Below are 57,179 nucleotides of genomic sequence, written 5' to 3'. Positions count from 1 at the left end.
AGGCTTCAGGCTGACCTGATGACGGCGACGCATAATATAAAGACGCTGCGCGCGCAGCTCACTGAAGCGCAGGCCAACACCACCCAGGTTTCAGCGGAGCGCGACCGTCTGTTTAAAAATTATCAACGTTATCTGAAAGGCAGCCAGGCGGCGGTGAATCCGTTCTCGGAACGTGACATCGACGATGCGCGGCAAAATTTCCTCGCGCAGGATGCGCTGGTGAAAGGCTCGGTGGCGGAGCAGGCGCAGATCCAGAGCCAGCTCGACAGTATGGTTAACGGCGAGCAATCGCAGATTGTGAGCTTAAGAGCGCAACTTACTGAAGCAAAATATAACCTTGAGCAGACCGTCATTCGCGCACCGAGCAATGGCTACGTCACTCAGGTACTGATCCGCCCAGGTACATACGCCGCTGCCTTGCCGCTGCGTCCGGTGATGGTCTTCATCCCCGAGCAAAAACGGCAAATTGTCGCCCAATTTCGGCAAAACTCGCTGTTACGTCTGAAACCCGGCGATGATGCGGAAGTGGTGTTTAACGCGCTACCTGGGCAGGTGTTTCACGGCAAACTGACCAGTATTTTACCTGTCGTGCCAGGCGGTTCTTATCAGGCGCAGGGGGTATTGCAATCATTAACGGTCGTGCCCGGCACGGACGGTGTGCTGGGAACCATTGAACTGGACCCTAACGCTGATATCGATGCCTTACCCGACGGCATCTACGCCCAGGTGGCAGTTTACTCCGACCATTTCAGCCATGTTTCGGTGATGCGGAAAGTGCTGCTAAGAATGACCAGTTGGATGCATTATCTTTATTTGGATCATTGAGACTTGTATCACCTGTGTTTTGCGCGAGCCTGAGCCATACTGATATTTTTCCTCGCACAAAGGACTCGGCATGAAACTCGTCGGTAGCTACACCAGCCCGTTTGTACGCAAACTTTCTATTCTGTTGTTAGAAAAGGGCATAACGTTCGAATTTATTAATGAACTGCCCTATAACGCGGATAACGGCGTGGCGCAATTTAACCCGTTAGGAAAAGTGCCGGTGCTGGTGACCGAAGAGGGCGAATGCTGGTTTGATTCGCCGATCATCGCTGAATATATTGAATTAATGAATGTTGCTCCGGCGATGTTGCCGCGTGATCCGCTGGAGTCGTTGCGGGTGCGCAAAATTGAGGCGCTGGCGGATGGCATTATGGATGCCGGGCTGGTATCGGTGCGTGAACAGGCGCGTCCGGCGGCGCAGCAGTCTGAAGATGAATTGTTACGCCAGCGGGAGAAAATCAACCGCAGTCTGGATGTGCTGGAAGGATATCTGGTCGATGGCACGCTCAAAACCGATACGGTCAATCTGGCGACTATCGCCATTGCCTGTGCCGTCGGATATCTCAATTTCCGCCGCGTTGCGCCAGGCTGGTGTGTCGACCGCCCACACTTAGTCAAACTGGTCGAAAACCTGTTTAGCCGCGAAAGTTTTGCTCGCACCGAACCGCCAAAGGCTTGATGCGCGATATGTCCTCCTGACCCATCTCACGTTACAATCCGTGGTTATGTTAAACGCCCTTCTCCGTGTGAGAGGGCCTTGATCAGCCAGGTTTCCTATGACAACCGAAACGCGTTCCCTCTATAGTCAACTTCCGGCTATTGATCGCTTATTGCGCGATAGCTCCTTCCTTTCTTTGCGTGATACTTATGGTCACACCCGCGTGGTGGAATTGCTGCGTCAGATGCTTGACGAAGCGCGAGAAGTGATTCGAGACAGCCAGACGCTGCCCGCGTGGTGTGAAAACTGGGCGCAAGAAGTCGATGCCCGGTTGACGAAAGAGGCGCAAAGCGCGCTGCGTCCGGTAATCAACCTGACGGGAACCGTGCTGCATACCAACCTTGGGCGAGCTTTACAGGCGGAAGCCGCGGTGGAAGCCGTTACGAAGGCTATGCGTTCGCCAGTGACCCTCGAGTACGATCTGGACGACGCCGGACGCGGACATCGCGATCGGGCGCTGGCGCAGCTGCTGTGCCGTATTACGGGGGCGGAAGATGCCTGTATCGTTAATAACAATGCGGCGGCGGTGTTATTGATGTTGGCGGCCACTGCCAGCGGGAAAGAGGTGGTGGTTTCTCGCGGCGAACTGGTGGAGATTGGCGGCGCGTTTCGTATTCCCGATGTTATGCGTCAGGCAGGATGCACCCTACACGAAGTAGGGACCACCAACCGCACGCACGCTAATGATTATCGTCAGGCGGTGAATGAAAATACCGCGCTGTTGATGAAAGTACATACCAGTAACTACAGCATTCAGGGATTCACCAAAGCGATAGATGAAGCGGAACTGGTGGCGCTCGGCAAAGAGCTGGATGTTCCCGTAGTGACTGATTTAGGCAGTGGCTCGCTGGTTGATCTTAGCCAGTACGGTTTGCCGAAAGAGCCAATGCCGCAGGAGTTGATTGCGGCGGGCGTCAGTCTGGTGAGTTTCTCCGGTGACAAGTTGTTAGGCGGGCCGCAGGCAGGGATTATCGTTGGTAAAAAAGAGATGATCGCCCGCCTGCAAAGCCACCCGCTGAAGCGTGCATTACGCGCGGATAAAATGACCCTCGCGGCGCTGGAAGCCACGTTGCGTCTTTATTTACACCCTGAAGCTCTGAGTGAAAAATTACCGACCCTGCGCCTGCTTACCCGCAGCGCAGAGGTCATTCAAATCCAGGCACAACGTTTACAGGCTCCCCTTGCCGCACATTACGGCGCGGAGTTTGCAGTCCAGGTTATGCCATGTCTTTCGCAGATTGGCAGTGGTTCACTGCCGGTTGATCGCCTGCCGAGCGCGGCATTAACGTTTACACCCCATGATGGACGCGGTAGCCACCTTGAGTCATTAGCCGCCCGCTGGCGTGAATTGCCAGTGCCGGTGATTGGTCGTATTTATGACGGACGATTGTGGCTGGATTTACGCTGCCTTGAAGATGAGCAACGGTTTTTGGAGATGTTGTTGAAATGATTATTGCGACTGCCGGACACGTTGACCACGGCAAAACAACCTTGTTGCAGGCGATTACGGGCGTAAATGCCGACCGTCTGCCGGAAGAAAAAAAGCGCGGCATGACCATCGATCTCGGCTATGCCTACTGGCCGCAGCCTGATGGTCGCGTGCCTGGTTTTATCGACGTACCCGGTCATGAAAAGTTTCTTTCCAACATGCTGGCGGGCGTTGGTGGTATCGATCACGCGCTGTTGGTGGTGGCGTGCGATGACGGTGTGATGGCACAGACCCGTGAGCATCTGGCGATTTTGCAGCTGACCGGTAACCCGATGCTGACAGTGGCGCTGACCAAAGCCGATCGCGTGGACGAAGCGCGTGTTGATGAGGTTGAACGCCAGGTAAAGGAGATGCTGCGGGAATACGGTTTTGCTGAGGCAAAACTGTTTATCACCGCAGCAACCGAAGGTCGGGGAATTGATGCCCTGCGCGAGCATCTGCTTCAGTTACCAGAACGTGAACACGCCAGCCAACATAGTTTCCGCCTCGCGATCGACCGCGCATTTACTGTAAAAGGTGCCGGGCTGGTCGTCACCGGTACGGCGTTAAGCGGGGAAGTGAAAGTAGGCGATTCACTCTGGCTGACTGGTGTAAATAAACCGATGCGCGTGCGTGCGCTGCATGCGCAAAATCAGCCAACAGAAACTGCCCATGCCGGGCAGCGTATCGCGCTTAACATCGCGGGTGATGCGGAAAAAGAGCAGATTAACCGTGGCGACTGGCTGCTTGCCGATGTGCCGCCGGAGCCGTTCACACGGGTGATTGTCGAGCTTCAAACCCATACACCGCTGACCCAGTGGCAGCCGCTGCATATTCACCACGCCGCCAGCCACGTTACGGGACGTGTTTCGCTACTGGAAGATAACCTTGCCGAGCTGGTGTTCGACACGCCGCTGTGGCTGGCGGATAACGATCGCATAGTGCTGCGCGATATCTCGGCCCGCAACACGCTGGCGGGGGCGCGTGTGGTGATGCTTAACCCGCCGCGTCGCGGTAAGCGTAAGCCGGAATATCTGCAATGGCTGGCGTCTCTTGCACGGGCGCAGAGCGATGCCGATGCGTTATCTGTTCATCTGGAACGCGGCGCGGTTAACCTTGCGGATTTCGCCTGGGCACGGCAGCTCAACGGCGAAGGGATGCGCGAACTGCTGCAACAGCCTGGCTATATTCAGGCTGGTTACAGCTTGTTGAATGCGCCAGTTGCCGCCCGCTGGCAGCGGAAAATTCTCGATACATTAGCGACTTATCATGAGCAACATCGCGATGAACCTGGTCCTGGGCGCGAACGTCTGCGACGTATGGCGTTGCCAATGGAAGATGAAGCGCTGGTACTGTTGCTGATTGAAAAGATGCGCGAAAGCGGCGACATCCACAGCCATCACGGCTGGCTGCATCTGCCGGATCATAAAGCGGGCTTCAGTGCAGAGCAGCAGGCCATCTGGCAAAAAGCAGAGCCGCTGTTTGGTGACGAGCCATGGTGGGTGCGTGACCTGGCAAAAGAGACGGGAACCGACGAGCAGGCAATGCGCCTGACGCTACGCCAGGCGGCGCAACAGGGGATAATTACTGCGATCGTCAAAGATCGTTATTACCGTAACGATCGGATTGTCGAGTTTGCCAATATGATCCGCGATCTCGATCAGGAATGTGGTTCAACCTGCGCGGCGGATTTCCGCGATCGCTTAGGCGTAGGCCGAAAGCTGGCAATTCAGATTCTGGAATATTTTGACCGCATTGGCTTTACGCGTCGTCGTGGAAATGATCATTTATTGCGCGACGCATTATTATTTCCGGAAAAATAAGGAAATGATTAATTCATAATAAATATGAATTAATACAAAATTTCTTATTAATGTTAAGAAGGCACGTTATTTGATGAATGTAACGTGCTTTTTATTAAAAATATTTTAATAAACGGTAATGTTGATCATATTTTCAAATGAAAATCCTCAGTAAGCTGCCCGCCCTTTTTTACACTTTCAGGAGTGTGTTATGGCAGCTTCAACCTTTTTTATTCCTTCCGTGAATGTTATTGGTGCTGATTCATTGAATGATGCAATGAATATGATGGCAGATTATGGATTTACCCGTACCTTAATTGTCACCGACAACATGTTAACGAAATTGGGTATGGCGGGTGATGTGCAAAAAGCACTGGAAGAACGCAATATTTTTAGCGTTATTTATGATGGCACCCAACCTAACCCCACCACGGAAAACGTCGCCGCAGGTTTGAAATTACTTAAAGAAAATAATTGCGATAGCGTGATTTCCTTAGGCGGTGGTTCTCCACACGACTGCGCAAAAGGTATTGCGCTGGTTGCAGCCAACGGCGGTGACATCCGCGATTATGAAGGCGTTGACCGCTCTGCAAAACCGCAGCTGCCGATGATCGCCATCAACACCACGGCGGGTACGGCCTCTGAAATGACCCGTTTCTGCATCATCACTGACGAAGCGCGTCACATCAAAATGGCGATTGTGGATAAACATGTAACTCCGCTGCTTTCTGTCAATGACTCCTCTCTGATGATCGGTATGCCGAAGTCACTGACCGCTGCAACGGGTATGGATGCCTTAACGCACGCTATCGAAGCGTATGTTTCTATTGCCGCCACGCCGATCACTGACGCTTGTGCACTGAAAGCCGTGACCATGATTGCCGAAAACCTGCCGTTAGCCGTTGAAGATGGCAGTAATGCGAAAGCGCGTGAAGCAATGGCTTATGCCCAGTTCCTCGCCGGTATGGCGTTCAATAATGCTTCTCTGGGTTATGTTCATGCGATGGCGCACCAGCTGGGCGGTTTCTACAACCTGCCACACGGTGTATGTAACGCCGTTTTGCTGCCGCATGTTCAGGTATTCAACAGCAAAGTCGCCGCTGCACGTCTGCGTGATTGTGCCGCTGCAATGGGCGTGAACGTGACAGGCAAAAATGACGCGGAAGGCGCAGAAGCGTGCATCAATGCCATCCGTGAACTGGCGAAGAAAGTGAATATCCCGGCAGGCCTACGCGACCTGAACGTGAAAGAAGAAGATATTCCAGTGCTGGCAACCAATGCCCTGAAAGATGCGTGTGGGTTTACTAACCCGATTCAGGCAACTCACGAAGAAATTATGGCGATTTATCGCGCAGCGATGTAATCATCATTCCCACAATGGCTGTCTAATTGTCAGCCATTTTTTAAACTATCTCAAAATTTGCGATTTTTGAGAGAGTTTTAGTTATCTCTGTAATCCTTGCCCGTAAATTCGTGATAGCCGTCGTAAAGCTGTTACCGACTGGCGAAGATTTCGCCAGTCACGTCTACCCTTGTTATACCTCACACCGCAAGGAGACGATCATGACCAATAATCCCCCTTCAGCACAGATTAAGCCCGGCGAGTATGGTTTCCCCCTCAAATTAAAAGCCCGCTACGACAACTTTATCGGTGGCGAATGGGTAGCGCCTGCCGATGGCGAGTATTACCAGAACCTGACGCCGGTGACCGGGCAGCTACTGTGCGAAGTGGCGTCTTCGGGCAAACGAGACATCGATCTGGCGCTGGATGCTGCGCATAAAGTGAAAGATAAATGGGCGCACACCTCGGTGCAGGATCGCGCGGCGATTCTGTTTAAGATTGCCGATCGAATGGAACAAAACCTTGAACTTTTAGCGACGGCAGAAACCTGGGATAACGGCAAACCCATTCGCGAAACCAGTGCTGCCGACGTGCCGCTGGCGATTGATCATTTTCGCTATTTCGCCTCGTGTATTCGGGCGCAGGAAGGTGGGATCAGTGAAGTGGATAGCGAAACCGTGGCCTATCATTTCCATGAACCGTTAGGCGTGGTGGGGCAGATTATCCCGTGGAACTTCCCGCTGCTGATGGCGAGCTGGAAAATGGCTCCCGCGCTGGCGGCTGGCAACTGTGTGGTGCTGAAACCCGCACGTCTTACTCCGCTTTCTGTACTGCTGCTAATGGAAATCGTCGGTGATTTACTGCCGCCAGGGGTGGTGAACGTGGTCAACGGCGCAGGTGGGGAAATTGGCGAATATCTGGCGACCTCGAAACGCATCGCCAAAGTGGCGTTTACCGGCTCAACGGAAGTGGGCCAACAAATTATGCAATACGCCACGCAAAACATTATTCCGGTGACGCTGGAGCTGGGCGGCAAATCGCCAAATATCTTCTTTGCTGATGTGATGGATGAAGAAGATGCCTTTTTCGATAAAGCGCTGGAAGGCTTTGCACTGTTTGCCTTTAACCAGGGCGAAGTTTGCACCTGTCCAAGCCGTGCTTTAGTGCAGGAGTCTATCTACGAACGCTTTATGGAACGCGCCATCCGCCGTGTCGAAAGCATTCGCAGCGGTAACCCGCTCGACAGCGTGACGCAAATGGGCGCGCAGGTTTCTCACGGGCAACTGGAAACCATCCTCAACTACATTGATATCGGTAAAAAAGAGGGCGCTGATGTGCTCACCGGCGGGCGGCGCAAGCTGCTGGAAGGCGAACTGAAAGACGGCTACTACCTCGAACCGACGATTTTGTTTGGTCAGAACAATATGCGCGTGTTCCAGGAGGAGATTTTTGGCCCGGTGCTGGCGGTAACCACCTTCAAAACGATAGAAGAAGCGCTGGAGCTGGCGAACGATACGCAATATGGCCTGGGCGCGGGCGTCTGGAGCCGCAACGGTAATCTTGCCTATAAGATGGGGCGCGGCATACAGGCAGGGCGCGTGTGGACCAATTGTTATCACGCTTACCCGGCACATGCGGCGTTTGGTGGCTACAAACAGTCGGGCATCGGACGCGAAACCCACAAGATGATGCTTGAGCATTACCAGCAAACCAAGTGCCTGCTGGTGAGCTACTCGGATAAACCGTTGGGGCTGTTCTGATATAAGAAGCTGGTCGCATTGGGTATTCATTGCCTGATGCGACGCTTACGCGTCTTATCATGCCTACGGGGACCTGACCGTAGGCCGGATAAGGCGTACACGCCGCATCCGGCATAAACAAAGCGCACGTTGTTACAATTTACGTTTTAAACCTACGTGCGCAATAACCCAGACTACGTCAACAGAAGTGCGTTTCTGGGGCGTGTTTTGCCAGGAGTTTAATCTCGCGTTTCGATGGTGAGCGGGCGAACCAGGCCATAAATCACCATTGGCGTTCCGAGGCCAATCAGCAATAAACGGTAGATAATTGAAGGTTTAATACGCTTAATCTGTACTGTGGATGTTTTACTGGAGTTATTCATTAGTTTGGCCAATAGTTCCATTATTTCAATATGATAAGCCTCGCACTGTTGAAAAGCCAGGCTGCACACTTCAGAAAGTATATAAAAAACAATATGTCGTTATATAAATAAGGAAATTGCACCGCATTATGGTATTTCATAATATGCGTTAATTGTTCTTTTCTATATTCTCTGAGGGAAATATGTTCCTGGATTATTTTGCATTGGGAGTGCTTATTTTTGTATTTCTGGTGATATTCTATGGGATTATTATTTTACATGATGTTCCCTACCTGATTGCCAAAAAACGTAATCATCCTCATGCCGACGCCATTCATGTTGCTGGTTGGGTGAGTCTTTTTACGTTACATGTTATCTGGCCATTTTTGTGGATTTGGGCCACGCTTTACCGCCCGGAGCGTGGATGGGGAATGCAAAACCATGACTCCTCCGTTGTGCAACTACAACAGCGTATTGCCGGGCTGGAGAAACAGCTCGCTGACATCAAATCCTCTTCTGCCGAGTAATACTTATGGATTTACTGATTATTTTAACCTATGTGGCTTTCGCATGGGCAATGTTTAAGATCTTCAAAATTCCTGTAAATAAATGGACCATTCCCACAGCGGCCCTGGGAGGCATATTTATTGTCAGCGGTCTAATTCTGTTAATGAACTATAACCATCCGTATACCTTTAAAGCGCAAAAAGCGGTTATTTCTATTCCTGTTGTCCCACAGGTGACAGGCGTGGTGATCGAAGTGACGGACAAGAAAAATACGCTGATTAAAAAAGGTGAGGTGCTATTTCGACTGGACCCGACGCGTTATCAGGCTCGGGTGGATCGGCTGATGGCGGATATCGTTACCGCAGAACATAAACAGCGGGCGTTGGGCGCAGAGTTAGATGAGATGGCGGCGAATACTCAGCAGGCAAAGGCCACGCGGGATAAGTTCGCTAAAGAGTATCAGCGTTACGCACGTGGCAGCCAGGCGAAAGTAAACCCGTTTTCAGAACGCGATATCGATGTGGCGCGGCAAAATTATCTGGCGCAGGAAGCCTCCGTAAAATCAGCGGCGGCGGAACAAAAACAGATCCAGAGCCAGCTGGATAGCCTGGTGTTGGGTGAACATTCTCAAATCGCCAGCCTGAAAGCGCAGCTCGCGGAAGCAAAATATAACCTTGAGCAGACGATAGTGCGTGCGCCGAGCGATGGTTATGTGACCCAGGTGCTGATTCGTCCGGGTACCTATGCCGCGTCGCTGCCGCTACGTCCGGTGATGGTGTTTATACCCGATCAGAAACGACAAATCGTGGCGCAGTTCCGTCAGAACTCCTTGCTGCGCCTGGCTCCCGGCGATGATGCGGAAGTGGTATTTAACGCTCTGCCAGGCAAAGTGTTCAGCGGTAAGCTGGCAGCCATTAGTCCAGCTGTTCCCGGTGGAGCTTATCAGTCGACCGGCACCTTACAGACGTTAAACACAGCGCCGGGTTCAGATGGCGTTATCGCGACCATTGAACTGGATGAGCATACTGATTTGAGCGCATTACCAGACGGTATTTACGCCCAGGTGGCGGTCTATTCTGATCATTTCAGCCATGTCTCGGTGATGCGCAAAGTACTGTTACGCATGACCAGCTGGGTGCATTACCTTTATCTCGATCATTAATCTTCGCTTTCCGCCGCTTGTTCAGGCCGCAGTTGCTGCGACTGAGCAAGCTGGTGGCGAATTTCACGCAGCATTTCATCCAGCACATACTGGACCCGCCAGGGCTGGTATTCCCGTTTACGGAAGATAGCCACCAGATCCAGCCACCATTCATACGGGTGCTGAAAGCAGGGCACCAGCGTGCCGTCTTGCAGGTCGCTCTGCACACTTTTGTCTGGCGCAAACACAATCCCCAGGTGATTTCGTGCCAGCTCCAGCGCAGATTGCGTGTTGTCGCAAACGTAATTTCCCTTCACGCGATAATCCCGCACCTCTTTACTCCCGGCGACGTTGAAGCGCCAGATATTCGCGTCGTCGATCATCATCGAGTCGATCAAAATACAGGAGTGATGTTCGAGTTCGTCAGGACGGCTAATGGGATGTTTCTCAAGATAGCGCTGGCTGGCATAAGCGGTTACGGCATATTGGGTAATAAAACTGGCAACCAGCGATTCATCTTTTGGTTGGGCGTAGCTGATTAAAACATCACAATCATCGGGAAATTCGACGCCTTCATAAAAGGCATTACGCTCAAGATTGCAGGTTTTTAGCGATAAGGTGATATCACCGATATCTTTAATTTTATCGATTACATGTTTGGATAAATAGGTAATTATGCCGGTTGGTGCATAGATAGTGACCCGACCACGTTTCTCATGCTTATAATCTGCAATAAAATTATTAAGCTGCTCGTTTCTGTCCAGCATGTCGTTGATATACGGTAACAGCACGGTGCCAAAAGGTGTGAGCATCAGCTGTCGGGTGGTTCGGTCAAAGACTTTTAAACCCACTTTTGATTCAAAATCAGCAAGATATTTGCTGACGTTGGCCTGTGCGATGCCAAGTACAGTCGCGGCATGGCTGATATTTTCACTGGCAGCGATTACCGAGATAATTTTTAACTCCCGGTACTTAAGTTGTAATTTTGTCATCGCAACAGCCCAATTATATATAATTTTATATATTACTATATAAATATGAATCTTGCACCGGAGAAATTGTAAGCATTACTATGCCGACTCTTTTTTATCTTATTTTAAAATGGAATACCGGACATGTTAATTAACCGCAATATTGTGGCGTTATTTGCGTTGCCTTTTATGGCAAGCGCAACTGCTTCTGAATTATCCATTGGTGCTGGTGCGGCTTATAATGAATCGCCTTATCGCGGTTATAATGAAAATACAAAGGCAATTCCGCTGATTAGTTATGAAGGTGATACTTTTTATGTTCGTCAGACCACGTTAGGTTTTATTCTGTCGCAAAGTGAAAAAAATGAACTTAGCCTGACCGCATCCTGGATGCCGCTGGAATTTGACCCTGCCGATAATGACGATTATGCCATGCAACAGCTTGATAAGCGTGATAGTACGGCTATGGCGGGGGTTGCCTGGTATCACCACGAGCGTTGGGGAACCGTGAAAGCCTCTGCGGCTGCGGACGTTCTGGATAACAGCAACGGCTGGGTGGGGGAGCTATCGGTATTCCACAAAATGCAGATAGGTCGCCTGTCGCTGACACCTGCGCTGGGCGTTCTCTATTATGACGAGAATTTCAGTGACTATTACTATGGCATTTCAGAGAGTGAGTCCCGTCGTAGCGGTCTGGCAAGTTATTCCGCGCAGGATGCCTGGGTGCCTTATGTCAGCCTGACGGCAAAATACCCGATAGGAGAGCACGTCGTATTGATGGCGAGCGCCGGATACAGCGAGCTGCCGGAAGAGATTACCGACAGCCCGATGGTTGATCGTAATGAGAGTTTTACCTTTGTCACCGGCGTGAGCTGGCGTTTTTAATTCACCGGTGGATGTCGGTGCGGCTGGCCTACGCTCTCGCACCGACTTGTAGGCCTGATAAGACGTGTTAAGCGTCGCATCAGGCAATGTGCTCCCTACGTTGGATGCGGCGCGAGCGCCTTATCCAACCTACGGATGGCAATGCTTTTCCTCATTCACCCAGATCCGCATTTCGCCTTCACCCCGGTTGGCCCAGCTAAACCACGGGATAAAGGTCAGGGTTTGTGGCTGGCGTTTGGCTGGCGCGCTGTCGTAATGCCACAGCGGTTGCTGCTCTGGATTGCTCTGTTCATACCGATAACCCGGTGCCTGGATTAAGATCTTATGGCGGAACAATCCCTTACCTTCAAATGTCGTAAATGGCGCATCGGCGGGCAGCCACAGATTATGCAGTGACTCGCCGTTGTCGGCCTGTTCCAGGCAATACACCAGCGGGCCGCGCTGAATCGCCACTTTTCCGGCGACGTGACGCACCAGAGGGTTACCGTAAACGCGACGTACCGGCATTGGCAAAGTCAGATTCAGCGTGTCGCCCTCCTGCCATTCGCGGGTAATGTGCAAATACCCTTTACGAATATCCTGCTCGACCTCTTCCCCATTCAATATGATCTGCGGCTGTGTGCACCAGTCCGGCAGACGTAAAGCCAGCGTATGACGCACCGGCTGGGGCGATTCAACCGCAATTGTCACCTGTTCCTGCCACGGATAGTTTCCGCTAACCCGCAGACGCAGCGTGCCATTTTCTACCGGCACTTCCATGCTGTTTCCTGCGTAGATGTTGATATACAACGCATCTTCACGCGGCGTGTAGAGATAATGACCAATCGAGGTTAGCACGCGGGCGATATTTGGCGGACAACAAGCGCAACCAAACCAACGCTGGCGGATCGGCTTAACGTGATCGTAGATATGGTTGAATTTTAACGTTTTTGGATGCACTTCCAGCGGATTAACGTAGAAGAAATGTTTGCCATCCAGCGCCATGCCGCCGAGCACAGTGTTGTACAGTGCGCGCTCCATCACATCGGCATATTGACTGTCGCCTTCCATTTCCAGCATTCGCCGGGCGAACATCATCAGGCCGATGGAAGCACAACTTTCGGCGTAAACCGTGTCATTCGGCAGATCGTAATCGCTGCTGAACGCTTCGCCGCTGCTTTGTGAGCCAATGCCGCCGGTAATATATAACTGACGCTGGGCCATATTGTTCCACAGCCGCAGGCAATCCTGACGCTTGCTTTCATCGTGACTTAAACGCGCGAGATGTGCGACGCCAGTCATCAGATATACAAAGCGTACTGTATGTCCGATGGCGGTTTGTTGCTGTGCGATGGGCAAATGCGCCTGGCTGTAGGCTTTATCTTTCACCATCCACGCCGGGCCGTAGGTGTGCCAGTGCGAGGTCTGCCCGCGCTTTTCATATTCCTGGTCGTAATAGTGCGGTTGCGCACCACGCTGTTCGACAAAATAGTTCGTCAGCGCCAGGTAGCGCGGCTCTTCGGTCACTTCATACAGGCGCATTAGTGCCAGTTCAATTTCCGGGTGACCAGGATAACCGTGTAACTTACTTTCACCTGGACCAAATACGCTGTCGATATGATCGGCCAGACGGCAAACCACTTCCAGCAAGCGCCGTTTTCCCGTGGCCTGGAAGAAGGCGACTCCGGCTTCAATCAGATGACCGGCGCAGTAAAGTTCATGACACTCCGCCAGATTGCTCCAGCGTTCTTCGGGCGCTTTTACCGTAAAGTAAGCATTGAGATAGCCATCTTCGCACTGGGCGGAGGCGATCAGTTCAATCACCTCGTCAGCGGTTTTTTCCAGTTCGGCATCCGGCTTCTGGCACAGCGACCAGGCTACCGCTTCCAGCCATTTTGCGACGTCGCTGTCCTGAAACACCATCCCGTAAAATTCACCGTCTTGCAGTCCTGCGGCAATGCGAAAGTTTTCAATCGCATGGCTGGGTTCCGCTTCTGGGATACGATCGTTCAAGGCGTCCCACTGATAAGGAATCACCACATCGCGGACCAGTTGTTGGTACTGACCGAGGAACGGATCGCTGACCGTCAGTTTATGCAGATCGACTTCCGAAATGTTCATCTTGTGCTCCTTAAGGCTGTACATGACGCTGACGCAGGTCGCTAGCAATGCGTGACATCATAGGGTTATTGAGTTTGCAAAAGCGGATCGCCCCTGCCAGCAGCAGGTGGAATAGCGCAGGCAGTAATGTTTCCATCGCCGTGATCCCGCCAAGCGAACTGGTGGTCTGGTTTTCCACGCCTGGCTGGTAGGCGACAAAAATAAACAGCAGGCTGATGATCCCGGCGCTGGAGGCCCATGCCAGCTTGATGAAAAACAGATTGAAGGCGAAGTTCATGCCGGAAGAACGTACGCGGGTTTTCCACTCGCCGTAGTCATCGGCAAAGGCCATAAATGAGAAGTGCAGTGGCAATGTGAAGCCAAGAATTACGCCATTACCGAGGATCACCGCCAGCCACAGCGTCTGATAAGCCGGGCCAGAAGGCAGGAACCACATCAACACCGCCAGCGCAGCGAGGAGCAGGTTGGTGTAGTAGTAAATTTTGACGGTATCGAAACGCCGCGTTAACGGGCTGACAATCACCGAGCCGATAATGGAGGCGAAGGTGACCATGGTGAAGAACAGCGACGTGTAGCCCGTACTGCCTTGTAAGACGTAGGTAATGAAGTACATATACCCACCGCCGCGAATATTAAAGACGTTAATCAGCAGGAAAGACATGACCAGCATCAGCAGCAGTTGGTCGTTGTTCCGCAGCCCGGCAAGATGTTCGCGCAGGGTAAATTTCCCCATTGTGGAGAGCGGCACCCGTTCACGAACCCAGAAGAAACAGCACAGGAACATCACCACGGCAATGGCGCACAGCACGCCGACGCCCAGTTGATAGCCGCGCGCGGCATTACCCTGACCGAAGAGATCCACCATCCACGGCAGGCCAACCGAAACCAGAAATCCCGCTACGCCGCAGAGAACGAATCGCCAGGACTGGCAGGAGATCACTTCATTGTGGCGGGTGGTCATGGTGTTGATCAGCGCGCAGTACGGTACGTTGATGGCGGTATAACCGACTGAAAGGAGCAGGTAAGTACCGAACGCCCAGGCGATTTTTACTCCCATGCTGGCATCTGGCACGGTGAACGTCAGGATGCCGATAATGCCGATGGGAATGGCAATCCATAACTGCCACGGACGAAAGCGCCCCCAGCGACTTTGCGTCCGGTCGGCAATGACGCCCATCACCGGGTCGGAGATGGCATCAAAAACGCGCAGTGCAATAAACAGCGTGCCGACCAGCGCCGGAGTTAAGCCAAAAACGTCGGTGTAGAAAAAGGTGAGAAAGTTCATGATCAGGCAAGTTATTACGGTGCCGCCTGCGTCACCCAGGCCGTAGCCTATTTTTTCCCGTACAGATAACGCATCGTCAATTTTACCTTTAGCGATATCAGCGGCAGTAATCGGTGTAGAGGTCATAGATATTCCTCGTGAATAGGGAGCAATTTTTAGTTTTATTGCAATGACCTGATTAATTCTGCCGTGAACGGGAATATCAACAAGGCGAGAAAAGAGTAAAAAAAGGTGACGATTCCGACCTGAATTTAAAAGTGTGAAATGGATCAGGTGAAATTAATGTTTTTGATTAATAATCAAAAGGTAATGTGTTTAATCATTAATGAATAAGCGGGAAATTACATATCAATGCTCGAATTATCCATGACGTTACCGATTAAAGTGCAAAATGGTGGATTATTTATTTCCCGTGGCGTAGGGAGGCATCCGGCAAGGCGGCTGGAGTCATGGGAAATTATCTTTGTCGAAAAAGGTCGATTAACGATTCAGGAAGAAGAGCGGATATTTCTGGTCGATGCGGGAGAGAGTTTATTACTCTGGCCGAACCGACAGCATGTTGGGGTAGAGGATTTTCCCGCCGATCTCAAATTTTACTGGCTGCATTTTGAGGTTAAAGCGCCGGACAACGACCCGCGCTGGCTCACTCATCTTAGCGTGCCGCAACAAACAAAAGTTGCCGATCGGCAGGCGCTGGTGGCCCTGTTTCGCCAGTTCTTAAGCGAACAGGAAAAGCATCAACGCACTCCGGCGCTGGAGTTTATTGTGCTGCTGATTTTGCAGCAACTCACCCGTGACGCGCGTCTTGATGAACAGGCCGATGCCGCAGGTACCACGCTTGCCTGGAAAGCGCAGAAACTGATCCGCACGCAATATCATCGCCCGCTTTCTACGGCGCTTTTAGCCCGCGAGCTGTACTGCAATGCCGATTATCTTGGGCGCGTCTACCGGCGGGTGTTTCATCTGACGTTAACAGAAGCAATTCATCGCCAGCGAGTGCGCGAAGCCGAAAAGCTGTTAATTAGCGAAGCGCGATCGCTCACTGAAGTGGCGGCGTTGTGCGGGTTTAATGACGTCGGCTATTTCCGGCAGATTTTTCGCAAGCACACCGGTTTAACGCCAGCTGCGTGGAAGCGACGTTACAGCAAGGAACATATCAATTCGTAGTGCCGGGGCAATGAAGCCCCGGCGTGAGGGATTACTGCCCGTAATAGGCATTGGCCCCATGCTTACGCAGGTAGTGCTTATCCAGCAGTTCGTTTTGCATCGCAGGGAGCTGCGGCGCAAGCTGGCGCGAGAACAGGCCCATATAGGCGCACTCTTCCAGCACTACGGCATTATGCACCGCATCGGCGGCATTTTTTCCCCAGGCGAACGGGCCGTGAGAATGTACCAGTACCGCCGGGATTTGTGCCGGACTCCTGCCGCGTTCTTCGAAAGTTTCAATGATCACTTCGCCGGTCTGATATTCATATTCGCCGTTAATCTCCTCTACGGTCATCTGTCGCGTGCAGGGGATGGCACCATAGAAATAATCGGCGTGCGTGGTGCCCCAGGCGGGGAGATCCAGCCCGGCCTGTGACCAGATGGTGGCGTGGCGCGAGTGGGTATGCACAATGCCACCGATTTCGGCATAGCGACGGTAAAGCGCCAGATGCGTTGGCGTATCGGACGAGGGCTTTTTGCTGCCTTCCACCGCCTTACCGCTGGCTATCTCAACCACCACCATATCGTCGGCGGTCATCACGTCGTACTCGACGCCGGAAGGTTTGATTACCATCCATTGCCGCGTTTCGTCTACCGCGCTGACATTGCCCCAGGTGAACGTCACCAGATGGTGAGCGGGAAGCGCCAGATTCGCCGCCAGCACGTCGGCTTTCAGTTGCTCTAACATATAAATCCAGCCTCCTGCATACGCGCTTCAATCCAGCGCCGCGCCTGAATAATCTCCAGCACCGGCTCTTTGGCTTTTTCGGTCCACATCTCAATCAGGAAAGAACCGCGATAGTTCAGTTCATGCAGCGTTTTGAAGATGCCAACGAAATCGACGCAGCCTTCGCCAAACGGCACGTCGCGGAACTGTCCGGGGCTTTGCTCGGTAACTGGCTGGGTGTCTTTCAGGTGGATCGCGGCGATACGGTCAATGCCCAGTTTCAGTTCGGCGGGAACATCATTGCCCCAGGCGCTGAGGTTGCCGACGTCCGGGTAGACGGTGAACCACGGCGAGGCGAGCATCTCGTCCCACTTTTTCCATTTGCTGATGGAGTTCATAAACGCAGTATCCATAATCTCCACCGCCAGCATTACTTGTGATGCCGCCGCCTGTTCGACTGCCCACGCCAGCCCTTCAGCAAAACGTTGCCGGGTGCCTTCGTCGTGGTCTTCGTAATAGACGTCATAACCCGCCAGTTGAATGGTGCGAATGCCGAGATCGCGCGCCAGGCGAATCGCTTTACTCATGATTTCCCGCGCCCGTTCGCGCACTGCCTCGTCACGGCTACCAAAAGGAAAGCGACGATGTGCGGACAGGCACATCGACGGGATCCCAACACCCGTTTCGATCATCGCAGTGACCAGCGAAGCACGTTGTGCGGCGCTCCAGTCAAGACGTGAGAGCCGTTCGTCGGTTTCATCCACCGACATTTCGACAAAATCAAAGCCACAGCTTTTTGCCAGCACCAGCCGCTCCGGCCAGGAGAGATCTTTCGCCAGCGCTTTTTCATAAATCCCTAACGGATGATTACGCACGCGCACCTCCCCAGATGGCATCAATTTGTGCATGGAAATCGCCAGCCACCTGCACCGGATTTGCTGCGCCTGCCAGTGCTCGCCCGGCAATAAACGCTTTCACGCGAATATCTTTAAACAGCGGCAGGTCAGCAGGGGTAATCCCGCCGGTAATGGAAAGCTCAAGGCCGATATCGGAAAGCGCCTTCATGCGTGCCAGATCGGCCTCGCCCCACTGTTGCCCGCTGGCCTGCGCGTCGCGACCGCGATGATAAATGGCCTGCCGCACGCCAATACGATGCCAGTCGCGGGCGTCGTCCAGCGTCCAGTTACCGAACAACTCGATCTGAATTTCACCACCGCAGCGTTGCGCCATCGCGTGGCCTTTTTCCACCGTCGCGAGCGGTGCGGCGCAGATGATGGTCATCCAGTTAGCGCCTGCGCCAAACGCCTGTTGCGCGAGCGTTTCACCGGCATCGGCGACCTTCCAGTCAGCGACGATGATTTTGTTCGGGCACTGTTCGCGCAAGGCTTTCACTGCGCCAAGCCCTTCGTTTAAACAGAGAATGGTGCCCGCTTCGACGATATCGACGCTGTCTTTTAACAGCGTCACGTCGCGCTGTGCGTCTTCAAGTGATGAGTGGTCGAGGGCCAGTTGCAGAAGTGGTCGGCTCATAATGTGTGCTCCTTGATGCGGGCGTGAAAGCCCTGAAGTGCGGCAATGAGATGCTGATAACGTTGGTATTTTTGTTGGTAAAGCTGATGGGCGGTCATATCCGGCAGCAGGGTGCGTACCGGGTGCTGTAAATCACGTTGGGCTTCGCTGAAATCGCGATAAACTCCGGTGCCGACGCGGGCGGCAAGTGCCGCACCAAAGCAGCCGGTTTCTTCCACCTGCGGCAGCTCGATACGCAGACCGCTGACGTCCGCCAGCATTTGCATCCAGACATCGGAGTGCGCCGGACCGCCAGTGACGCGCAGGGTGTGCACATCAGTAAAACGTTCGCGCATCCGGTTGAGATGGGTCATATGGCTGAACACCACGCCTTCATAAATGGCCTGCAACAGGTGTACGCGGGTGTGAATGGCCTGCATCCCGTAGAAACCGCTGGTCATCTCGAGTCCAGCGTTGCTGCCGTACAGGAACGGCAGGAAAAAGAGATCGCCCCCGGCCTTCGGCAAGCTGGCAACGGCCTGGTTGATCTCATCAAACGAGATTTCTCCCCACTGTGTGGTAAACCATTCGAGATTGCCGGAAGAGGTGGGGCTTGCTTCATGAACGATAAATTGACCATCGTTAACGTAGCGACCATAGACATACGGATGCGCTTCACCGTCACGTAAACCACGGGTTATGCCGCTGGTCACCGCCCAGGTGCCCATCACCGCATTGAGGGTAAATTCGTCTTCGATCCCGGCGCAGAGTGCGGTGGAAACCACATCAAACAGGCCGCCGACAACGGGCGTACCCGCTTTCAGACCGGTCAGTGCGGCTGTCTGAGCGGTGATCTCCCCGCAGATTTCGGCAGATCCGACAACAAGTGGCAGGGCGTGGTTGATTTCAGCGATTCCCAGCCAGTCGGTGAGGCACGGGTCATATTCCCCAAGACTCATGTTGTAGAGATTGGACTCAGAAATATTGCTCTCTTCGCAACCTTTGACGCCGGTTAAACACCAGCGCAGGTAGTCGTGCGTCATCATCACGCAGCCAATTTGCGCGTAGCGTTCTGGTTCGTGCTCTTTCAGCCAGCGTAACAGCGACACCGGATGCCCGGTCCACAAGGTTTGTCGGGTCAGCGGGTAGAGTTTTTCCGGGATGCCATCTTCCTGCCAGCGACGAACGATTTCCATCGCCCGGCGATCCGAGGACAAAATGGCGTTACCGAGCGGCTTGTCGTTTTTATCCAGCAAAAACAAGCCCTTTCCCTGTGCGGAGATGCCGATACCGACAATTTGTTCCCCGCTAACACCAGAATGAGTAAGCAGGGCGCGAATGACAGCCATGCAGCATTGCCACAGTTCTGCCATATCGCGCTCTGCCCAACCTGGCTGCGGGCTTAATGCGCACAGCGGCAGGCGCTGCACGCCTGCCTCCCGGCCTTCGCGGTCATACAGCCCGGCTTTCAGCCAGCTACCGCCACAATCTAACCCCAGCCAGTATTGCGTCATGGTTTATTGCACCTCATCCACGGCTTTCAGCAGCTCAGCGCCCTGCGGAACATCTTTAACAAACATGTCGCGGACCTGAGTACCCAGTGCGTCGCTAAAGGCTTTGCGGTCGAGATCGGTGATGACTTCCACGCCCGCTTCTTTCATGCCGTCGATGATTTTTTGCTGATCTTCGGCAACCAGTTTGCGCTGGTAGTTACCCGCTTCCTGCGCAGATGAGATCAGCGCCTGCTGGAACTCTGGGGTTAAGCCGTCAAACTTCGCTTTGTTGATCACCACCAGAAGCGGGGAATAGGCGTGATGGGTCAGAGAAAGGTATTTCTGCACTTCGAAAAATTTTGCTGACCAGACGACGTTGATAGGGTGTTCCTGAGCGTCGATAGTGCGGGTTTCCAGCCCGGTATAGACTTCGGCAAACGGCATCGGGATCGGGTTAGCGCCAAAGACTTTGAATGCGGCGATATTCATCGGGCTATTGTTGGTGCGGATTTTCAGCCCTTTCAGGTCAGCAGGTGTTTTCACTGGCGCACGCGAGTTGGTGACATCGCGCCAGCCGTTTTCCCAATAGGCCAGTACTTTCAGTCCTTTACCTTCAAGGGAGACTTTCAGGTCATCACCGACTTTGCCGTCGAGCGTTTTATGCGCGTGGGCGGTATCGCGGAACAGGAAAGGGACATCAAGCAGGTTCATCACAGGTGACAACCCGGCAAAGTTATTCGAGCCGGACATTTCCATATCGATGGTGCCGCCACGTACGCCGCTGATCATCGCCTGTGCGTTACCGAGAGTACTGTCCGGGAACAGTTTTAATTTCAGCTCGCCTTTGGTTCTCTCCTGCAATAAATCATTGAATTTTTTCGCCGCAATATGTTGCGAGTCGGTTTGTGAGGTTTCATAACCGAAACGTAAAGATTGCGCCGCCAGTGAAGATGTACTAAATGCAGCCAGGCCAGCAATGAATAATGCGTAGGTTACAGAGCGTAATTTCATAATATTTTCCTTTTAATTAATCCATTTCAAAGGGAGGATGATGAGATCGGGAATAAAAACAAATACGACTAATAATGAATATAAAACCAGGACGTAAGGGAAAACGCCTCTGACTGCATCATCGAATTTGAGTTTTGCCACCCCTGAAATAACGTTAAGCACATTACCGATAGGCGGTGTAATTAAGCCGATTGAGCAGTTAATGATAAACATGACACCGAAATAAATCGGATCGATTCCTGCCTCTTTAACTAAAGGCATTAATACCGGGGTAAGAATTAATACCGTCGGCGTTAAATCCATGACCATGCCGACAATCAGGATAGCCACCATAATGACGATAAACAGCAGACGCGGTGAATCGACCAGCGGTTGCAGTAAATCAGAAACCATCATCGGCAGTTCAGCAATGGTGATCAGCCAGGCGGAAACTTGTGCCGAGGCTACCAGAAACATCACCACTGAGGTCGTTTTCGCTGCGCCAATGAGCACATGCCAAAGTGTGGCGAAGGTCATTTCACGGTAAATAACTGTGGCGACAAACAGCGCATAGAAAGCAGCAACGGCCCCGGCTTCGGTAGGGGTAAACAGACCGGAGCGAAACCCGCCAATAATGATGACTGGAAGAAACAGCGCCCAGATACCGGAGACAAAAGAGTGCCAGATTTCCTGCATCGTTGCTTTTTGCTGGCGGGGTAAATTAAGGCGACTGGCCTGCCACCACCAGGTAAGCATCAGCGTTGCGCCCATCATCATGCCAGGGGCAATGCCCGCCATAAACAGCTTACTGATGGATAATCCGCTGGAAACGCCGAAAATAATAAACGGAATGGAAGGGGGAATAATTGGCGCGATAATGCCGCCAGAGGCAATCAGCCCCGCAGCCCGGTTGACCGGGTAGTTAGCGCTGCGCATCATCGGCACTAATAGCGCGGCAACGGCGGCGGTATCAGCAACAGCAGAACCAGAAAGGCTCGCCATAATCATAGCCGCCAGCACGCCGACGTAGCCCAACCCGCCAGGTTTATGCCCCACCAGTTTCATCGGCAGGTCAACAATGCGTTTTGACAAGCCGCCCGCATTCATGATTTCACCCGCCAGCACAAAGAACGGAATCGCCAGCAGGGAGAAGCTGTCGGCTCCGTTCACCAGCGTTTGTGCCATGATCTGGACATCAAACATGTCCAGCCAGAACATTAACGCCGCTCCGCACAACAACAGTGCCCAGGCAATAGGCAAACCGATAGCAATACCACCCAACAGACAGCCCAGAAAAATCAGCACAGCCATGATTAAGCTCCTTGCGGTGGCGACGTTAGAGAATTGCTACGCGTGATGAGTTGATATAAATGACGCAGTTCAAAGAATGCGATAACGAGGCTGGTGGGCAGACAAGCGGCATACATCAGGCCGATGGGCAAACCGAGGATCGGTGAATAATCGCTCCAGTCCTGAATTGTTTTTAGCGTTGCGCCCCAGGCCAGTGCGCCACAAATAAATAAGATTAAGGAATGGGTAACCAGAGCGACTCGTCGCTGCCATGCGGGGGAGAGTTTCTCCACCAGAAAGGTGACCTGAACGTGGGCGTTATCCATAAAAGCCACAATCGCGCCAATAAATGTTAACCAGACAAATAAATAACGTGACAATTCATCTACAGATAAAATGCTTGTCTGAAAACCATATCTTAAAATAATGTTTATAAACACAATACAGGAAAGTACGGCGAGATTAATCGCCAGTATTGCTTCAAGTATTTTTTTCATAGCTATTCCTTGAGGCTATGTCTGTCATAATTCAAGTTGCATGTGCAGCAACCTAAATTATTAATATAGTTAGAGCAATAACATTACCCAGGCGTTCTGGCGTAGACGATTATTCGATTAATTCAGCGCTGTTAATGCGACTTTAACCACAATTTTTCGTATCTCAGAGGTTGTTTGCAGAATACAACCTGGTCGGTGAACATCCTGCGGGAAGAAAATAGCGTAGCTGCCCGGTATCATTTCTATAAATGATTCATGTTCACTATCGTGATAAAAAATAATATCGCGCTGCTCTAATAGTGATTCGCTGACTTTATTATTTCCCGTATCAATAGCAATGCCGATTTTCTCTTCACCCCACGCCAGAAACTGAATATCGATATACCGACGATGCACTTCCGGACGGTTTTCCGCCGCTTCGCGTGTGGTTAAATCGATAATTTGCGCATAAATATTCTTGCCGTCGATTTCGACAACGCCCGGTTCCAGGGCGTTGAAGTCGGTGGTGCGCAGAAAATCAAGCGCCTTTTCAATGGCGGCAGGCAAACGGCACGGGTCAGGCTGCGCGATATGTCCAAAAATCATGGGTTATCTCCTTATAACGCTTGGATTTTTGCCCACACGCTGTCATCAACGGTAATACCGTTACGGCGGTTTTCGGCCAGCAGGGTAGTAAATTCGTGGCCGGGTAAGCGAATGGCCTGATTTTCGTCAGCGCGTTCAGCGGTGGTAACGTAATCCATGATGCGTTGCAGTTTGGCATCGCGGGTGGGGCCGTCGATAAGCTTATCTACTTCAATGGCAATAAAAATTTGTGAAATGCCGTATTCGTCGCTGTTGTCCTGGGTGACTTCGGCAACCGATGCGCCGTCAGAAAGGAGAGTGGCGATCATATCCAGCACAATCGACATGCCCGAACCTTTCCAGTAACCCATCGGCAAAATGCGGCGATTCTTCTCGATAACGCCAGGTTCTTTGGTCAAATTGCCCTCATCATCAAAGCCACCATCGACCGGGAGCTGACGGCCTGCCAGACGGTTAACTTCTAACATGCCGTAAGAGAACATCGACATCGACATATCGACCATGGTGATTGGGGTAGAAGGAATGGCGACGATCAGCGGGTTAGTGCCGATGCGACACTCTTTTGCGCCCCACGGCGGCATTACGGCGATGGAGTTGGTCCAGCAAATGCCAATATAGCCTTTTTCCGCCGCCTGCCAGCCGTAGCTGCCGCCGCGCATCCAGTGGTTGGCATTACGTAGTGCCACCAGACCAATACCGTGATCGGCAGCCAGTTCAATGGCGCGATCCATCATCTTTTTCGCTGTCAGGTTACCGATCGAACGCTGGGCGTCCCACTGTTCAATTGCGCCGAGGCTGGTTATACGTTTGGGTTGGGCATCAGGAATGATATCGCCGTTTTCCAGTTGTTGAATGAAACGAGGGAAACGGTTGACGCCGTGAGAATAAACGCCGGATTCGGTGGTGCGGGCGAACATTTCGGCACAGGCATCAGCCGTTTCGCTGTCAACGTCGCGTGAAATTAAGACTCGATTAAAGGCTGCTTTTAACTGCTCAAATGTCACTTTCATCCCTGGCTTCCTTGTTTTTTTGATCGCTTTTTTGGCTTAAAATTTCAATATGCGAAATCTGATTTCAAATATATCGATCGCTTTTTAACAAAGCAATCTGATTGATGAATTTCAAAAAACTTAAAAATCAAGTGGTTATAAATTATCTGTCGAGATCGTGAACTACGACACACTTTGCGCTACCATCTTGACGCGACAAAATGGGGAAAGAAGTGATGGGAAAAAAAGAGAACGAGATGGCGCAGGAAAAAGAGCGTCCAGCCGGAAGCCAGAGTCTGTTTCGCGGGTTGATGCTGATTGAGATTTTGAGCAACTATCCAAACGGTTGTCCGTTGGCGCATCTTTCGGAGCTGGCTGGTTTAAATAAGAGTACCGTCCATCGCTTATTGCAGGGATTACAATCCTGCGGCTATGTGACCACCGCGCCCGCCGCAGGGAGTTATCGCCTGACCACCAAATTTATTGCCGTCGGGCAGAAGGCGCTGTCTTCGCTGAATATCATTCATATCGCCGCTCCGCATCTTGAGGCACTGAACATCGCCACTGGTGAAACTATTAACTTCTCCAGCCGCGAAGACGATCACGCTATTTTGATTTATAAGCTGGAACCCACAACCGGGATGCTGCGAACCCGTGCCTATATTGGCCAGCATATGCCGCTCTACTGTTCCGCAATGGGCAAGATCTACATGGCGTTTGGCCACCCGGACTACGTGAAGTCATACTGGGAAAGCCATCAGCATGAGATCCAGCCGTTAACCCGCAATACCATTACCGAGCTGCCCGCGATGTTCGACGAACTGGCGCACATTCGTGAAAGCGGAGCGGCGATGGACAGAGAAGAAAACGAACTCGGCGTCTCCTGTATTGCTGTTCCGGTGTTTGATATTCATGGGCGGGTGCCGTACGCCGTGTCGATTTCGCTTTCGACATCACGTCTGAAACAGGTGGGGGAGAAAAATCTCCTGAAACCACTGCGTGAAACCGCGCAGGCTATTTCTAATGAACTGGGATTTACTGTCAGGGACGACCAGGGCGCGATCACATAACGCTTTGGACAAGTGCCAAAACTTTAACATTTCCTTCGTTGGATCAAAGCAGTAGAGACGCGCTCTCTGGCACTCTGCTGTTTTAGTGCAAAGGAGTGATCATGAACCGGTTTATTATTGCGGATGCGACGAAATGTATCGGTTGCCGTACCTGTGAAGTGGCTTGCGCAGTGTCGCATCAGGAGAATCAGGATTGCGCTGCGTTGTCACCAGACGAGTTTATTTCCCGTATTCGTGTCATTAAAGACCACACATGGACCACGGCTGTAGCCTGCCATCAGTGTGAAGATGCACCGTGCGCGAATGTCTGCCCTGTTGACGCGATAAGCCGCGAACATGGGCATATTTTCGTTGAACAATCACGTTGCATTGGCTGTAAAAGCTGTATGCTGGCTTGCCCGTTTGGTGCGATGGAGGTCGTTTCTTCGCGCAAAAAGGCGAGGGCGATTAAGTGCGATCTGTGCTGGCATCGGGCGACGGGACCGGCCTGTGTTGAAGCCTGCCCGACAAAGGCGTTGCAGTGCATGGATGTCGAGAAAGTGCAGCGACATCGGCTACGGCAGCAGCCTGTTTGAAACGTTTTTCCGGCGTTTCTCAACGCAGGGATAGTGCGCTTTGTTTATGCCGGATGCGGCTAAAACGCCTTATCCGGCCTACAAATTCTACCAAATTCAATATATTGCAGAAATCATGTAGGCCTGATAAGCGTAGCGCATCAGGCAATTTTTAGTGACTTTCAGCCCAGGCTCTTTCTATCTCTTCTGCCAGAATCTTCACACCCGCCTCAATTTTCTCCGGCTCCGGCACGTAGTTCATGCGCATACATTGATGTGTATGTGGCCACGGTTTATCCAGCCCTGGGAAGAAGTTGTGCCCCGGCACCATCAGCACGCCGCGTGCTTTCAGGCGCTGATAGAGCTGCTCGGTCGTAATGGGCAAATCCTTAAACCATAGCCAGAGGAAAATGGCTCCTTCCGGTTTATGAATCAGGCAGCGATCTTCCGGTAAATAGCGGCGAATGATGGCGATAGTTTCCTGAACACGCTGGTAGTAAAACGGTTTGATGACTGTTTCAGACAGGCGCAGCAGATCGTTACGCTTAATCATTTCACACATCATCGCCGGACCAATACCGCCAGGTGCCAGGCTGATAATGCCGTTCATATTGGTGATGGCGGTGATGATTTTTTCATTGGCGATGATAATGCCGCAGCGGGAGCCAGGTAGACCCAGCTTGGAAAGACTCATGCACAGTACGATATTCGGATTCCACAGCGGGCGCGCTTCGCTGAAGATGATACCCGGGAACGGGACGCCATAAGCGTTATCAATCACCAGCGGAATGCCATGTTGATTCGCCAGCGCGTCAAGCTTCAGCAACTCTTCGTCAGTAATCACATTGCCTGTTGGATTCGTCGGCCGGGAGACGCAAATCATCCCGGTTTCTTCGCCAATATGCAGATGCTCAAAATCGACGTGGTATTTAAACTGGCCTTCCGGCAGCAGTTCAATATTCGGACGCGCAGAGACAAACAGATCTTCTTCCAGTCCGGCGTCAGCGTAGCCAATGTATTCCGGTGCCAGCGGAAACAGCACTTTTTTGACCCGACCATCGGCACGGCGTCCGGCGAAAAGATTAAATAAGTAGAAAAACGCGCTCTGGCTGCCGTTTGTTAGTGCAATATTCTGTGGTTCGATATCCCAACCCAACTTCTCGCGCAGCATTCCGGCAAGCAGTGTGAGTAGCTCCGTTTTCCCCTGTGGACCGTCGTAATTGCACAGTGCATCAGTCGCTTTGCCACTTTCCAGCATGTCGGTCAGTAGCGTCTGGAAGTAGTCCTGCATTTCCGGGATCTGCGCCGGATTACCGCCGCCGAGCATAATCGCGCCGGGCGTGCGTAAACCGTCGTTCAGATCTTCCATCAGCAGCGTAATGCCGGAGTGGCGGGTAAATTTGTCACCAAAAAGGGAGAATGTCATAGCGGGATATCTGTCGAACTCTGTAGCAAGGAAGGTAACAATAACGCTACATTTGCTGGGGTGCAAATCGCTCTGTTGAAGAGGGAGCGGTGCTTTATCCTGCAACGCTGATTAGAGCTGACATTTTATCCTGGTTGGCGGCTTCCCGAGGTACTGACGAACGGGAAGCCGGAAAAGTCACTGTTGCCCAGCCCAGATGACCAGCACTTTATCGTCGCCATGCTCACGAACAAAGCCGTAGCCCTGCTTCAGTGAAAGTGTCGTTTGTTTGCCCTCGCCAATTGCGGGATGGCGGGCGCGGAACTGGCTGATTTTCTGCCAGTGCGCGACGCTGGCGGCAGATTTACCGCTAACATCCTGCCAGTTCATATCCGAACGCGTACCTTGCAGCGGATCCGAACCGGTGGGGCCGAACGGACGCGAGGATTCATCACCATAAAAGATTTGTACCGCGCCTGGCGCTAATAATAATAACTCTGCTGCTTTGTCGCCTCCTTCACGGAACAGGCGGGTATCATGCGACGAGAGGTAGCTCAACACGTTGAAATCCTGCAATTTCTCCGCCATTTGCTGCCAGGTCGTATCCATCTGCGCCAGACAATCGACTGCTTTAGCCGCCTGCTCCTGATAATCGAAATTGATCATCGCATCGAAGCCGTGGCGATAGTAGTCACTTTGCATCACGCCGTGGCCCCAGGCTTCACCGGTCATCCAGAACGGTTTGTCATCTAATGTTTTGTCGGGGTTAGCTTTTTTCCATTCGCGAAGTGCGGCGCTGGCTTCGGTTTTCAGTTGCTGCCAGGCGGGCAACTCAACATGTTTGGCGGTGTCGACCCGAAAACCATCAATCCCATAGTCGCGAACCCACTGACTTAACCAGTGGGTTAAGTAATCGCGAGGGGTAAAACCGTCGATGACTTTAGCGTGGGTATCCGTTTTGTTTTTATAGAACACCGGCAGACCAGAAGCGGTCGTTGATTCGGTTTTGATATCCGGCAAAAAGGCCAGCGACATAGTGAGATCGTCGAATCCAGGATTGTCGTAATCGCCGATATCGGTTCTGATCCAGTTTTTTCCCCACCATTTATCCCAGCCTGTTTTGTCGCTGAAATTAATGTAATCGTTAAAGCTATGCCAGGTTTGCCCGGCGGCAGGTTTCCAGTCGCTCCAGCGTTCACCCAACGTTTTTTTCACTTCGTCACCAGAAAGATATAACGCGCCAAACTGATACTCCTGCATATCCGCCAGTGTGGCATAGCCGGTGTGGTTCATCACGACATCAAAGAGAATACGAATACCGCGCTGATGCGCGCTATCAACCAGTGTCCGTAGAGCGGCTTCACTGCCCATATTGGCATCAAGATTCGTCCAGTCCTGTGTGTAATAACCGTGGTAGGCATAATGCGGGAAATCGCCTTTTGTACCGCCGCCGACCCAGCCGTGAATTTGCTCAAATGGGGCGCTTATCCACAAAGCATTGACGCCCAGCTGCTGGAGGTAATCCAGTTTGTTGGTCAGGCCGCGTAAATCGCCGCCGTGAAAAGTGCCAATTTCTGCCATACCGTCTTTATGACGTCCGTAACTCTGGTCATTACTGGGATCGCCGTTTTCGAAACGATCTGTCAGCACAAAGTAAACCGTGGCGTTATGCCAGTCGAAAGGGGCAGGGGCGTCAGTTTCTGCCCGTTCCAGCAGGAGTAAACCGTTGCTGGTGGCAGCGGGTTGTAACGTTATTTGACCGTTCTTCACTATCGCAATTTGCTGGCTGTAATAATCCCGGACTGCGGCTCCCTCCGGAAAAGTGGCGCTGACATCCAGTGTGAGCGGTAATCCATCCCATTTCGGGCATTCACGGACCAGGCTTGCTACCGGTTCGACGGCGTTCTGGATGGAAATCATCAATGTTGGTGTACCGGAGCGGGTGTCTAGTTGCAGCGTATATTCGCCATCCCTGAACAATCGCCATTGAGGTGGCGTGTTGCTACAAGGTTGCAGGGAAAGCATCTGATTGAGTTTTATCGCATCCGCAGGCTGCCAGCACTGTTGGTCAAAATTTAGCGTTAGTGGACGCGTACCTTTGGGCAACTGCGCGTGGCTGACAAATGTTCCCGTCCCCTGTTCGCTAAAGGCGGGAAACCCCGGAGAAGTCCAGCTGGCGGCAACGGCGAAGCCAGGAAGGAGTGTCAGAAAACAGGCGGCGAGTTTCATGGCGGATGAGTCCTTATTGCTGCGATTTCAGACAGTTTGCCAGCGATAAGCCAGACAAAACTCATCCCTGAGCGGTAAGTCCACAGGATGAGAAGCAAGGGTGAGCGATCGCGCACAAAAAACGGCTGAATTTTGCGATAAACCCCACATTTTCTGCGATTTAGCGCCAATCTGAATCGTTAACTCGTGACATAGTTTCAGATTTGGACTATTCCTTGGGGTGCTCTTGACAGCTATTTTTGATATGATTTGAGATTCAACTCTCAAATTTGTGAAAAATATAAGGTGTTGGAATGATTAAATCCGACCAGGAGACCTGATGATTTTGACTCCCATACGACGATATGGGGCGATGATTCTTATGTTACTCACTCTGGTGTTTTCGAGTGAGGTGTTAGCGAAGACGCACACAACAACAGCGAGTCAAAAGTCCCACTTAACTAAAGCTAGTAATAAACAGGTAAGCAGTAAACAAGAGTATTCTCGCAATAGTGCAAAGAGTAGTTCACTTCCTGATTTGCGAAAATACCCTTCCGGAACACCAAGGAAAAAGGCGTTTCTCCGGACCGTAATGCCTTACATTACCAGCCAAAATGCAGCCATTACTGCGGAACGTAACTGGCTGATTTCAAAACAGTATCAGGGCCAATGGTCACCTGCTGAGCGTGCGCGTCTGAAAGACATCGCCAAACGCTACAAGGTGAAATGGTCTGGTAATACGCGAAAAATCCCGTGGAATACCTTGCTCGAACGCGTAGACATTATCCCCACCAGTATGGTGGCGACGATGGCTGCAGCAGAAAGCGGTTGGGGAACGTCGAAGCTGGCGCGCAACAACAACAATCTGTTCGGCATGAAATGCATGAAAGGACGTTGTACTAATGCGCCGGGTAAAGTGAAGGGGTACTCACAGTTTAGTTCTGTCAAAGAATCGGTGAGCGCCTATGTTACTAACCTGAATACGCATCCGGCTTACTCTTCGTTCCGTAAATCGCGTGCACAGCTGCGTAAAGCGGATCAGGAAGTGACTGCCACAGCGATGATTCACAAGTTGAAGGGCTACTCGACCAAAGGGAAGAGTTATAACAACTACCTGTTCGCAATGTACCAGGATAACCAACGGTTAATCGCGGCACATATGTAATTGCATTTCCTCGAGCCTTATCCGACTTGTCAGTCGGATAAGGCTTTTGCTCGCATCAGGTGGTTGTGCTGAGTTACCTGATGCGACGCCGACAATTCTCATCATCGCTACAACATGACCTCGCTATTTACATCGCGATACTCTTTTGGCGTCGTGTCATATGCTTTTTTAAAAACAGAGTAGAAATATTGCAGCGATGGATAACCGCACATTTGCGATATCTCATTGATCGACAAGGTGGTTGAAATCAGCAGACTGCGCGCTTTCTCCAGCTTCTCGGCATGAATCATGGCATGGATGGTTTCACCCACCTCTTCTTTAAAACGCTTCTCAAGATTGGAGCGTGATATGCCCACCGCATCGAGTACCTGATCCACTTTAATCCCTTTACAGGCGTGATTACGAATGTAATGCATGGCCTGAATAACGGCGGGATCGGTCAGCGAGCGGTAATCTGTTGAGCGCCGTTCAATGACGCGAACTGGTGGGACCAAAATCCGCTGTAGCGGCATTTCTTCTTTATCTAATAATCGATGCAACAGTTTTGCCGCCTGATAGCCCATTTGCCGCGCGCCCTGAGCGACCGAAGAAAGGGCGACACGCGACAGATAGCGGGTCAGTTCTTCGTTATCGATGCCAATCACGCATAATTTTTCCGGTACGGGAATATGTAGATGTTCACATACTTGCAGAATATGCCGCGCCCGGGCGTCAGTAACGGCAATAATCCCGGTTTGCGGTGGCAGCGTTTGTAGCCAGTCTGCCAGCCGATTTTGCGCATGTTGCCAGTTCTCTGGCGCGGTTTCTAACCCCTGATAAACCACTCCGCGATACTTTTCTTCGGCGACAAGCTGACGAAATGCATATTCGCGTTCAGTGGCCCAACGTTTGCCGCTTGATTCCGGAAGACCATAAAAAGCAAAGCGGTTAACGCCTTTCTCTTTTAAATGCAAAAATGCGCTTTCAACCAGCGCATAGTTATCGGTGGCAATGTAATGAACGGGTGGGTAACTTTCTGCAAGGTGATACGAGCCGCCAACCCCAACAATAGGGACGTGGACATCAGCCAGCGCTTGCTCGATCTGTTTGTCGTCGAAGTCGGCAATGACGCCATCTCCCAACCAGTCCTTGATTTTATCAATGCGGGCGCGGAAATCTTCTTCAATGAAAATATCCCATTCCGATTGTGACGCCTGTAAATATTCCCCTACGCCTTCTACTACCTGCCGGTCATAGGCTTTATTGGCATTGAACAGTAATGTGATGCGGTGACGTTTAGTAAACATGGTTCTTTTCCTGCTGAATCATGCAAAAACTCAAAACCGGTAATACGTTACCGGCTTTGAGAAAATTTTTATCAAAATCAAGAACGGCGTTTGGTTGCGGAGTCCATCCATACTGCCAGCAACAGAATCGCACCTTTAACGATATACTGCCAGAAGGTCGGTACATCCATCATACTCATGCCGTTATCCAGTGAAGCCATGATGAATGCCCCCATTACCGCTCCGGCAACGCTTCCCACACCGCCAGCCAGACTGGTGCCGCCAATCACGCATGCGGCAATTGCGTCCAGTTCGGCGATATTTCCCGCAGAAGGTGAACCAGCGCCAAGTCGAGAACTGAGGATTAATCCGGCGATAGCGACCATTAATCCGTTAATAGCGAATACGGCAAGTTTGGTGCGTTCAACGTTAATCCCGGAGAGACGTGCTGCTTCCAGATTGCCGCCGATGGCATAAATGCGTCGTCCAAATGCCGTCCGCGTTGCCATAAACATTCCGCCGAGTAACAGCAACGTCAGCAGCAGAACGGGAGTGGGAACGCCACGGTAATCGTTCAACAGCCAGATTGCGCCTAAGACGATAATCGCCGTTAATGACTGGCGACCGACAACTGCGGTAGAGGCCGGAGACTGCAAACCCAAAGCCTGACGGCGCATTCTTCCGCGCCATTGCCAGCCAACAAAAGCCATTAAGCCAAGCGCGCCAATGATGAAGCCGGTGCTGGCGGGTAGATAGCTTTGCCCAATTTGTGACATCGCGGCGCTGGTGGGGGATACAGTCGTGCCGTTGGTGATGCCAATGAGTATGCCGCGAAATGCCAACATGCCCGCGAGGGTGACAATAAATGAAGGGACTTTGCGGTACGCTACCCACCATCCGTTCCAGGCACCGAGAAGCAGTCCCAGAACCAAAGTCACAATGATGGTCAGTGGCAAAGGCCAGCCTAGCCAGACGTCACAAATCGCCGCGACGCCACCTAATAGCCCCATCATTGAGCCGACGGAAAGGTCGATTTCAGCAGAAATTATGACGAACACCATTCCTACTGCGAGGATGCCGGTAATCGCGGTCTGGCGTAACAGGTTGGAGACGTTACGGGCGCTTAAGTAGGCACCATCGGTGGTCCAGGTAAAGAACAGCATGATTGCGATGATAGCTGCAATCATCACGAAGACCTGCAAATTCAGTGACTTCAGCCCGGAAAAGCCACCGGATGTCGGTACGGCCAATTTCACTTCAGACGGATTGCTTTTCGACATGATGTTCGCTCCTCAATGCGGCTTCCATCACCTGCTCCTGAGTCAGGTTATGATTTATCAGGTTGGCTTTTAGTTTCCCTTCATGCATCACCAGTACACGATCGCTAAGGCCGAGCACTTCAGGTAATTCGGAAGAGATGACAATAACGGCAATACCCTGCTGGACGAGTTGGTTAATTAATTTGTAGATCTCGTATTTCGCGCCAATATCGATACCCCTGGTAGGTTCATCAAGAATGAGAATGCGCGGGTTGAGTAACAGACAGCGAGCGAGGATCGCTTTTTGTTGATTGCCGCCGCTCAAACATCCAATAGCAAGGTCGGGGGACGACGTTTTAACTTTGAGTTGCTGGATTGATTCCAGAATACATTTTTGCTCTGCCGCGTCATCAAGCTGGCTAATACCGCCGGTAAATTTATTGAGTGCGGCGAGGGTAATATTTTTACCAACCGCCATTACCGGAACGATGCCGTCGCGCTTTCTGTCTTCGGGGACCATCGCAATCCCCTGGGCGATGGCTTGCTGACAGTTACGAATATCTACCTGTTTGCCGTCAATATAAATTTTTCCTTCCCATTGTCCGGGCCACACACCAAACAGGCACTGAATGGTCTCGGTACGTCCGGCACCAACGAGTCCGGCAATACCCAGTATTTCGCCACGTTTCAGGGAAAACGAGACATCATTAACTCGTTTAATATGACGATTAACCGGATGCCATGCCGTCAGATGTTCAATACGTAATATTTCATCTCCGGTGGTATGTGGTTCATTTGGGTAAAGCGCGGTTAACTCTCGCCCGACCATCATGGTGATAATATCGTCTTCACTCATTCCGGCAGCATCACGCGTACCAATGTGCTGACCGTCGCGAATAACGCAAATCGTATCGGAAATCGCTTTGACTTCGTTGAGTTTATGCGAAATATAAATACAGGCGATACCGTGCTGTTGCAGATCGCGAATAATATCCAGTAAAACCGACGTTTCCTGCTCAGTTAATGAGGCTGTCGGTTCATCGAGAATTAACAAACGCACCTGTTTATTAAGTGCCTTGGCAATTTCAACCAGTTGTTGTTGCCCAAGCCCTAAATCGCCAACGCGGGTATCGGGTGAAATGGATAAACTGACCTGTGCGAGCAGCTTCTGACAGCGTAGCGTCATCAGGTCATAATCCATAATGCCATTGTGGGTTATTTCGTTACCCAGGAAGATATTTTCCAGCACGGTCAATTCTTTCACCAGGGCCAATTCCTGGTGAATGATGGCGATACCTTTGCGTTCGGTATCGCGGATGTGACTCGCCTGAATCTCTTCTCCCGCAAAAATAATTTCGCCTTCGTAGGAGCCATGGGGATAAATACCACACAGCACTTTCATCAGCGTTGATTTACCAGACCCATTTTCCCCACAGAGTGAGACGATTTCGCCAGCATTCAACCGCAAGCTGACGTTATCAATCGCCTTCACACTGCCGAAGGTTTTGGTAATGTTCTTCATTTCAAGTAGATAAGGCATAACGACTCCACCTAAGCCAATTCATTCACGCGGCATGGAGAGAAATCACGCCCCCGCTCTGCGCCGGGGCGTAACGCTTACAGCTCGCTCTCTTTGTGGAATCCGTCTTTAACTACCGTGTCTTTGATGTTGTTTTTATTCACATCGATCGGTGTCAGCAGGCGGGAGGGAACATCTTTCAGGCCATTATTCAGTGTGGTATCTGCTTTTGGTTCCTGACCATTGCCCAACTCAACGGCAATTTCTGCGGCAGTATTTGCCAACAACGTAATAGGTTTATACACCGTCATAGTTTGCGTACCGGCAGCAATACGTTTAATACCTGCGAGATCCGCATCCTGGCCGGAAATTGCTACTTTCCCTGATAAACCTTGCGCGCTTAATGCCTGAATTGCCCCACCTGCGGTGGCATCGTTTGAGGCAACTACAGCATCAATTTTGTTATTATTGGCGGTTAGCGCGTTTTCCATAATTTTCAATGCGTTTTCCGGTAACCAGCCATCAACCCATTGGTCACCAACGACTTTAATTTTTCCAGAATCAACGTAAGGTTTTAACACTTTCATTTGTCCGGCGCGGAACAGCTTAGCGTTGTTATCTACCGGCGAGCCGCCCATCAGGAAGTAATTACCTTGCGGAACAATATCGACCAGGGCTTTTGCCTGCAGTTCACCGACTTTTTCGTTATCGAAAGAAATATAAAAATCGATATCCGCATCGTTAATCATACGGTCGTAAGCTAATACTTTAATACCTTCTTGTTTGGCTTCTTTTACAACGTTACTTAATACCTGACCGTTATAAGGAATAATGACAAGAACATCGACACCCCGGTTAATCATGTTTTCAATCTGCGACATTTGTGTTTCTTCATTGCCATTTGCAGACTGTACAAATACTTTCGCGCCGAGAGATTCTGCTTTTTTCACAAAAATATCTCGATCTTTTTGCCAGCGTTCAAGACGGAGATCATCAATCGCCATACCTATTTTGACTTCTTTGGCGTGTGCCGCAACGTTGGTAAGCAGAAGTGAGGTGCAAAGGGTGAGTAGAATGTTCTTTATTTTCATGGTGTAGGGCCTTCTGTAGTTAGAGGACAGCTTTAATAAGTAACAATCACCGCGATAAACGTAACCAATTTTTAGCAACTAAACAGGGGAAAACAATTACAGATTTTTATCTTTCGATTACGATTTTTGGTTTATTTCTTGATTTATGACAGAGATCTTACTTTTGTTGCGCAATTGTACTTATTGCATTTTTCTCTTCGAGGAATTACCCAGTTTCATCATTCCATTTTATTTTGCGAGCGAGCGCACACTTGTGAATTATCTCAATAGCAGTGTGAAATAACATAATTGAGCAACTGAAAGGGAGTGCCCAATATTACGACATCATCCATCACCCGCGGCATTACCTGATTATGGAGTTCAATATGCAAGCCTATTTTGACCAGCTCGATCGCGTTCGTTATGAAGGCTCAAAATCCTCTAACCCGTTAGCATTCCATCACTATAATCCCGACGAACTGGTGTTGGGCAAGCGTATGGAAGAGCACTTGCGTTTTGCCGCCTGCTACTGGCACACCTTCTGCTGGAACGGGGCGGACATGTTTGGTGTGGGGGCGTTTAATCGTCCGTGGCAGCAGCCTGGTGAGGCACTGGCGTTGGCGAAGCGTAAAGCAGATGTCGCATTTGAGTTTTTCCACAAGTTACATGTGCCATTTTATTGCTTCCACGATGTAGATGTTTCCCCTGAGGGCGCGTCGTTAAAAGAGTACATCAATAATTTTGCGCAAATGGTTGATGTCCTGGCAGGCAAGCAAGAAGAGAGCGGCGTGAAGCTGCTGTGGGGAACTGCTAACTGCTTTACAAACCCTCGCTATGGCGCGGGTGCGGCGACGAACCCAGATCCTGAAGTCTTCAGTTGGGCGGCAACGCAAGTTGTTACAGCGATGGAAGCAACCCATAAATTGGGCGGTGAAAACTATGTCCTGTGGGGCGGTCGTGAAGGTTACGAAACGCTGTTAAATACCGACTTGCGTCAGGAGCGTGAACAACTGGGCCGCTTTATGCAAATGGTGGTTGAGCATAAACATAAAATCGGTTTCCAGGGCACGTTGCTTATCGAACCGAAACCGCAAGAACCGACCAAACATCAATATGATTACGATGCTGCGACGGTCTATGGCTTCCTGAAACAGTTTGGTCTGGAAAAAGAGATTAAACTGAATATTGAAGCTAACCACGCGACGCTGGCAGGTCACTCTTTCCATCATGAAATAGCCACCGCCATTGCGCTTGGCCTGTTCGGTTCTGTCGACGCCAACCGTGGCGATGCACAACTGGGCTGGGACACCGACCAGTTCCCGAACAGTGTGGAAGAGAATGCGCTGGTGATGTATGAAATTCTCAAAGCAGGCGGTTTCACCACTGGCGGTCTGAACTTCGATGCCAAAGTACGTCGTCAAAGTACTGATAAATATGATCTGTTTTACGGTCATATCGGCGCGATGGATACGATGGCGTTGGCGCTGAAAATTGCAGCACGCATGATTGAAGATGGCGAGCTGGATAAACGCATCGCGCAGCGTTATTCCGGCTGGAATAGCGAATTAGGCCAGCAAATCCTGAAAGGCCAAATGTCACTGGCAGATTTAGCCAAATATGCTCAGGAACACAATTTGTCTCCGGTGCATCAGAGTGGTCGCCAGGAGCAACTGGAAAATCTGGTAAATCATTATCTGTTCGACAAATAACGGCTAACTGTGCAGTCCGTTGGCCCGGTTATCGGTAGCGATACCGGGCATTTTTTTAAGGAACGATCGATATGTATATCGGGATAGATCTTGGCACCTCGGGCGTAAAAGTTATTTTGCTCAACGAGCAGGGTGAGGTGGTTGCTTCGCAAACGGAAAAGCTGACCGTTTCGCGCCCGCATCCACTCTGGTCGGAACAAGACCCGGAACAGTGGTGGCAGGCAACTGACCGCGCAATGAAAGCTCTGGGCGATCAGCATTCTCTGCAGGACGTTAAAGCATTGGGTATTGCCGGCCAGATGCACGGTGCAACCTTACTGGATGCCCAGCAACGGGTATTACGCCCTGCCATTTTGTGGAACGACGGGCGCTGTGCGCAAGAGTGCACTTTGCTGGAAGCGCGAGTTCCGCAATCGCGGGTGATTACCGGCAACCTGATGATGCCCGGATTTACTGCGCCTAAATTGCTATGGGTTCAGCGGCATGAGCCGGAGATATTCCGTCAAATCGATAAAGTATTATTACCGAAAGATTACTTGCGTCTGCGTATGACGGGGGAGTTTGCCAGCGATATGTCTGACGCAGCTGGCACTATGTGGCTGGATGTCGCAAAGCGTGACTGGAGCGATCTCATGCTGCAGGCTTGCCACTTATCTCGTGACCAGATGCCCGCATTATACGAAGGCAGCGAAATTACTGGTGCTTTGTTACCTGAAGTTGCGAAAGCGTGGGGTATGGCGGCGGTGCCAGTTATCGCAGGCGGTGGCGACAATGCAGCTGGTGCGGTTGGTGTGGGAATGGTTGATGCTAATCAGGCAATGTTATCGCTGGGGACGTCGGGGGTCTATTTTGCTGTCAGCGAAGGGGTCTTAAGCAAGCCAGAAAGCGCCGTACATAGCTTTTGCCATGCGTTACCGCAACGTTGGCATTTAATGTCTGTAATGCTGAGTGCGGCTTCGTGTCTGGATTGGGCCGCGAAATTAACCGGCCTGAGCAATGTCCCTGCTTTAATCACTGCAGCTCGACAGGCTGATGAAAGTGCCGAGCCAGTTTGGTTTCTGCCTTATCTTTCCGGCGAGCGTACACCACACAATAATCCCCAGGCGAAAGGGGTTTTCTTTGGTTTGACTCATCAACATGGCCCCAATGAACTGGCGCGAGCAGTGCTGGAAGGCGTGGGTTATGCGCTGGCAGATGGCATGGATGTCGTGCATGCCTGCGGCATTAAACCGCAAAGTGTTACGTTGATTGGTGGCGGGGCGCGTAGTGAGTACTGGCGTCAAATGCTGGCGGACATCAGCGGTCAGCAACTGGATTACCGCACGGGTGGCGATGTGGGGCCAGCACTGGGCGCAGCAAGGCTGGCGCAGATTGCGGCGAATCCAGAGAAATCGCTCATTGAGTTGTTGCCGCAACTACCATTAGAACAGTCGCATCTACCAGATGCGCAGCGTTATGCCGCTTATCAGCCACGACGAGAAACGTTCCGTCGCCTCTATCAGCAACTTCTGCCATTAATGGCGTAAACGTTATCCCCTGCCTGACCGGGTGGGGGATAATTCACATCTATATATCTCAGTAATTAATTAATATTTAGTATGAATTTATTCTGAAAATCATTTGTTAATGGCATTTTTCAGTTTTGTCTTTCGTTGGTTACTCGTAATGTATCGCTGGTAGATATGGAGATCGTTATGAAAACCTCAAAGACTGTGGCAAAACTATTATTTGTTGTCGGGGCGCTGGTTTATCTGGTTGGGCTATGGATCTCATGCCCATTGTTAAGTGGAAAAGGTTATTTTCTTGGCGTGTTAATGACGGCAACTTTTGGCAACTATGCATATCTTCGCGCAGAAAAACTTGGGCAACTGGATGATTTTTTTATCCACGTCTGTCAGTTGGTAGCGTTAATCACTATCGGTCTCTTGTTTATCGGTGTTTTAAACGCACCTATCAATGCTTATGAAATGGTGATCTACCCCATCGCCTTTTTTGTCTGCTTGTTTGGTCAAATGCGTTTGTTTCGCTCGGCATGAGCAACATAAAGTTCTTACACATTCAGGAATGAAAGGAATACTGTGATGGACAACAAAATATCAACCTATTCTCCGGCATTTAGTATTGTTTCATGGGTAGCCCTTATTGGCGGTATTGTTACCTATCTGTTAGGACTATGGAATGCAGAGATGCAGTTAAATGAAAAAGGGTATTATTTTGCCGTACTGGTATTAGGTTTGTTTTCCGCGGCGTCTTATCAAAAGACCGTTCGGGACAAGTATGAAGGCATACCTACCACCCCCATTTATTATATGACTTGCCTGACGGTCTTTATTATCTCTGTTGCGTTGTTGCTGGTAGGTCTATGGAATGCAACGTTATTACTCAGCGAAAAAGGCTTTTATGGGCTGGCTTTCTTCTTAAGCTTGTTTGGTGCAGTAGCGGTGCAGAAGAATATTCGTGATGCCGGAATAAACCCACCAAAAGAAACACAGGTTACCCAGGAAGAATACAGCGAATAATTCACATAAGCCCGGTTAGTCCAATGTAACCGGGCTTTTACTAACTCACTAATCTGTTTCTGTCGATTCGTTGTACCAGCATAGAAAGTAACAAACTCGCTGCCAACGTCGCGCAAAAGATCCAAATAATATCGAGTATTGGCCAGTTTTTAAGCTCAATCCCCCGGGTGCGCAGTGCATGGATAATCAATGCATGGAACCCGTATATACCTAACGAATGGCGGGAGATTAAGCCAAGTCCGCAAATGGTACGCGTATACAGCGTGTTTTTAACCAGAGTCAATAACGCGATTGCGCAGATAAAAACCATCGGCCCACAGTAAAGATACCAGGTATCGGCAAAATTTCCGCGCCACTGTAATTCATATAATGTCCCGCGAGAGATAATAAAAACCCCCGTCGCAAACAGTGCGGCGCTCACCCACGACAGTGCTTTATGCTGTGTGTCCATCATCCCTATAGCGCGGCCCAACATGCCATAAAGGATGTAGTAAAAAGTATCGCCATTGATATATAAGTTAATTGGCAGCCATTCAAAACCGTCGATTTTCTGCGGCACAGTATTTGGGTTAGCGATGATACCAATCACCACCATTAGCACCAGCAACATTTTTCCGCCGACGTTCTTCACCTGAATCAGCGGTGAAACCAGATAAATCACTGCAATCGCGAAGAAAAACCATAAATGGTAAAACACTGGCTTTTGCAGCAGGTTTTTCAGCGCTAACTCCACATTGATGGAGGTAAACAGCGCAATGTAGAGCAGTGCGATTGCGCTATAAAAAAGCAGACATAAGCCGATACGCAAGAAATGGCGCGGCTGGGCGCTGCGTTCGCCAAAAAAGAGATAGCCGGAAATCATGAAAAATAGCGGCACGCTGACACGAGAGGCAGAATTCAGAACATTGGCGATATCCCAGGTGACGGGGCTAACACTATGAGCATTGGTCACATACCAGGTAGTGGTGTGAATCATCACCACCATTAAACACGCTATCCCTCGCAGGTTATCAATCCAGTAAATTTTGGGCTGCATCTGTGTCTCTGTATCTGGTTAAAAAAAGTCTGACCGATAAATCATTCGGTTGGCGCACTGGAATAATCTGAGTTTTATCACTACAGCTTATAGAGGCTTAAGGAAATTCGTAAGATATCAGCCACTATACCGATATAAATAATAAGACTCACCTGCAAACCAGACGGTAATTTAATGATGATGAACTCTTTCTTTCCGGCAATGGCGCTTATGGTGCTTATGGCGCTAGTGGGTTGTTCTACACCGCCACCCGTGCAGAAAGCACAACGGGTAAAGGTTGATCCTCTGCGTTCGTTGAATATGGAAGCGTTATGCAAGGATCAGGCGGCGAAACGTTATAACACCGGCGAGCAAAAAATCGACGTCACCGCATTTGAACAGTTCCAGGGAAGCTACGAAATGCGCGGTTATACCTTCCGTAAAGAGCAGTTTGTCTGTTCTTTTGACGCAGATGGCCATTTTTTGCATCTTTCCATGCGTTAAGCCCTGCTTTTTCCCGTTTCGTACTGTATATCTTCCATCCAGCGGGTATACTGATCCCTTCCTTTAAATCCACACGTATCCAGCACGAAATAATATGCAAAAGTTTGATACCAGGACCTTCCAGGGCTTGATCCTGACCTTACAGGATTACTGGGCTCGCCAGGGCTGCACCATTGTTCAACCATTGGACATGGAAGTCGGCGCGGGAACCTCTCACCCAATGACCTGTCTGCGCGCGCTGGGGCCAGAACCGATGGCGGCTGCTTATGTTCAGCCTTCTCGTCGCCCGACCGATGGTCGCTACGGCGAAAACCCCAACCGTTTACAGCACTACTATCAGTTCCAGGTGGTCATTAAGCCATCGCCGGACAATATTCAGGAGCTGTACCTTGGTTCTCTGAAAGAGCTGGGCATGGACCCGACCATCCACGACATCCGTTTCGTGGAAGATAACTGGGAAAACCCGACGCTGGGTGCCTGGGGGCTGGGCTGGGAAGTGTGGCTGAACGGCATGGAAGTGACGCAGTTCACTTACTTCCAGCAGGTTGGTGGTCTGGAGTGTAAACCGGTTACCGGCGAGATCACCTACGGTCTGGAACGTCTGGCAATGTACATTCAGGGCGTAGACAGCGTTTACGACCTGGTCTGGAGCGACGGCCCGCTGGGTAAAACCACCTATGGCGACGTGTTCCATCAGAACGAAGTGGAGCAGTCCACTTACAACTTCGAATACGCGGATGTGGACTTCCTGTTCACCTGCTTTGAGCAGTACGAGAAAGAAGCGCAGCAGCTGCTGGCGCTGGAAAATCCGCTGCCGCTGCCAGCCTACGAGCGTATTCTGAAAGCCGCCCACAGCTTCAACCTGCTGGATGCGCGTAAAGCCATCTCCGTCACCGAGCGTCAGCGCTATATTCTGCGCATTCGCACCCTGACCAAAGCAGTGGCAGAAGCATACTACGCTTCCCGTGAAGCCCTCGGCTTCCCGATGTGCAACAAAGATAAGTAAGAGGCGGCTATGTCTGAGAAAACTTTTCTGGTGGAAATCGGCACTGAAGAGCTGCCACCAAAAGCACTGCGCAGCCTGGCTGAGTCCTTTGCTGCGAACTTTACTGCGGAGCTGGATAACGCTGGCCTCGCACACGGCACCGTTCAATGGTTTGCTGCTCCGCGTCGTCTGGCGCTTAAAGTAGCTAACCTGGCGGAAGCGCAACCGGATCGTGAAATCGAAAAACGCGGCCCGGCGATTGCCCAGGCGTTCGACGCTGAAGGCAAACCGAGCAAAGCGGCAGAAGGCTGGGCGCGTGGTTGCGGTATTACCGTTGACCAGGCTGAGCGTCTGACTACCGATAAAGGCGAATGGCTGCTGTATCGCGCCCACGTGAAGGGCGAAAGCACTGAAGCACTGCTGCCGAATATGGTTGCGACTTCGCTGGCGAAACTGCCGATCCCGAAACTGATGCGTTGGGGTGCAAGCGACGTGCACTTCGTGCGTCCGGTGCACACCGTGACCCTGCTGCTGGGCGACAAAGTTATTCCGGCTACCATTCTGGGCATTCAGTCCGATCGCGTGATTCGCGGCCACCGCTTTATGGGCGAGCCGGAATTCACTATCGACAATGCTGATCAGTATCCGGAAATTCTGCGTGAGCGCGGGAAAGTCATCGCCGATTACGAAGAACGTAAGGCGAAGATTAAAGCCGATGCCGAAGAAGCGGCGCGTAAGATTGGCGGTAACGCTGACTTAAGCGAAAGCCTGTTGGAAGAAGTCGCTTCGCTGGTGGAATGGCCGGTTGTGCTGACCGCAAAATTCGAAGAGAAATTCCTCGCGGTGCCGTCTGAAGCGCTGGTTTACACCATGAAAGGTGACCAGAAATACTTCCCGGTGTATGCGAACGACGGCAAACTGCTGCCGAACTTTATCTTCGTTGCCAACATCGAATCGAAAGATCCGCAGCAAATTATCTCTGGTAACGAGAAAGTCGTTCGTCCACGTCTGGCGGATGCCGAGTTCTTCTTCAACACCGACCGTAAAAAACGTCTGGAAGATAACCTGCCGCGCCTGCAAACCGTGCTGTTCCAGCAACAGCTGGGTACGCTGCGTGACAAGACTGACCGCATCCAGGCGCTGGCTGGCTGGATTGCTGAACAGATTGGCGCTGACGTTAACCACGCTACCCGTGCGGGCCTGCTGTCCAAGTGCGACCTGATGACCAACATGGTCTTCGAGTTCACCGACACCCAGGGCGTTATGGGGATGCACTACGCGCGTCACGATGGCGAAGCGGAAGATGTTGCCGTGGCGCTGAACGAGCAGTATCAGCCGCGCTTTGCCGGTGATGACCTGCCGTCTAACCCGGTAGCCTGTGCGCTGGCGATTGCTGACAAGATGGATACTCTGGCGGGTATCTTCGGTATCGGCCAGCATCCGAAAGGCGACAAAGACCCGTTTGCGTTGCGTCGTGCCGCACTTGGCGTGCTGCGTATTATCGTTGAGAAGAACCTCAACCTTGATCTGCAAACGCTGACCGAAGAAGCGGTGCGTCTGTATGGCGATAAGCTGACTAATACCAACGTAGTTGATGATGTTATCGACTTTATGCTCGGTCGCTTCCGCGCCTGGTATCAGGACGAAGGTTACACCGTTGATACCATCCAGGCGGTACTGGCGCGTCGTCCGACTCGTCCGGCAGATTTCGATGCCCGTATGAAGGCGGTATCGCACTTCCGTACTCTGGATGCGGCAGCGTCACTGGCGGCGGCAAACAAGCGTGTATCTAACATTCTGGCGAAGTCTGACGAAGTGCTGAGCGATCGCGTGAATGCTTCTACTCTGAAAGAGCCGGAAGAAATTAAACTGGCGATGCAAGTTGTGGTGCTGCGCGACAAGCTGGAGCCGTACTTCGCTGAAGGTCGTTACCAGGACGCGCTGGTCGAACTGGCTGAATTGCGTGAACCGGTTGATGCCTTCTTCGATAAAGTGATGGTCATGGTTGATGACAAAGAATTGCGAATCAACCGTCTTACCATGCTGGAGAAACTGCGCGAATTATTCCTGCGCGTTGCGGATATTTCGCTGTTACAGTAATAACGCCGTTATTAAAAAGCCTGCCATCTGGCAGGCTTTTTTATCGCTAAATAATAGAGCAACCTTTAATAATCTTCTGCTGAATAAAGATTGTCTCATATATTAATTTTATGAGATTTTTTTAGGATTATATCAAGGAGAAGAAACGAACTTATTAAGCTAGAATAGCTGTGGGTGCTTGAGACTGTTTGTCTCAGGTATTCACCGAAAGGCAGACAGAGAAAAGCCCCACCTGACTATAAATCAAAGTGAGGCTACCCTATGCCTGAACACCATAAGGTTAGCCTCTTACTCGTTGGAAATCAACACAGGAGGCTGGGAATGCCGCAGAAATATAGATTGCTTTCTTTAATAGTGATTTGTTTCACGCTTTTATTTTTTACCTGGATGGTAAGAGATTCACTGTGTGAATTGCATATTAAACAGGGAAGTTATGAGCTGGCGGCATTTTTAGCCTGCAATTTGAAAGAGTAAGAGACTTTGGCGGGAAGTTATTCCCGCCTTTCTTACGGCGTTGCGCATTCTCATTGCACCCAAATTTATTCTTCACAAAAATAACACTAGATTCTATTACGCGATCGATTATTTATTTCCTGAAAAACAAATAAAAAAATCCCCGCCAAATGGCAGGGATCTTAGATTCTGTGCTTTTAAGCAGAGATTACAGGCTGGTTACGTTACCAGCTGCCGGGCCTTTAGCGCCGCTTTCGATGGTGAAGGACACTTTCTGACCTTCGTCCAGAGATTTGTAACCATCGTTCTGGATAGCAGAGAAGTGTACGAACACGTCTTTAGAGCCATCGTCAGGAGTGATGAAGCCGAAGCCTTTGTCAGCGTTGAACCATTTTACGATACCAGTCATTTTACCGGACATAGTGTATTACCTTTAATAATTAAGTGTGCCTTTCGGCGATATGGCGTGCTTTACAGATTTTGAAGCGTTAAAGGAATGTGCACTACGAGGGGTATCAACGATAACTCTTGAAGGGACTTGCCTTACTACACTGCTTTAATGGTCTGTACGTCAAACCGTTGATGTGCATTAAGCCACGCATTGGCGGGTGATGCAACAATTATTTTTCATATTTATGATTAATCGGTTGGAAAACGGTCCTGTCATCAGGACCGTAAACAGCAATAAAGTGGATAAAAGTCTATTCCATCAACTGCTTACTTAATGCCGGGTTGGCTTGAATCAAACGCATCAATTTTAGTTCGGCACTTGAAGGCTTCACGCGTCTGGATTCCCATTCCTTTACCATGGCGACTGATACGCCCAAAACCCGGGCGAAATCATCGATTTTTAACCCTGTCCCTTTTCGTAACTGCTCAATTTCGGTACAGGACGTTGTTCTGTGCGTCAGGGTAATTTTCTGCGTTTCATCTTTAAAAACAATCTGTTCCAGGCTGCTCAACAGCTCATGCATTGGATCTTTATATTCCATTGAAAACTCCTCAAATCACACTGCGGGATCGTGAATTGCATCGAAGCTCATTAAGAATAGTCGGGAAAAACAGACATAGCGGGGTGTAGTCAGGGCATGCTCTGGCTATGATTCGATTCAGCCAGTCATTTAGCGTGACTTATAGCCACCTAACGATCTGATAAATGCCGATATATCTCTTACCACTCCCGGTTTGTAAAGATTTCGAAAATCTAACGTTCTGCGAAGGCGTAAATCTCAGGCTACAAAAAAAGCAACGGCACTATCATTTTTTAACAATGAAACAACAAATTGACCTTGTTTCATTTTCTCCATGATTTTACCAGGAAGATTACGTAGAAAGGGTATCCTGCAAGCCTGTCCTGGACTATCCTTGTCACGTCAGACACGCGTGTGTCGTTGTGCGCTTTTTTTGGGTGAAAGGAGTAAGAAAATGGCGACAGGAAAGTCCTGCTCTCGCTGGTTTGCGCCTCTTGCGGCGTTATTAATGGTAGTTAGCCTGAGTGGGTGTTTTGATAAAGAAGGCGATCAGCGTAAAGCGTTTATCGACTTCCTGCAGAATACAGTGATGCGTAGCGGTGAACGTCTACCAACCCTGACTGCCGATCAGAAAAAACAGTTTGGTCCTTTTGTCTCTGATTACGCGATTCTGTATGGTTATTCTCAGCAGGTGAATCAGGCGATGGATTCCGGTCTGCGCCCGGTTGTAGACAGCGTTAACGCAATTCGCGTACCGCAGGATTACGTTACGCAAAGCGGCCCACTGCGTGAAATGAACGGTTCTCTGGGCGTACTGGCGCAACAGCTGCAAAATGCGAAGTTGCAGGCCGATGCTGCGCACTCTGCGCTAAAACAGAGCGATGACCTGAAACCGGTCTTCGATCAGGCATTCACCAAAGTGGTAACGACGCCAGCTGATGCGTTGCAACCGTTGATTCCGGCGGCACAAACTTTCACGCAACAACTGGTGATGGTTGGAGACTACATTGCTCAGCAAGGTACTCAGGTGAGCTTTGTCGCAAATGGCATCCAGTTCCCGACTTCGCAGCAGGCAAGTGAATATAACAAACTGATTGCGCCATTACCGGCACAACATCAGGCGTTTAATCAGGCCTGGACTACAGCAGTTACTGCAACCCAATAAAGAGTAAAAGCCCGAGCGATTATCGGGCTTTACTCCACGCAGTCGCGGCTTAGTCCGCGACGTGCGGATTCACACAGTTCTTCTCAACCTTTCCTTGTAACGCATCAATCAAGTTATCCACGGCACAGGCGGCCATGCCATAACGCGTCTCATGAGTGGCAGATCCAATATGCGGTACTGCGACGACGTTGGCCATTGAGAGCAACGGCGAATCTACTGACAGTGGCTCTTGTTCGAAGACATCCAGCCCGGCAGCGTGAATTTCCCCTTTCTGCAATGCAGCAATCAGTGCATTTTCATCAACCACCGGGCCACGTCCGGCATTAATGAAAATGGCGGAGGATTTCATTTTGGCGAATTGTTCTGCGCCAAATAGATGATACGTCTCATCAGTTAACGGCAGGATCAGGCAAACGAAATCTGACTCTTGTAACAGTGTATCCAAATCGCAGTAGCGGGCGTTGAAGCGTTCTTCTGCTTCTTTATGGTGGCGGCGCGCGTTATAGAGGATGGGCATGTTGAAGCCAAAGTGCGCACGTTGTGCCAGCGCCATGCCGATCCGTCCCATCCCGACAATGCCCAGTGTTTTATGGTGAACGTCAGTGCCGTACCAGTCCGGGCCTATGCTCGCGGTCCATTCGCCTGCTTTTACTCGTTCTGCTACCTCCACAACCCGACGAGCGGTAGACAATACCAGCGCCATCAGCGTATCGGCGACGGTTTCTGTTAATACGGTTGGCGTGTGCATCAGCAGAATTTTTCGGGCGGTAAGCGCATCGACATCAAAATTGTCATAGCCTACGGAGATCGTTGATGTGGCACGCAGTTTCGGCATTTTTTCCAGCAATGCGGCATCAACATTCTCGTTTGAACCCAGTAAACCTTCAGCTTCGGCAAGAATTGCTGCATTTTGTTCGATGGTTTGTGGGCTGAGGTTTGCCACCTGGTGAACGGTGAAATGTTCTTGCAGGCGTTGCAGTAAATCATCAGGTAAGGCTTTGTAGAGGATAACGGACGGCTTCATGCTTCTCTCCATTCACTGATAAGGCGATCACCTTAGCCTGAAATATGATGAAGGAAAACTGAAGAATGCCAGGTGATTTCTGCATCACCTGACATGAAAGGGATTACAGTGGGCTTAAGGTAATTTCTACACGGCGGTTTTGCGCCTTACCTTCTGCGGTGCTGTTGCTGGCGATTGGGTTAGCCGGGCCAAGGCCCTGAGTACGGATGCGGCTGGCGTCCACGCCCTGGGTGATCAACGCGCTGGCAACGGAATCCGCACGCTGCTGGGAGAGACGCATGTTCAGGTCGTGACCCCCCGTGCTGTCGGTATAACCAATCACGTTAACCGCCGTTTTCGGATACTCTTTCAGTACCATTGCCACGCCGGTCAGGGTGTTAGCGCCCGCCGGTTTCAGGGTTGCGCTGCTGCTGTCGAAGGTCACATTGTTCGGCATATTGAGGATAATGTTATCCCCGCTGCGGGTTACGCTAACACCAGTGCCGCGCATTTTGTCACGCAGCTTCGCTTCCTGCACATCCATGTAATAACCAACGCCGCCGCCCAGAGCTGCGCCTGCTGCTGCGCCAATCAGCGCGCCTTTACCGCGATCTTTCTTCGAAGAAGAGAGCGCACCAATACCCGCGCCAACGAGAGAGCCCAGACCTGCGCCGATAGCAGATTTACCTGCTTCGCGTTCGCCGGTGTAAGGGTTAGTTGTACAGCCAGATACCGCCAGAGCGCCACTCACTACGGCGGCAATAAGATAAACACGTTTCTTCATTGTTAATCCTTAATAACCTTTTTATTCTTTGCCACGGGTTCTGTGGCGGGAGATTATGCCGCGTGAACATGAAGATTATTCCTGGGAATACTCGGAAATTTGTAAGTAATATTTAACTGCTCAATACATCTAACCTTTCAGGAGTCTTCGGTTTGGCCAACTCATCCTCACGATATTCCGTTCTGACTGCCGCCCACTGGGGGCCTATGCTGGTTGAAACCGACGGCGAAACCGTGTTTAGCTCGCGTGGCGCGTTAGCCACAGGAATGGAAAACTCCTTGCAGAGCGCGGTTCGCGACCAGGTTCACAGCAATACGCGGGTGCGATTTCCAATGGTGCGCAAAGGCTTTCTTGCGTCACCGGAAAATCCGCAAGGCATTCGTGGGCAGGATGAATTTGTTCGCGTGAGTTGGGATGAGGCGCTGGAGCTTATTCACCATCAACATAAACGCATTCGTGAGGCTTATGGTCCGGCATCGATTTTTGCTGGTTCCTACGGCTGGCGTTCAAACGGCGTGCTGCATAAGGCCTCGACATTATTACAACGCTATATGGCGCTGGCAGGCGGTTATACCGGGCATCTGGGGGATTATTCGACCGGCGCGGCACAGGCGATCATGCCGTATGTCGTGGGTGGCAGCGAAGTTTATCAACAGCAAACCAGTTGGCCGCTGGTGCTGGAACATAGCGATGTCGTGGTGCTGTGGAGTGCTAATCCACTCAATACGCTGAAAATTGCGTGGAATGCATCCGATGAGCAGGGGCTTTCTTACTTTTCCGCACTGCGTGACAGCGGGAAAAAGCTGATCTGCATTGATCCAATGCGATCGGAAACCGTCGATTTCTTTGGCGATAAAATGGAGTGGGTGGCACCGCACATGGGCACCGATGTTGCGCTGATGCTGGGGATCGCCCATACGCTGGTGGAAAATGGTTGGCACGACGAAGCGTTTCTGACGCGTTGCACCACAGGTTATGACGTCTTCGCCTCTTATTTGCTGGGCGAGAGTGACGGAATAGCGAAAACCGCCGAGTGGGCGGCAGAGATTTGTGGGGTTAACGCAGAGAAAATCCGCGAACTGGCGGCTATTTTCCACCAAAACACCACCATGCTGATGGCTGGCTGGGGAATGCAGCGCCAACAGTTTGGTGAACAAAAACACTGGATGATCGTCACGCTGGCGGCAATGTTGGGGCAAATCGGCACACCCGGCGGCGGTTTTGGTCTTTCTTACCATTTTGCCAATGGTGGTAACCCCACGCGCCGCGCTGCGGTGCTCTCTTCCATGCAGGGCAGCTTGCCGGGTGGCTGCGATGCGGTAGATAAAATCCCTGTTGCCCGCATTGTTGAAGCACTGGAAAACCCTGGTGGCGCATATCAACACAACGGTATGGACCGACATTTCCCGGATATTCGTTTTATCTGGTGGGCGGGCGGTGCCAACTTTACTCATCATCAGGATACCAATCGCCTGATCCGTGCCTGGCAAAAACCGGAGCTGGTGGTGATCTCTGAATGCTTCTGGACGGCTGCGGCGAAACACGCGGATATCGTTCTGCCTGCGACCACTTCGTTTGAGCGTATTGATCTCACCATGACCGGCGATTACAGTAATCAGCATCTGGTGCCGATGAAGCAAGTGGTGCCTCCACGTTATGAAGCGCGTAATGATTTTGATGTCTTTGCCGAGTTGAGTGAACGTTGGGAGAAGGGCGGCTATGCGCGGTTTACGGAAGGAAAAAGTGAGCTGCAATGGCTGGAAACGTTTTATAACGTTGCCCGGCAGCGCGGGGCAAGCCAGCAGGTTGAATTGCCGCCATTTGCTGAGTTCTGGGAAGCCAACCAGTTAATTGAGATGCCGGAAAACCCGGACAGTGAGCGGTTTATTCGCTTCGCCGATTTTCGCCGCGATCCGCAGGCGCATCCATTAAAAACCGCCAGCGGTAAGATTGAAATCTTCTCGCAGCGTATTGCCGATTATGGTTACCCGGATTGCCCTGGGCATCCGATGTGGCTGGAGCCGGATGAGTGGCAGGGCAATGCCGAACCAGAACAGTTGCAGGTACTTTCTGCCCATCCGGCGCACCGCCTGCACAGCCAACTGAATTACAGCTCTCTGCGCGAATTATACGCGGTGGCAAATCGTGAGCCTGTCACCATTCATCCTGACGATGCCCAGGCGCGCGGCATACAAGATGGCGATATTGTTCGGTTGTGGAACGCACGCGGGCAAATTCTTGCCGGAGCGGTCATTAGCGAGGGAATTAAACCTGGCGTGATTTGTATTCATGAAGGGGCATGGCCGGATCTGGATTTAACCGCTGACGGTATTTGTAAAAACGGCGCGGTGAACGTTCTGACCAAAGATCTCCCCAGCTCGCGGCTGGGGAATGGCTGTGCGGGTAATACGGCGCTGGCATGGCTGGAAAAATACAACGGTCCGGAACTGACACTTACAGCGTTTGAACCACCGGCCAGCTCATAATCCAGGTGGGTAGTTGGGTTTCATCCTGCCATGCGCAGTCGACAATGTGAAAACCCTGCGCATGGTAGAAATCTATCGCCGGTTGATTTTTTTGATAAACCTCCAGCAACAGATGGGGATGGCGCTGCTGCACATACTGCATTAGCGCCTTACCAATACCGCGTCTGACGGCCTTCGGTGCGACAAACATTGCTGCGAGGAATCGGCCTTCCATAATGCTGACAAAACCGAGAAGCTTACCGTCTTCTTCCCAGACCCAGTTTTGCGCGTTGGCAAGATAGGCATCCCGCACCAGCGGAATGCAATCACGCCAGTAATTCGCTTTTATAAAGGGATGCCCCCAGGTTGTACTTTCCAGCCACAGTTCGAGGATCGCGGGGAGTTCTGAACGTTGCGCTTCCCGAATCATGGTTTATTTCCCGGATAGCAACAGCAGCCAACCACATGATCATTCACCAGCCCACATGCCTGCATAAAGGAGTAACAGATTGTGGTACCAACAAACTTAAAACCACGCTTTTTCAGGGCTTTAGATAGAGCGTCGGAGGCGGGCGTAGATGTAGGGATTTCGCTCAACGTTGTGGCTTGTGTCACCTGTGGTTGATGATTGACAAACGACCAGACAAAGTCGGCAAACGGTTCGCCGTTCTGTTCCATTTGCAGGTACGCCCGCGCATTACCAATAATTGCCTGAATTTTCCCGCGATGGCGGATAATCCCGGCGTCCTGTACCAGTCTTTCGACATCCTCTTCCTGCATTGCAGCCACCTTCACCGGATCGAACTGATGAAAGCTGGCGCGATAGTTTTCGCGTTTTTTGAGGACGGTGATCCACGATAATCCAGCCTGCTGCCCTTCAAGGCAGATCATTTCGAACAGTTTTTTACTGTCAGTTTCAGGCACGCCCCACTCATTATCATGGTAGGCAATATAAAGCGGGTCCTGACTCACCCAGCCGCAACGTTCCATACTTTCCCTCGCTATGTACCCGATCGTAAAAATTTCAGCCGCTTTTCTTGACGCATCGGTGAAAAAGTCAATATTTAATACAGGGCTACTATGCCCGATATCCTTCATACAATGACAATAATATTGCCGAATTCGGCTCTTCCCTGGAGTCGTGTTAATGATCATAAAAAAAAGCGGTGGTCGCTGGCAGCTAAGCCTGCTGGCGAGTGTGGTAATCAGTGCCTTTTTTCTCAACACAGCTTACGCCTGGCAACAAGAATATATCGTTGATACGCAACCCGGACATTCCACAGAGCGTTACACCTGGGATAGCGATCATCAACCTGATTACAACGATATTTTGTCGCAACGTATTCAAAGTAGCCAAAGGGCGCTGGGACTGGAAGTCAATCTGGCGGAAGAAACTCCTGTGGATGTGACCAGCAGTATGAGTATGGGCTGGAATTTTCCTTTATATGAGCAGGTTACAACCGGCCCGGTCGCGGCATTACATTACGATGGCACAACCACCTCGATGTATAACGAGTTTGGCGACAGTACTACCACGCTGGCCGATCCGTTATGGCATGCCAGCGTGAGTACCTTAGGCTGGCGTGTTGACTCCCGGCTTGGCGATCTCCGACCCTGGGCGCAAATCAGCTATAACCAGCAATTTGGCGAGAATATCTGGAAGGCGCAATCAGGCCTGAGCCGGATGACGGCGACAAACCAGAACGGCAACTGGCTGGATGTCACCGTAGGCGCTGATATGTTGCTCAATCAAAATATTGCCGCCTATGCGGCGCTATCTCAGGCAGAAAATACCACTAACAATAGCGACTATCTGTATACGATGGGGGTTAGTGCCAGATTTTAACGTAACAGTCACAATTAAAACCATTGAGTAACAATAGTTGTGGTGATAGTGGGTGCTAACTTACTAAATAATAAATTTGGTGAATAATTGTCGAGTCATTCATTCCTGAACTAATGCATTTCATTCCGTTCTGATGGCATTTCATGCCGTTTTTCCCCAGGCATAAAGTGCACTTCGTTATGGTTGTCAGCAGAGATTTTTCCTTTTTATTACTGCAGGAATACTGCCATGACACCTTCAAATTATCAGCGTACCCGCTGGTTGACACTCATCGGTACTATCATTACCCAGTTTGCGCTGGGGTCGGTTTATACCTGGAGCCTGTTTAACGGCGCGCTTTCTGCCAAGCTGGATGCGCCGGTAAGCCAGGTCGCTTTCTCTTTCGGCTTGTTAAGTCTGGGGCTGGCAATTTCATCTTCTGTTGCGGGGAAATTACAGGAACGTTTTGGCGTTAAACGCGTCACTATGGCTTCCGGCATTTTGCTGGGATTAGGCTTCTTCCTGACAGCGCATTCTGACAACCTGATGATGCTGTGGTTAAGCGCCGGTGTGCTGGTCGGTCTGGCGGATGGCGCGGGTTACCTGCTGACGCTCTCTAACTGCGTGAAGTGGTTCCCGGAGCGTAAAGGTCTGATCTCCGCGTTCGCTATCGGTTCTTATGGTCTGGGTAGCCTGGGTTTCAAATTTATCGACACGCAGCTGCTCGAAACGGTGGGTCTGGAAAAAACTTTTGTGATTTGGGGAGCGATTGCGCTGGTGATGATTGTTTTCGGCGCAACGTTAATGAAAGACGCACCAAAACAGGAAGTGAAAACCAGCAATGGTGTCGTGGAGAAAGATTACACGCTGGCAGAGTCGATGCGTAAACCGCAGTACTGGATGTTAGCGGTAATGTTCCTGACTGCCTGCATGAGCGGCCTGTACGTGATTGGGGTAGCGAAAGATATCGCCCAAAGTCTGGCACACCTTGATGTGGTTTCCGCAGCCAATGCAGTCACTGTTATTTCCATCGCCAACCTTTCAGGTCGTCTGGTTCTGGGGATACTGTCTGACAAAATCGCCCGAATCCGTGTTATCACCATTGGTCAGGTGATTTCGCTGGTGGGTATGGCGGCCCTGCTGTTTGCACCATTGAATGCAGTGACGTTCTTTGCAGCGATTGCCTGCGTGGCGTTTAACTTTGGCGGCACTATCACGGTGTTCCCGTCACTGGTCAGTGAGTTCTTCGGCCTCAATAACCTGGCGAAAAACTACGGTGTGATTTATCTCGGTTTCGGTATCGGCAGCATTTGTGGGTCGATTATCGCCTCACTGTTTGGCGGCTTCTATGTGACCTTCTACGTGATTTTCGCCCTGCTGATTCTGTCACTGGCGCTCTCTACGACGATTCGTCAGCCAGAGCAGAAAATGTTGCGTGAGGCGCATGGCTCCCTTTAATCATCTGCCGCGAGCTACTGGGCTTTAGCCTTAGTGTGAATCAAACGCTTCAACGCAATGTATAAACAATGACGCGTAAAATTTGGGCCAGTTAACTGGCCCTTTTTACTGCTTTTTGTAACGCTAAAGTCTCTTTTCAAACTTGCATTTTTGTAAATTTGTGCTTCGTGCACACTCTTTCCCCACACTTTTTCCCTTTGCTGTGGTCTACTTATTCGCGCGTGTAGATTTTACTTATCTGACTACCTCCGCACTTTTCCCCTGCCTGGCCTGAAAAGCCATTAAGCAGGGTGTTATCACCTGTTTGTCCAGGGTTTGTTTGCATGAGATACATCAAATCGATTACACAGCAGAAGCTGAGCTTTTTGCTTGCAATCTATATTGGCCTTTTTATGAATGGCGCGGTTTTTTACCGCCGCTTCGGCAGCTATGCGCACGATTTTACCGTCTGGAAAGGCATTTCTGCTGTTGTTGAACTGGCCGCCACCGTACTGGTGACCTTCTTTTTACTACGTCTTCTTTCGCTGTTTGGCCGCCGTAGCTGGCGTATTCTGGCGTCGCTGGTGGTGCTCTTTTCCGCAGGTGCCAGCTATTACATGACCTTCCTTAATGTGGTCATTGGTTATGGCATCATCGCTTCCGTCATGACCACCGATATCGACCTGTCAAAAGAAGTTGTTGGTCTGAACTTTATTCTCTGGTTAATCGCCGTAAGTGCATTGCCTCTTATCCTTATCTGGAATAACCGCTGTCGTTACACCTTGCTCCGACAGCTGCGAACCCCTGGACAGCGTATTCGCAGCCTGGCGGTCGTCGTGCTAGCTGGTATTATGGTTTGGGCACCGATTCGTTTGCTGGATATCCAGCAGAAGAAAGTGGAGAGGGCGACCGGTGTTGATTTGCCAAGCTATGGCGGCGTCGTAGCGAACTCTTATCTGCCATCAAACTGGCTTTCGGCATTGGGGCTGTATGCCTGGGCGCGGGTCGATGAATCTTCCGATAACAATTCATTGCTTAATCCGGCGAAGAAATTCACTTATCAGGCACCGCAAAACGTTGATGACACTTATGTCGTGTTTATCATCGGTGAAACTACGCGTTGGGACCATATGGGCATTTTCGGCTATGAGCGTAATACCACGCCGAAGCTGGCCCAGGAGAAAAATCTGGCGGCGTTCCGTGGCTATTCTTGTGACACGGCGACCAAACTTTCTCTGCGTTGCATGTTTGTACGAGAGGGTGGAGCGGAAGATAATCCGCAGCGCACATTAAAAGAACAGAACATTTTCGCGGTGCTGAAGCAGTTAGGATTCAGTTCTGACCTCTACGCTATGCAGAGCGAAATGTGGTTCTACAGCAACACGATGGCGGACAACATTGCTTATCGTGAGCAGATTGGTGCGGAGCCACGTAACCGTGGCAAGCCGGTAGATGATATGTTGCTGGTAGACGAAATGCAGCAATCGCTGGGGCGCAACCCGGATGGCAAGCATCTGATCATTTTGCATACCAAAGGTTCGCACTTTAACTACACCCAGCGTTACCCGCGCAGCTTTGCGCAGTGGAAGCCGGAATGTATTGGTGTTGATAGCGGCTGTACCAAAGCGCAGATGATCAACTCCTATGACAACTCGGTGACCTATGTGGATCACTTTATCTCCAGCGTGATTGATCAGGTTCGCGATAAGAAAGCGATTGTGTTCTACGCAGCTGACCACGGTGAGTCAATTAACGAACGCGAGCACCTGCACGGCACGCCGCGTGAACTGGCACCGCCGGAACAGTTCCGTGTGCCGATGATGGTCTGGATGTCGGATAAATATCTGGAAAATCCGGTCAATGCGCAGGCATTTGCGCAGCTGAAAAAAGAAGCCGACATGAAAGTGCCACGCCGTCACGTAGAGCTGTACGACACCATTATGGGGTGTCTTGGCTATACTTCACCTGATGGTGGAATTAACGAAAACAACAACTGGTGTCACATCCCGCAGGCAAAAGAGGCAGCGGCTAACTAAGCGGCCTGCTGACTTTCTCGCCGATCAAAAGGCATTTTGCTATTAAGGGATTGACGAGGGCGTATCTGCGCAGTAAGATGCGCCCCGCATTCGGTGATTGGCGCAGCCTGGTAGCGCACTTCGTTCGGGACGAAGGGGTCGGAGGTTCGAATCCTCTATCACCGACCAAATTCGAAAAGCCTGCTCAGCGAGCAGGCTTTTTTGCATTTGTTGACCCGTCCTGAATAGCGTTGACACGTTCCTGACTTAAATCCGGAGAACGTGATGATGACTGAGTTCAAACGCACCCAACGTGATTATCCTCTATCCTTTAAAATAGCTG

The 57,179-nt window shown here is 50.9% G+C and carries 52 protein-coding genes and 1 tRNA gene (1 of these 53 running past the window's edge); 27 read left to right on the top strand and 26 right to left on the bottom strand.

The annotated features are described in order from the left end of the window. The 6 genes from ACJHWT_RS18060 to aldB all read left to right on the top strand — a co-directional run. Positions 1 to 825 carry the 3' portion of an HlyD family secretion protein gene (locus ACJHWT_RS18060; RefSeq protein WP_000364934.1) on the top strand. 312 nt of this gene lie to the left of the window's left edge, so the window shows 825 of its 1,137 coding nt (coding positions 313-1,137); its start codon lies beyond the left edge, outside the window; the stop codon is at positions 823 to 825. 70 nt (positions 826 to 895) lie between these two features. Continuing rightward, positions 896 to 1,504, top strand: a complete 609-nt coding sequence (locus ACJHWT_RS18055) for a glutathione S-transferase (protein WP_000779792.1) — start codon at positions 896 to 898, stop codon at positions 1,502 to 1,504. 97 nt (positions 1,505 to 1,601) lie between these two features. Next, positions 1,602 to 2,993 carry an L-seryl-tRNA(Sec) selenium transferase gene (gene selA, locus ACJHWT_RS18050; RefSeq protein ID WP_000206261.1) on the top strand — a complete coding sequence of 464 codons (1,392 nt, stop codon included), beginning with the start codon at positions 1,602 to 1,604 and terminating at the stop codon, positions 2,991 to 2,993. Further along, positions 2,990 to 4,834, top strand: a complete 1,845-nt coding sequence (selB, locus tag ACJHWT_RS18045; protein ID WP_000582416.1) for a selenocysteine-specific translation elongation factor — start codon at positions 2,990 to 2,992, stop codon at positions 4,832 to 4,834. Before selA ends, selB begins: the two co-directional genes overlap by 4 nt. Positions 4,835 to 5,024: 190 nt before the next feature. Continuing rightward, a complete protein-coding gene (gene yiaY / locus ACJHWT_RS18040) occupies positions 5,025 to 6,176 on the top strand; it encodes an L-threonine dehydrogenase (protein WP_000741502.1) in 1,152 nt (383 codons plus the stop codon). Between the two features lie 200 nt (positions 6,177 to 6,376). After that, complete coding sequence (gene aldB, locus ACJHWT_RS18035; protein ID WP_001318108.1) at positions 6,377 to 7,915, top strand: aldehyde dehydrogenase AldB; 1,539 nt, start codon at positions 6,377 to 6,379, stop codon at positions 7,913 to 7,915. A 218-nt stretch (positions 7,916 to 8,133) separates the two neighbouring features. On the opposite strand, the gene ACJHWT_RS18030 is transcribed toward aldB, so the two are convergent. Continuing rightward, on the bottom strand, positions 8,134 to 8,277 hold the full coding sequence (locus ACJHWT_RS18030) for a hypothetical protein (protein ID WP_001066082.1): 144 nt from the start codon (positions 8,275 to 8,277) through the stop codon (positions 8,134 to 8,136). A 182-nt stretch (positions 8,278 to 8,459) separates the two neighbouring features. On the opposite strand from ACJHWT_RS18030, the gene ACJHWT_RS18025 reads away from it, so the two are divergent. Both ACJHWT_RS18025 and ACJHWT_RS18020 read left to right on the top strand, forming a co-directional pair. After that, a complete protein-coding gene (locus tag ACJHWT_RS18025; RefSeq protein WP_000478198.1) occupies positions 8,460 to 8,783 on the top strand; it encodes a DUF3302 domain-containing protein in 324 nt (107 codons plus the stop codon). A 5-nt stretch (positions 8,784 to 8,788) separates the two neighbouring features. Then, positions 8,789 to 9,925 carry an HlyD family secretion protein gene (locus ACJHWT_RS18020; protein ID WP_000364878.1) on the top strand — a complete coding sequence of 379 codons (1,137 nt, stop codon included), beginning with the start codon at positions 8,789 to 8,791 and terminating at the stop codon, positions 9,923 to 9,925. On the opposite strand, the gene ACJHWT_RS18015 is transcribed toward ACJHWT_RS18020, so the two are convergent. Next, on the bottom strand, positions 9,922 to 10,896 hold the full coding sequence (locus ACJHWT_RS18015; protein WP_000164038.1) for a LysR family transcriptional regulator: 975 nt from the start codon (positions 10,894 to 10,896) through the stop codon (positions 9,922 to 9,924). The two genes, ACJHWT_RS18020 and ACJHWT_RS18015, sit on opposite strands and share 4 nt — an antisense overlap. Positions 10,897 to 11,019: 123 nt before the next feature. On the opposite strand from ACJHWT_RS18015, the gene ACJHWT_RS18010 reads away from it, so the two are divergent. Then, positions 11,020 to 11,760 (top strand): MipA/OmpV family protein, encoded by a 741-nt coding sequence (locus ACJHWT_RS18010; RefSeq protein ID WP_000906816.1) that lies wholly within the window; start codon positions 11,020 to 11,022, stop codon positions 11,758 to 11,760. A 129-nt stretch (positions 11,761 to 11,889) separates the two neighbouring features. On the opposite strand, the gene ACJHWT_RS18005 is transcribed toward ACJHWT_RS18010, so the two are convergent. After that, positions 11,890 to 13,860, bottom strand: a complete 1,971-nt coding sequence (locus tag ACJHWT_RS18005; protein WP_001026859.1) for a glycoside hydrolase family 127 protein — start codon at positions 13,858 to 13,860, stop codon at positions 11,890 to 11,892. 10 nt (positions 13,861 to 13,870) lie between these two features. Beyond that, positions 13,871 to 15,271, bottom strand: a complete 1,401-nt coding sequence (locus ACJHWT_RS18000; protein WP_065203368.1) for an MFS transporter — start codon at positions 15,269 to 15,271, stop codon at positions 13,871 to 13,873. A gap of 225 nt (positions 15,272 to 15,496) precedes the next feature. Here ACJHWT_RS18000 and ACJHWT_RS17995 point away from each other — a divergent pair, with 225 nt between their 5' ends. Further along, entirely contained in the window at positions 15,497 to 16,312 is an 816-nt protein-coding gene (locus ACJHWT_RS17995; RefSeq protein WP_000891831.1) for an AraC family transcriptional regulator, read from the top strand. A 31-nt stretch (positions 16,313 to 16,343) separates the two neighbouring features. Here ACJHWT_RS17995 and araD read toward each other — a convergent pair whose 3' ends face one another. The 9 genes from araD to yiaK all read right to left on the bottom strand — a co-directional run bounded on the left by araD (position 16,344) and on the right by yiaK (position 24,392). Further along, positions 16,344 to 17,039 (bottom strand): L-ribulose-5-phosphate 4-epimerase, encoded by a 696-nt coding sequence (gene araD / locus ACJHWT_RS17990; protein ID WP_000893129.1) that lies wholly within the window; start codon positions 17,037 to 17,039, stop codon positions 16,344 to 16,346. Next, positions 17,033 to 17,893, bottom strand: a complete 861-nt coding sequence (locus ACJHWT_RS17985; protein ID WP_001318106.1) for an L-ribulose-5-phosphate 3-epimerase — start codon at positions 17,891 to 17,893, stop codon at positions 17,033 to 17,035. Before ACJHWT_RS17985 ends, araD begins: the two co-directional genes overlap by 7 nt. Further along, positions 17,886 to 18,548, bottom strand: coding sequence for a 3-keto-L-gulonate-6-phosphate decarboxylase UlaD (gene ulaD / locus ACJHWT_RS17980; RefSeq protein WP_000089517.1), 663 nt, complete (start codon positions 18,546 to 18,548; stop codon positions 17,886 to 17,888). The genes ACJHWT_RS17985 and ulaD overlap by 8 nt, the downstream gene beginning before the upstream one ends. Beyond that, a complete protein-coding gene (lyxK, locus tag ACJHWT_RS17975) occupies positions 18,545 to 20,041 on the bottom strand; it encodes an L-xylulokinase (protein WP_000196053.1) in 1,497 nt (498 codons plus the stop codon). Before lyxK ends, ulaD begins: the two co-directional genes overlap by 4 nt. A 3-nt stretch (positions 20,042 to 20,044) precedes the next feature. Further along, positions 20,045 to 21,031 carry a 2,3-diketo-L-gulonate TRAP transporter substrate-binding protein YiaO gene (gene yiaO / locus ACJHWT_RS17970; RefSeq protein ID WP_000776897.1) on the bottom strand — a complete coding sequence of 329 codons (987 nt, stop codon included), beginning with the start codon at positions 21,029 to 21,031 and terminating at the stop codon, positions 20,045 to 20,047. 12 nt (positions 21,032 to 21,043) lie between these two features. Then, the gene (yiaN, locus tag ACJHWT_RS17965) at positions 21,044 to 22,321 is read right to left on the bottom strand and encodes a 2,3-diketo-L-gulonate TRAP transporter large permease YiaN (protein WP_000279599.1); all 1,278 of its coding nucleotides are present in this window, start codon (positions 22,319 to 22,321) and stop codon (positions 21,044 to 21,046) included. Between the two features lie 2 nt (positions 22,322 to 22,323). After that, complete coding sequence (yiaM, locus tag ACJHWT_RS17960; RefSeq protein ID WP_000721664.1) at positions 22,324 to 22,797, bottom strand: 2,3-diketo-L-gulonate TRAP transporter small permease YiaM; 474 nt, start codon at positions 22,795 to 22,797, stop codon at positions 22,324 to 22,326. Positions 22,798 to 22,914: 117 nt separating this feature from the next. Continuing rightward, the gene (locus tag ACJHWT_RS17955) at positions 22,915 to 23,382 is read right to left on the bottom strand and encodes a YhcH/YjgK/YiaL family protein (RefSeq protein WP_000576055.1); all 468 of its coding nucleotides are present in this window, start codon (positions 23,380 to 23,382) and stop codon (positions 22,915 to 22,917) included. A gap of 11 nt (positions 23,383 to 23,393) precedes the next feature. Next, entirely contained in the window at positions 23,394 to 24,392 is a 999-nt protein-coding gene (gene yiaK / locus ACJHWT_RS17950) for a 3-dehydro-L-gulonate 2-dehydrogenase (RefSeq protein ID WP_000869016.1), read from the bottom strand. 200 nt (positions 24,393 to 24,592) lie between these two features. Here yiaK and yiaJ point away from each other — a divergent pair, with 200 nt between their 5' ends. Both yiaJ and ACJHWT_RS17940 read left to right on the top strand, forming a co-directional pair. Further along, the gene (yiaJ, locus tag ACJHWT_RS17945; RefSeq protein WP_000514241.1) at positions 24,593 to 25,441 is read left to right on the top strand and encodes an IclR family transcriptional regulator YiaJ; all 849 of its coding nucleotides are present in this window, start codon (positions 24,593 to 24,595) and stop codon (positions 25,439 to 25,441) included. A 101-nt stretch (positions 25,442 to 25,542) separates the two neighbouring features. Beyond that, entirely contained in the window at positions 25,543 to 26,016 is a 474-nt protein-coding gene (locus ACJHWT_RS17940) for a 4Fe-4S binding protein (protein ID WP_001306607.1), read from the top strand. A gap of 151 nt (positions 26,017 to 26,167) precedes the next feature. Here ACJHWT_RS17940 and avtA read toward each other — a convergent pair whose 3' ends face one another. Next, on the bottom strand, positions 26,168 to 27,421 hold the full coding sequence (avtA, locus tag ACJHWT_RS17935; RefSeq protein ID WP_000144359.1) for a valine--pyruvate transaminase: 1,254 nt from the start codon (positions 27,419 to 27,421) through the stop codon (positions 26,168 to 26,170). A gap of 177 nt (positions 27,422 to 27,598) precedes the next feature. Further along, positions 27,599 to 29,629 (bottom strand): alpha-amylase, encoded by a 2,031-nt coding sequence (malS, locus tag ACJHWT_RS17930; RefSeq protein WP_000761240.1) that lies wholly within the window; start codon positions 29,627 to 29,629, stop codon positions 27,599 to 27,601. Between the two features lie 319 nt (positions 29,630 to 29,948). Between malS and ACJHWT_RS17925 the strand changes: the two genes are divergently transcribed. After that, positions 29,949 to 30,773: a protein bax gene (locus ACJHWT_RS17925; RefSeq protein ID WP_001297957.1), complete on the top strand. Its 825-nt coding sequence runs from the start codon at positions 29,949 to 29,951 to the stop codon at positions 30,771 to 30,773. A gap of 107 nt (positions 30,774 to 30,880) precedes the next feature. On the opposite strand, the gene xylR is transcribed toward ACJHWT_RS17925, so the two are convergent. From xylR to xylF, 4 genes are all read right to left on the bottom strand, one after another. Then, entirely contained in the window at positions 30,881 to 32,059 is a 1,179-nt protein-coding gene (gene xylR / locus ACJHWT_RS17920; RefSeq protein ID WP_000494490.1) for a D-xylose utilization transcriptional activator XylR, read from the bottom strand. A gap of 77 nt (positions 32,060 to 32,136) precedes the next feature. Beyond that, positions 32,137 to 33,318, bottom strand: coding sequence for a xylose ABC transporter permease XylH (gene xylH, locus ACJHWT_RS17915; RefSeq protein ID WP_000045986.1), 1,182 nt, complete (start codon positions 33,316 to 33,318; stop codon positions 32,137 to 32,139). Then, positions 33,296 to 34,837 (bottom strand): D-xylose ABC transporter ATP-binding protein, encoded by a 1,542-nt coding sequence (gene xylG / locus ACJHWT_RS17910; RefSeq protein ID WP_001146506.1) that lies wholly within the window; start codon positions 34,835 to 34,837, stop codon positions 33,296 to 33,298. Before xylG ends, xylH begins: the two co-directional genes overlap by 23 nt. A gap of 77 nt (positions 34,838 to 34,914) precedes the next feature. Beyond that, on the bottom strand, positions 34,915 to 35,907 hold the full coding sequence (gene xylF, locus ACJHWT_RS17905) for a D-xylose ABC transporter substrate-binding protein (RefSeq protein ID WP_001296518.1): 993 nt from the start codon (positions 35,905 to 35,907) through the stop codon (positions 34,915 to 34,917). Positions 35,908 to 36,272: 365 nt separating this feature from the next. On the opposite strand from xylF, the gene xylA reads away from it, so the two are divergent. From xylA to yiaA, 4 genes are all read left to right on the top strand, one after another. Further along, complete coding sequence (gene xylA / locus ACJHWT_RS17900) at positions 36,273 to 37,595, top strand: xylose isomerase (RefSeq protein WP_001149573.1); 1,323 nt, start codon at positions 36,273 to 36,275, stop codon at positions 37,593 to 37,595. 71 nt (positions 37,596 to 37,666) lie between these two features. Continuing rightward, positions 37,667 to 39,121 carry a xylulokinase gene (gene xylB, locus ACJHWT_RS17895; RefSeq protein ID WP_000275372.1) on the top strand — a complete coding sequence of 485 codons (1,455 nt, stop codon included), beginning with the start codon at positions 37,667 to 37,669 and terminating at the stop codon, positions 39,119 to 39,121. 168 nt (positions 39,122 to 39,289) lie between these two features. Then, positions 39,290 to 39,631, top strand: a complete 342-nt coding sequence (gene yiaB, locus ACJHWT_RS17890) for an inner membrane protein YiaB (RefSeq protein ID WP_001296517.1) — start codon at positions 39,290 to 39,292, stop codon at positions 39,629 to 39,631. Between the two features lie 45 nt (positions 39,632 to 39,676). Beyond that, positions 39,677 to 40,114, top strand: a complete 438-nt coding sequence (yiaA, locus tag ACJHWT_RS17885; RefSeq protein ID WP_001296516.1) for an inner membrane protein YiaA — start codon at positions 39,677 to 39,679, stop codon at positions 40,112 to 40,114. A gap of 40 nt (positions 40,115 to 40,154) precedes the next feature. Here the strand turns inward: yiaA and wecH are convergent, their stop codons facing one another. Next, positions 40,155 to 41,150 carry an O-acetyltransferase WecH gene (wecH, locus tag ACJHWT_RS17880; RefSeq protein ID WP_001182665.1) on the bottom strand — a complete coding sequence of 332 codons (996 nt, stop codon included), beginning with the start codon at positions 41,148 to 41,150 and terminating at the stop codon, positions 40,155 to 40,157. A gap of 174 nt (positions 41,151 to 41,324) precedes the next feature. On the opposite strand from wecH, the gene ACJHWT_RS17875 reads away from it, so the two are divergent. From ACJHWT_RS17875 to hokA, 4 genes are all read left to right on the top strand, one after another. Then, positions 41,325 to 41,633 carry a YsaB family lipoprotein gene (locus tag ACJHWT_RS17875; RefSeq protein WP_000980157.1) on the top strand — a complete coding sequence of 103 codons (309 nt, stop codon included), beginning with the start codon at positions 41,325 to 41,327 and terminating at the stop codon, positions 41,631 to 41,633. Between the two features lie 94 nt (positions 41,634 to 41,727). Next, positions 41,728 to 42,639: a glycine--tRNA ligase subunit alpha gene (gene glyQ / locus ACJHWT_RS17870; RefSeq protein WP_001168544.1), complete on the top strand. Its 912-nt coding sequence runs from the start codon at positions 41,728 to 41,730 to the stop codon at positions 42,637 to 42,639. A 9-nt stretch (positions 42,640 to 42,648) separates the two neighbouring features. Continuing rightward, positions 42,649 to 44,718, top strand: a complete 2,070-nt coding sequence (gene glyS, locus ACJHWT_RS17865) for a glycine--tRNA ligase subunit beta (protein WP_001291790.1) — start codon at positions 42,649 to 42,651, stop codon at positions 44,716 to 44,718. A 321-nt stretch (positions 44,719 to 45,039) separates the two neighbouring features. Next, complete coding sequence (gene hokA / locus ACJHWT_RS17860; protein WP_001135743.1) at positions 45,040 to 45,192, top strand: type I toxin-antitoxin system toxin HokA; 153 nt, start codon at positions 45,040 to 45,042, stop codon at positions 45,190 to 45,192. A 187-nt stretch (positions 45,193 to 45,379) separates the two neighbouring features. Here the strand turns inward: hokA and cspA are convergent, their stop codons facing one another. Both cspA and ACJHWT_RS17850 read right to left on the bottom strand, forming a co-directional pair. Further along, complete coding sequence (gene cspA, locus ACJHWT_RS17855; protein ID WP_000014594.1) at positions 45,380 to 45,592, bottom strand: RNA chaperone/antiterminator CspA; 213 nt, start codon at positions 45,590 to 45,592, stop codon at positions 45,380 to 45,382. A gap of 280 nt (positions 45,593 to 45,872) precedes the next feature. After that, positions 45,873 to 46,163 (bottom strand): HTH-type transcriptional regulator, encoded by a 291-nt coding sequence (locus tag ACJHWT_RS17850; protein ID WP_000455798.1) that lies wholly within the window; start codon positions 46,161 to 46,163, stop codon positions 45,873 to 45,875. A 433-nt stretch (positions 46,164 to 46,596) separates the two neighbouring features. On the opposite strand from ACJHWT_RS17850, the gene ACJHWT_RS17845 reads away from it, so the two are divergent. Further along, entirely contained in the window at positions 46,597 to 47,307 is a 711-nt protein-coding gene (locus tag ACJHWT_RS17845) for a DUF3053 domain-containing protein (protein ID WP_000190516.1), read from the top strand. Positions 47,308 to 47,356: 49 nt separating this feature from the next. Here the strand turns inward: ACJHWT_RS17845 and ghrB are convergent, their stop codons facing one another. Together ghrB and ACJHWT_RS17835 are read right to left on the bottom strand one after the other, a co-directional pair. Then, entirely contained in the window at positions 47,357 to 48,331 is a 975-nt protein-coding gene (gene ghrB / locus ACJHWT_RS17840; RefSeq protein WP_000805008.1) for a glyoxylate/hydroxypyruvate reductase GhrB, read from the bottom strand. A gap of 103 nt (positions 48,332 to 48,434) precedes the next feature. Further along, positions 48,435 to 49,094, bottom strand: coding sequence for an OmpA family lipoprotein (locus tag ACJHWT_RS17835; protein ID WP_000747625.1), 660 nt, complete (start codon positions 49,092 to 49,094; stop codon positions 48,435 to 48,437). 152 nt (positions 49,095 to 49,246) lie between these two features. Between ACJHWT_RS17835 and bisC the strand changes: the two genes are divergently transcribed. Then, a complete protein-coding gene (gene bisC, locus ACJHWT_RS17830; protein ID WP_000013981.1) occupies positions 49,247 to 51,580 on the top strand; it encodes a biotin sulfoxide reductase in 2,334 nt (777 codons plus the stop codon). Here bisC and ACJHWT_RS17825 read toward each other — a convergent pair. Further along, on the bottom strand, positions 51,549 to 51,989 hold the full coding sequence (locus ACJHWT_RS17825; RefSeq protein ID WP_000617469.1) for an N-acetyltransferase: 441 nt from the start codon (positions 51,987 to 51,989) through the stop codon (positions 51,549 to 51,551). The two genes, bisC and ACJHWT_RS17825, sit on opposite strands and share 32 nt — an antisense overlap. Next, the gene (gene tag, locus ACJHWT_RS17820) at positions 51,986 to 52,549 is read right to left on the bottom strand and encodes a DNA-3-methyladenine glycosylase I (protein ID WP_000438962.1); all 564 of its coding nucleotides are present in this window, start codon (positions 52,547 to 52,549) and stop codon (positions 51,986 to 51,988) included. Before tag ends, ACJHWT_RS17825 begins: the two co-directional genes overlap by 4 nt. A 157-nt stretch (positions 52,550 to 52,706) precedes the next feature. Between tag and ACJHWT_RS17815 the strand changes: the two genes are divergently transcribed. The 4 genes from ACJHWT_RS17815 to ACJHWT_RS17800 all read left to right on the top strand — a co-directional run bounded on the left by ACJHWT_RS17815 (position 52,707) and on the right by ACJHWT_RS17800 (position 57,025). Further along, positions 52,707 to 53,405 (top strand): autotransporter outer membrane beta-barrel domain-containing protein, encoded by a 699-nt coding sequence (locus ACJHWT_RS17815; protein WP_000584467.1) that lies wholly within the window; start codon positions 52,707 to 52,709, stop codon positions 53,403 to 53,405. Positions 53,406 to 53,633: 228 nt separating this feature from the next. Then, complete coding sequence (locus ACJHWT_RS17810) at positions 53,634 to 54,842, top strand: MFS transporter (RefSeq protein WP_000189022.1); 1,209 nt, start codon at positions 53,634 to 53,636, stop codon at positions 54,840 to 54,842. Positions 54,843 to 55,165: 323 nt separating this feature from the next. Further along, complete coding sequence (eptB, locus tag ACJHWT_RS17805; protein WP_001269195.1) at positions 55,166 to 56,857, top strand: kdo(2)-lipid A phosphoethanolamine 7''-transferase; 1,692 nt, start codon at positions 55,166 to 55,168, stop codon at positions 56,855 to 56,857. A 91-nt stretch (positions 56,858 to 56,948) separates the two neighbouring features. Beyond that, positions 56,949 to 57,025, top strand: a tRNA-Pro gene (locus ACJHWT_RS17800). Positions 57,026 to 57,179 lie beyond the last annotated feature (154 nt).

Origin of the sequence: Escherichia sp. WS338 (assembly GCF_046486405.1) — a bacterium.
GTDB lineage: Bacteria > Pseudomonadota > Gammaproteobacteria > Enterobacterales > Enterobacteriaceae > Escherichia > Escherichia coli.
The sequence above is the reverse complement of the archived record's forward strand: the minus strand, read 5'-3'. Positions and strand labels throughout refer to the sequence as shown.

What these genes read in the sequence shown, in the direction of transcription:
- yiaN (WP_000279599.1), bottom strand. Translation starts at nt 22,321, where the DNA reads ATGGCTGTGCTGATTTTTCTGGGCTGTCTGTTGGGTGGTATTGCTATC.
- ACJHWT_RS17815 (WP_000584467.1), top strand. Translation starts at nt 52,707, where the DNA reads ATGATCATAAAAAAAAGCGGTGGTCGCTGGCAGCTAAGCCTGCTGGCG.
- araD (WP_000893129.1), bottom strand. Translation starts at nt 17,039, where the DNA reads ATGTTAGAGCAACTGAAAGCCGACGTGCTGGCGGCGAATCTGGCGCTT.
- ACJHWT_RS17940 (WP_001306607.1), top strand. Translation starts at nt 25,543, where the DNA reads ATGAACCGGTTTATTATTGCGGATGCGACGAAATGTATCGGTTGCCGT.
- hokA (WP_001135743.1), top strand. Translation starts at nt 45,040, where the DNA reads ATGCCGCAGAAATATAGATTGCTTTCTTTAATAGTGATTTGTTTCACG.
- yiaA (WP_001296516.1), top strand. Translation starts at nt 39,677, where the DNA reads ATGGACAACAAAATATCAACCTATTCTCCGGCATTTAGTATTGTTTCA.
- yiaM (WP_000721664.1), bottom strand. Translation starts at nt 22,797, where the DNA reads ATGAAAAAAATACTTGAAGCAATACTGGCGATTAATCTCGCCGTACTT.
- cspA (WP_000014594.1), bottom strand. Translation starts at nt 45,592, where the DNA reads ATGTCCGGTAAAATGACTGGTATCGTAAAATGGTTCAACGCTGACAAA.
- ACJHWT_RS18020 (WP_000364878.1), top strand. Translation starts at nt 8,789, where the DNA reads ATGGATTTACTGATTATTTTAACCTATGTGGCTTTCGCATGGGCAATG.
- ghrB (WP_000805008.1), bottom strand. Translation starts at nt 48,331, where the DNA reads ATGAAGCCGTCCGTTATCCTCTACAAAGCCTTACCTGATGATTTACTG.
- xylF (WP_001296518.1), bottom strand. Translation starts at nt 35,907, where the DNA reads ATGAAAATAAAGAACATTCTACTCACCCTTTGCACCTCACTTCTGCTT.
- yiaJ (WP_000514241.1), top strand. Translation starts at nt 24,593, where the DNA reads ATGGGGAAAGAAGTGATGGGAAAAAAAGAGAACGAGATGGCGCAGGAA.
- avtA (WP_000144359.1), bottom strand. Translation starts at nt 27,421, where the DNA reads ATGACATTCTCCCTTTTTGGTGACAAATTTACCCGCCACTCCGGCATT.
- ACJHWT_RS17810 (WP_000189022.1), top strand. Translation starts at nt 53,634, where the DNA reads ATGACACCTTCAAATTATCAGCGTACCCGCTGGTTGACACTCATCGGT.
- ACJHWT_RS18015 (WP_000164038.1), bottom strand. Translation starts at nt 10,896, where the DNA reads ATGACAAAATTACAACTTAAGTACCGGGAGTTAAAAATTATCTCGGTA.
- ACJHWT_RS17850 (WP_000455798.1), bottom strand. Translation starts at nt 46,163, where the DNA reads ATGGAATATAAAGATCCAATGCATGAGCTGTTGAGCAGCCTGGAACAG.
- ACJHWT_RS18010 (WP_000906816.1), top strand. Translation starts at nt 11,020, where the DNA reads ATGTTAATTAACCGCAATATTGTGGCGTTATTTGCGTTGCCTTTTATG.
- malS (WP_000761240.1), bottom strand. Translation starts at nt 29,629, where the DNA reads ATGAAACTCGCCGCCTGTTTTCTGACACTCCTTCCTGGCTTCGCCGTT.
- aldB (WP_001318108.1), top strand. Translation starts at nt 6,377, where the DNA reads ATGACCAATAATCCCCCTTCAGCACAGATTAAGCCCGGCGAGTATGGT.
- selB (WP_000582416.1), top strand. Translation starts at nt 2,990, where the DNA reads ATGATTATTGCGACTGCCGGACACGTTGACCACGGCAAAACAACCTTG.
- lyxK (WP_000196053.1), bottom strand. Translation starts at nt 20,041, where the DNA reads ATGACGCAATACTGGCTGGGGTTAGATTGTGGCGGTAGCTGGCTGAAA.
- xylH (WP_000045986.1), bottom strand. Translation starts at nt 33,318, where the DNA reads ATGTCGAAAAGCAATCCGTCTGAAGTGAAATTGGCCGTACCGACATCC.
- yiaB (WP_001296517.1), top strand. Translation starts at nt 39,290, where the DNA reads ATGAAAACCTCAAAGACTGTGGCAAAACTATTATTTGTTGTCGGGGCG.
- glyS (WP_001291790.1), top strand. Translation starts at nt 42,649, where the DNA reads ATGTCTGAGAAAACTTTTCTGGTGGAAATCGGCACTGAAGAGCTGCCA.
- glyQ (WP_001168544.1), top strand. Translation starts at nt 41,728, where the DNA reads ATGCAAAAGTTTGATACCAGGACCTTCCAGGGCTTGATCCTGACCTTA.
- xylG (WP_001146506.1), bottom strand. Translation starts at nt 34,837, where the DNA reads ATGCCTTATCTACTTGAAATGAAGAACATTACCAAAACCTTCGGCAGT.
- ACJHWT_RS17995 (WP_000891831.1), top strand. Translation starts at nt 15,497, where the DNA reads ATGCTCGAATTATCCATGACGTTACCGATTAAAGTGCAAAATGGTGGA.
- ACJHWT_RS18055 (WP_000779792.1), top strand. Translation starts at nt 896, where the DNA reads ATGAAACTCGTCGGTAGCTACACCAGCCCGTTTGTACGCAAACTTTCT.
- yiaO (WP_000776897.1), bottom strand. Translation starts at nt 21,031, where the DNA reads ATGAAATTACGCTCTGTAACCTACGCATTATTCATTGCTGGCCTGGCT.
- xylA (WP_001149573.1), top strand. Translation starts at nt 36,273, where the DNA reads ATGCAAGCCTATTTTGACCAGCTCGATCGCGTTCGTTATGAAGGCTCA.
- ACJHWT_RS17875 (WP_000980157.1), top strand. Translation starts at nt 41,325, where the DNA reads ATGATGATGAACTCTTTCTTTCCGGCAATGGCGCTTATGGTGCTTATG.
- tag (WP_000438962.1), bottom strand. Translation starts at nt 52,549, where the DNA reads ATGGAACGTTGCGGCTGGGTGAGTCAGGACCCGCTTTATATTGCCTAC.
- ACJHWT_RS17955 (WP_000576055.1), bottom strand. Translation starts at nt 23,382, where the DNA reads ATGATTTTTGGACATATCGCGCAGCCTGACCCGTGCCGTTTGCCTGCC.
- ACJHWT_RS18030 (WP_001066082.1), bottom strand. Translation starts at nt 8,277, where the DNA reads ATGAATAACTCCAGTAAAACATCCACAGTACAGATTAAGCGTATTAAA.
- ACJHWT_RS18025 (WP_000478198.1), top strand. Translation starts at nt 8,460, where the DNA reads ATGTTCCTGGATTATTTTGCATTGGGAGTGCTTATTTTTGTATTTCTG.
- wecH (WP_001182665.1), bottom strand. Translation starts at nt 41,150, where the DNA reads ATGCAGCCCAAAATTTACTGGATTGATAACCTGCGAGGGATAGCGTGT.
- selA (WP_000206261.1), top strand. Translation starts at nt 1,602, where the DNA reads ATGACAACCGAAACGCGTTCCCTCTATAGTCAACTTCCGGCTATTGAT.
- ACJHWT_RS17835 (WP_000747625.1), bottom strand. Translation starts at nt 49,094, where the DNA reads ATGAAGAAACGTGTTTATCTTATTGCCGCCGTAGTGAGTGGCGCTCTG.
- xylR (WP_000494490.1), bottom strand. Translation starts at nt 32,059, where the DNA reads ATGTTTACTAAACGTCACCGCATCACATTACTGTTCAATGCCAATAAA.
- ulaD (WP_000089517.1), bottom strand. Translation starts at nt 18,548, where the DNA reads ATGAGCCGACCACTTCTGCAACTGGCCCTCGACCACTCATCACTTGAA.
- xylB (WP_000275372.1), top strand. Translation starts at nt 37,667, where the DNA reads ATGTATATCGGGATAGATCTTGGCACCTCGGGCGTAAAAGTTATTTTG.
- eptB (WP_001269195.1), top strand. Translation starts at nt 55,166, where the DNA reads ATGAGATACATCAAATCGATTACACAGCAGAAGCTGAGCTTTTTGCTT.
- ACJHWT_RS17825 (WP_000617469.1), bottom strand. Translation starts at nt 51,989, where the DNA reads ATGATTCGGGAAGCGCAACGTTCAGAACTCCCCGCGATCCTCGAACTG.
- ACJHWT_RS17925 (WP_001297957.1), top strand. Translation starts at nt 29,949, where the DNA reads ATGATTTTGACTCCCATACGACGATATGGGGCGATGATTCTTATGTTA.
- ACJHWT_RS18000 (WP_065203368.1), bottom strand. Translation starts at nt 15,271, where the DNA reads ATGACCTCTACACCGATTACTGCCGCTGATATCGCTAAAGGTAAAATT.
- ACJHWT_RS18005 (WP_001026859.1), bottom strand. Translation starts at nt 13,860, where the DNA reads ATGAACATTTCGGAAGTCGATCTGCATAAACTGACGGTCAGCGATCCG.
- ACJHWT_RS17845 (WP_000190516.1), top strand. Translation starts at nt 46,597, where the DNA reads ATGGCGACAGGAAAGTCCTGCTCTCGCTGGTTTGCGCCTCTTGCGGCG.
- yiaY (WP_000741502.1), top strand. Translation starts at nt 5,025, where the DNA reads ATGGCAGCTTCAACCTTTTTTATTCCTTCCGTGAATGTTATTGGTGCT.
- yiaK (WP_000869016.1), bottom strand. Translation starts at nt 24,392, where the DNA reads ATGAAAGTGACATTTGAGCAGTTAAAAGCAGCCTTTAATCGAGTCTTA.